Source organism: Arenibacter algicola (assembly GCF_000733925.1).
GTDB classification, from domain to species: Bacteria; Bacteroidota; Bacteroidia; order Flavobacteriales; family Flavobacteriaceae; genus Arenibacter; species Arenibacter algicola.
On sequence record NZ_JPOO01000003.1, the window covers coordinates 1 to 57,671 of the forward strand.

The 57,671-nt window shown below is 40.0% G+C and carries 58 protein-coding genes (1 of these 58 running past the window's edge); 15 read left to right on the forward strand and 43 right to left on the reverse strand.

The features are described 5' to 3' along the window. Positions 1-63: 63 nt before the first annotated feature. The 6 genes from U735_RS0110100 to U735_RS0110125 form a co-directional block, all read right to left on the reverse strand. On the reverse strand, positions 64-483 hold the full coding sequence (locus U735_RS0110100) for a DUF4174 domain-containing protein (RefSeq protein WP_031443708.1): 420 nt from the start codon (positions 481-483) through the stop codon (positions 64-66). Beyond that, the gene (locus U735_RS26070; RefSeq protein WP_198036639.1) at positions 474-704 is read right to left on the reverse strand and encodes a CorA family divalent cation transporter; all 231 of its coding nucleotides are present in this window, start codon (positions 702-704) and stop codon (positions 474-476) included. Before U735_RS26070 ends, U735_RS0110100 begins: the two co-directional genes overlap by 10 nt. After that, the gene (locus U735_RS24550) at positions 701-1,537 is read right to left on the reverse strand and encodes a CorA family divalent cation transporter (RefSeq protein WP_198036640.1); all 837 of its coding nucleotides are present in this window, start codon (positions 1,535-1,537) and stop codon (positions 701-703) included. The genes U735_RS26070 and U735_RS24550 overlap by 4 nt, the downstream gene beginning before the upstream one ends. 42 nt (positions 1,538-1,579) lie before the next feature. Next, complete coding sequence (locus U735_RS0110110) at positions 1,580-2,455, reverse strand: mechanosensitive ion channel family protein (RefSeq protein WP_034248148.1); 876 nt, start codon at positions 2,453-2,455, stop codon at positions 1,580-1,582. 254 nt (positions 2,456-2,709) lie between these two features. Next, positions 2,710-3,498, reverse strand: a complete 789-nt coding sequence (locus U735_RS0110120; protein WP_031443703.1) for a polysaccharide deacetylase family protein — start codon at positions 3,496-3,498, stop codon at positions 2,710-2,712. 54 nt (positions 3,499-3,552) lie between these two features. Then, positions 3,553-3,903, reverse strand: a complete 351-nt coding sequence (locus U735_RS0110125; protein WP_031443704.1) for a ribose-5-phosphate isomerase — start codon at positions 3,901-3,903, stop codon at positions 3,553-3,555. A 158-nt stretch (positions 3,904-4,061) separates the two neighbouring features. Here U735_RS0110125 and U735_RS0110130 point away from each other — a divergent pair, with 158 nt between their 5' ends. Further along, a complete protein-coding gene (locus U735_RS0110130) occupies positions 4,062-5,576 on the forward strand; it encodes a Gfo/Idh/MocA family protein (RefSeq protein WP_031443709.1) in 1,515 nt (504 codons plus the stop codon). Positions 5,577-5,716: 140 nt separating this feature from the next. Here U735_RS0110130 and U735_RS0110135 read toward each other — a convergent pair whose 3' ends face one another. After that, positions 5,717-6,109 (reverse strand): VOC family protein, encoded by a 393-nt coding sequence (locus U735_RS0110135; RefSeq protein WP_031443710.1) that lies wholly within the window; start codon positions 6,107-6,109, stop codon positions 5,717-5,719. A 586-nt stretch (positions 6,110-6,695) separates the two neighbouring features. On the opposite strand from U735_RS0110135, the gene U735_RS0110140 reads away from it, so the two are divergent. After that, the gene (locus tag U735_RS0110140; protein WP_031443711.1) at positions 6,696-7,508 is read left to right on the forward strand and encodes a nickel-binding protein; all 813 of its coding nucleotides are present in this window, start codon (positions 6,696-6,698) and stop codon (positions 7,506-7,508) included. Positions 7,509-7,912: 404 nt separating this feature from the next. Continuing rightward, positions 7,913-8,872 carry a lipid A deacylase LpxR family protein gene (locus tag U735_RS0110145; RefSeq protein ID WP_031443712.1) on the forward strand — a complete coding sequence of 320 codons (960 nt, stop codon included), beginning with the start codon at positions 7,913-7,915 and terminating at the stop codon, positions 8,870-8,872. 458 nt (positions 8,873-9,330) lie between these two features. Here the strand turns inward: U735_RS0110145 and U735_RS0110150 are convergent, their stop codons facing one another. From U735_RS0110150 to U735_RS0110175, 6 genes are all read right to left on the reverse strand, one after another. Beyond that, the gene (locus U735_RS0110150) at positions 9,331-10,935 is read right to left on the reverse strand and encodes a sulfatase family protein (protein WP_031443713.1); all 1,605 of its coding nucleotides are present in this window, start codon (positions 10,933-10,935) and stop codon (positions 9,331-9,333) included. After that, positions 10,932-11,261: a hypothetical protein gene (locus tag U735_RS0110155; protein WP_031443714.1), complete on the reverse strand. Its 330-nt coding sequence runs from the start codon at positions 11,259-11,261 to the stop codon at positions 10,932-10,934. The genes U735_RS0110150 and U735_RS0110155 overlap by 4 nt, the downstream gene beginning before the upstream one ends. Before the next feature lie 315 nt (positions 11,262-11,576). After that, the gene (locus U735_RS24995) at positions 11,577-12,041 is read right to left on the reverse strand and encodes a DUF4019 domain-containing protein (protein WP_103103995.1); all 465 of its coding nucleotides are present in this window, start codon (positions 12,039-12,041) and stop codon (positions 11,577-11,579) included. A 136-nt stretch (positions 12,042-12,177) separates the two neighbouring features. After that, positions 12,178-12,750 carry a hypothetical protein gene (locus tag U735_RS0110165; RefSeq protein ID WP_031443716.1) on the reverse strand — a complete coding sequence of 191 codons (573 nt, stop codon included), beginning with the start codon at positions 12,748-12,750 and terminating at the stop codon, positions 12,178-12,180. A 59-nt stretch (positions 12,751-12,809) separates the two neighbouring features. After that, the gene (locus U735_RS0110170) at positions 12,810-14,057 is read right to left on the reverse strand and encodes an FG-GAP repeat domain-containing protein (RefSeq protein WP_031443717.1); all 1,248 of its coding nucleotides are present in this window, start codon (positions 14,055-14,057) and stop codon (positions 12,810-12,812) included. 83 nt (positions 14,058-14,140) lie between these two features. After that, a complete protein-coding gene (locus U735_RS0110175; RefSeq protein WP_316933040.1) occupies positions 14,141-14,614 on the reverse strand; it encodes an SDR family NAD(P)-dependent oxidoreductase in 474 nt (157 codons plus the stop codon). A gap of 27 nt (positions 14,615-14,641) precedes the next feature. Here U735_RS0110175 and U735_RS25740 point away from each other — a divergent pair, with 27 nt between their 5' ends. Together U735_RS25740 and U735_RS25570 are read left to right on the forward strand one after the other, a co-directional pair. Next, positions 14,642-14,908 (forward strand): transposase, encoded by a 267-nt coding sequence (locus U735_RS25740; RefSeq protein WP_031443010.1) that lies wholly within the window; start codon positions 14,642-14,644, stop codon positions 14,906-14,908. 35 nt (positions 14,909-14,943) lie between these two features. Then, positions 14,944-15,786, forward strand: a complete 843-nt coding sequence (locus U735_RS25570) for an IS3 family transposase (protein WP_232233225.1) — start codon at positions 14,944-14,946, stop codon at positions 15,784-15,786. Positions 15,787-15,797: 11 nt separating this feature from the next. Here U735_RS25570 and U735_RS24555 read toward each other — a convergent pair whose 3' ends face one another. From U735_RS24555 to U735_RS0110235, 10 genes are all read right to left on the reverse strand, one after another. After that, entirely contained in the window at positions 15,798-16,313 is a 516-nt protein-coding gene (locus U735_RS24555; protein WP_051892046.1) for a TraB/GumN family protein, read from the reverse strand. Beyond that, positions 16,298-16,612, reverse strand: a complete 315-nt coding sequence (locus tag U735_RS25000; RefSeq protein ID WP_157365019.1) for a hypothetical protein — start codon at positions 16,610-16,612, stop codon at positions 16,298-16,300. Before U735_RS25000 ends, U735_RS24555 begins: the two co-directional genes overlap by 16 nt. After that, a complete protein-coding gene (locus U735_RS24560; RefSeq protein WP_146032811.1) occupies positions 16,570-17,199 on the reverse strand; it encodes a hypothetical protein in 630 nt (209 codons plus the stop codon). Before U735_RS24560 ends, U735_RS25000 begins: the two co-directional genes overlap by 43 nt. A gap of 484 nt (positions 17,200-17,683) precedes the next feature. Beyond that, positions 17,684-18,334 carry a DNA alkylation repair protein gene (locus tag U735_RS0110205; RefSeq protein WP_051892055.1) on the reverse strand — a complete coding sequence of 217 codons (651 nt, stop codon included), beginning with the start codon at positions 18,332-18,334 and terminating at the stop codon, positions 17,684-17,686. Positions 18,335-18,991: 657 nt separating this feature from the next. Beyond that, positions 18,992-21,256 carry a xanthine dehydrogenase family protein molybdopterin-binding subunit gene (locus U735_RS0110210; RefSeq protein WP_198036641.1) on the reverse strand — a complete coding sequence of 755 codons (2,265 nt, stop codon included), beginning with the start codon at positions 21,254-21,256 and terminating at the stop codon, positions 18,992-18,994. A 1-nt stretch (position 21,257) separates the two neighbouring features. Beyond that, complete coding sequence (locus U735_RS0110215) at positions 21,258-21,719, reverse strand: (2Fe-2S)-binding protein (protein WP_031443723.1); 462 nt, start codon at positions 21,717-21,719, stop codon at positions 21,258-21,260. Between the two features lie 2,311 nt (positions 21,720-24,030). Further along, a complete protein-coding gene (locus tag U735_RS0110220; RefSeq protein WP_034248415.1) occupies positions 24,031-25,134 on the reverse strand; it encodes a glycoside hydrolase family 10 protein in 1,104 nt (367 codons plus the stop codon). 121 nt (positions 25,135-25,255) lie between these two features. Beyond that, positions 25,256-25,963 (reverse strand): class I SAM-dependent methyltransferase, encoded by a 708-nt coding sequence (locus U735_RS0110225; protein ID WP_031443725.1) that lies wholly within the window; start codon positions 25,961-25,963, stop codon positions 25,256-25,258. A gap of 29 nt (positions 25,964-25,992) precedes the next feature. Continuing rightward, positions 25,993-27,012, reverse strand: a complete 1,020-nt coding sequence (gene yiaK / locus U735_RS0110230) for a 3-dehydro-L-gulonate 2-dehydrogenase (protein ID WP_198036642.1) — start codon at positions 27,010-27,012, stop codon at positions 25,993-25,995. Between the two features lie 75 nt (positions 27,013-27,087). Then, positions 27,088-28,521: an amidohydrolase family protein gene (locus U735_RS0110235; protein WP_031443727.1), complete on the reverse strand. Its 1,434-nt coding sequence runs from the start codon at positions 28,519-28,521 to the stop codon at positions 27,088-27,090. A gap of 325 nt (positions 28,522-28,846) precedes the next feature. Between U735_RS0110235 and parS the strand changes: the two genes are divergently transcribed. Both parS and U735_RS0110250 read left to right on the forward strand, forming a co-directional pair. Beyond that, positions 28,847-29,350 (forward strand): type II RES/Xre toxin-antitoxin system antitoxin, encoded by a 504-nt coding sequence (parS, locus tag U735_RS0110245; RefSeq protein WP_031443728.1) that lies wholly within the window; start codon positions 28,847-28,849, stop codon positions 29,348-29,350. Beyond that, on the forward strand, positions 29,350-29,817 hold the full coding sequence (locus U735_RS0110250; RefSeq protein ID WP_031443729.1) for an RES family NAD+ phosphorylase: 468 nt from the start codon (positions 29,350-29,352) through the stop codon (positions 29,815-29,817). The genes parS and U735_RS0110250 overlap by 1 nt, the downstream gene beginning before the upstream one ends. 229 nt (positions 29,818-30,046) lie before the next feature. Here U735_RS0110250 and U735_RS0110255 read toward each other — a convergent pair whose 3' ends face one another. The 4 genes from U735_RS0110255 to U735_RS0110270 form a co-directional block, all read right to left on the reverse strand. Next, positions 30,047-30,499 (reverse strand): heme-copper oxidase family protein, encoded by a 453-nt coding sequence (locus U735_RS0110255; RefSeq protein ID WP_031443730.1) that lies wholly within the window; start codon positions 30,497-30,499, stop codon positions 30,047-30,049. Positions 30,500-30,696: 197 nt separating this feature from the next. Continuing rightward, positions 30,697-31,668 carry an acyl-CoA thioester hydrolase/BAAT C-terminal domain-containing protein gene (locus U735_RS0110260; RefSeq protein WP_083260662.1) on the reverse strand — a complete coding sequence of 324 codons (972 nt, stop codon included), beginning with the start codon at positions 31,666-31,668 and terminating at the stop codon, positions 30,697-30,699. Positions 31,669-31,806: 138 nt separating this feature from the next. Beyond that, positions 31,807-33,858 carry an alginate lyase family protein gene (locus U735_RS0110265; RefSeq protein WP_031443732.1) on the reverse strand — a complete coding sequence of 684 codons (2,052 nt, stop codon included), beginning with the start codon at positions 33,856-33,858 and terminating at the stop codon, positions 31,807-31,809. Positions 33,859-33,862: 4 nt separating this feature from the next. Beyond that, the gene (locus tag U735_RS0110270; protein WP_157365020.1) at positions 33,863-34,753 is read right to left on the reverse strand and encodes a hypothetical protein; all 891 of its coding nucleotides are present in this window, start codon (positions 34,751-34,753) and stop codon (positions 33,863-33,865) included. A gap of 250 nt (positions 34,754-35,003) precedes the next feature. Here U735_RS0110270 and U735_RS0110275 point away from each other — a divergent pair, with 250 nt between their 5' ends. From U735_RS0110275 to U735_RS0110285, 3 genes are read left to right on the forward strand one after another with little or no spacing between them, the layout of a single operon-like run. After that, entirely contained in the window at positions 35,004-37,187 is a 2,184-nt protein-coding gene (locus U735_RS0110275; protein ID WP_051892057.1) for an alpha/beta hydrolase family protein, read from the forward strand. A gap of 30 nt (positions 37,188-37,217) precedes the next feature. After that, positions 37,218-38,828 (forward strand): hypothetical protein, encoded by a 1,611-nt coding sequence (locus U735_RS0110280; RefSeq protein WP_034248417.1) that lies wholly within the window; start codon positions 37,218-37,220, stop codon positions 38,826-38,828. Between the two features lie 40 nt (positions 38,829-38,868). Continuing rightward, positions 38,869-39,162, forward strand: a complete 294-nt coding sequence (locus U735_RS0110285) for a Dabb family protein (protein WP_031443736.1) — start codon at positions 38,869-38,871, stop codon at positions 39,160-39,162. Between the two features lie 80 nt (positions 39,163-39,242). Here the strand turns inward: U735_RS0110285 and U735_RS0110290 are convergent, their stop codons facing one another. Both U735_RS0110290 and U735_RS0110295 read right to left on the reverse strand, forming a co-directional pair. Beyond that, positions 39,243-40,247: a 2-hydroxyacid dehydrogenase gene (locus U735_RS0110290; RefSeq protein WP_031443737.1), complete on the reverse strand. Its 1,005-nt coding sequence runs from the start codon at positions 40,245-40,247 to the stop codon at positions 39,243-39,245. Between the two features lie 93 nt (positions 40,248-40,340). Then, positions 40,341-40,802, reverse strand: a complete 462-nt coding sequence (locus U735_RS0110295; protein WP_031443738.1) for an Lrp/AsnC family transcriptional regulator — start codon at positions 40,800-40,802, stop codon at positions 40,341-40,343. A gap of 181 nt (positions 40,803-40,983) precedes the next feature. On the opposite strand from U735_RS0110295, the gene U735_RS0110300 reads away from it, so the two are divergent. Then, positions 40,984-41,934 carry an NAD-dependent epimerase/dehydratase family protein gene (locus U735_RS0110300; protein ID WP_031443739.1) on the forward strand — a complete coding sequence of 317 codons (951 nt, stop codon included), beginning with the start codon at positions 40,984-40,986 and terminating at the stop codon, positions 41,932-41,934. A 70-nt stretch (positions 41,935-42,004) separates the two neighbouring features. After that, complete coding sequence (kbl, locus tag U735_RS0110305) at positions 42,005-43,192, forward strand: glycine C-acetyltransferase (RefSeq protein ID WP_031443740.1); 1,188 nt, start codon at positions 42,005-42,007, stop codon at positions 43,190-43,192. 55 nt (positions 43,193-43,247) lie between these two features. Here kbl and U735_RS0110310 read toward each other — a convergent pair whose 3' ends face one another. Next, positions 43,248-43,493: a YgjV family protein gene (locus tag U735_RS0110310; protein WP_031443741.1), complete on the reverse strand. Its 246-nt coding sequence runs from the start codon at positions 43,491-43,493 to the stop codon at positions 43,248-43,250. After that, entirely contained in the window at positions 43,474-43,968 is a 495-nt protein-coding gene (locus U735_RS24565; RefSeq protein WP_034248420.1) for a MarR family winged helix-turn-helix transcriptional regulator, read from the reverse strand. The genes U735_RS0110310 and U735_RS24565 overlap by 20 nt, the downstream gene beginning before the upstream one ends. A 314-nt stretch (positions 43,969-44,282) precedes the next feature. Here U735_RS24565 and U735_RS0110320 point away from each other — a divergent pair, with 314 nt between their 5' ends. Beyond that, complete coding sequence (locus U735_RS0110320) at positions 44,283-45,419, forward strand: NHL repeat-containing protein (protein WP_146032809.1); 1,137 nt, start codon at positions 44,283-44,285, stop codon at positions 45,417-45,419. 42 nt (positions 45,420-45,461) lie between these two features. On the opposite strand, the gene U735_RS0110325 is transcribed toward U735_RS0110320, so the two are convergent. The 7 genes from U735_RS0110325 to U735_RS0110355 all read right to left on the reverse strand — a co-directional run bounded on the left by U735_RS0110325 (position 45,462) and on the right by U735_RS0110355 (position 50,467). Beyond that, a complete protein-coding gene (locus U735_RS0110325) occupies positions 45,462-46,466 on the reverse strand; it encodes a 3-keto-disaccharide hydrolase (protein ID WP_034248423.1) in 1,005 nt (334 codons plus the stop codon). A gap of 317 nt (positions 46,467-46,783) precedes the next feature. Next, complete coding sequence (locus U735_RS0110330; RefSeq protein WP_031443745.1) at positions 46,784-47,128, reverse strand: 5-carboxymethyl-2-hydroxymuconate Delta-isomerase; 345 nt, start codon at positions 47,126-47,128, stop codon at positions 46,784-46,786. 188 nt (positions 47,129-47,316) lie between these two features. Beyond that, positions 47,317-47,850: an NADPH-dependent FMN reductase gene (locus U735_RS0110335; protein WP_031443746.1), complete on the reverse strand. Its 534-nt coding sequence runs from the start codon at positions 47,848-47,850 to the stop codon at positions 47,317-47,319. A gap of 2 nt (positions 47,851-47,852) precedes the next feature. Further along, on the reverse strand, positions 47,853-48,308 hold the full coding sequence (locus U735_RS0110340) for a DoxX family protein (protein ID WP_031443747.1): 456 nt from the start codon (positions 48,306-48,308) through the stop codon (positions 47,853-47,855). A 352-nt stretch (positions 48,309-48,660) separates the two neighbouring features. Continuing rightward, a complete protein-coding gene (locus U735_RS25965) occupies positions 48,661-48,975 on the reverse strand; it encodes a hypothetical protein (protein WP_232233240.1) in 315 nt (104 codons plus the stop codon). Positions 48,976-49,028: 53 nt separating this feature from the next. Beyond that, on the reverse strand, positions 49,029-49,622 hold the full coding sequence (locus U735_RS0110350) for a Crp/Fnr family transcriptional regulator (RefSeq protein WP_031443748.1): 594 nt from the start codon (positions 49,620-49,622) through the stop codon (positions 49,029-49,031). 125 nt (positions 49,623-49,747) lie between these two features. After that, the gene (locus U735_RS0110355) at positions 49,748-50,467 is read right to left on the reverse strand and encodes a class I SAM-dependent methyltransferase (RefSeq protein ID WP_031443749.1); all 720 of its coding nucleotides are present in this window, start codon (positions 50,465-50,467) and stop codon (positions 49,748-49,750) included. A 410-nt stretch (positions 50,468-50,877) separates the two neighbouring features. On the opposite strand from U735_RS0110355, the gene U735_RS0110365 reads away from it, so the two are divergent. Then, positions 50,878-52,050 carry a hypothetical protein gene (locus U735_RS0110365; RefSeq protein WP_031443750.1) on the forward strand — a complete coding sequence of 391 codons (1,173 nt, stop codon included), beginning with the start codon at positions 50,878-50,880 and terminating at the stop codon, positions 52,048-52,050. Positions 52,051-52,322: 272 nt separating this feature from the next. Beyond that, complete coding sequence (locus U735_RS0110370) at positions 52,323-52,907, forward strand: DUF4494 domain-containing protein (protein ID WP_031443751.1); 585 nt, start codon at positions 52,323-52,325, stop codon at positions 52,905-52,907. Between the two features lie 68 nt (positions 52,908-52,975). On the opposite strand, the gene U735_RS0110375 is transcribed toward U735_RS0110370, so the two are convergent. The 5 genes from U735_RS0110375 to U735_RS0110395 form a co-directional block, all read right to left on the reverse strand. Beyond that, on the reverse strand, positions 52,976-53,737 hold the full coding sequence (locus U735_RS0110375; RefSeq protein WP_031443752.1) for an SDR family oxidoreductase: 762 nt from the start codon (positions 53,735-53,737) through the stop codon (positions 52,976-52,978). 186 nt (positions 53,738-53,923) lie between these two features. Beyond that, positions 53,924-54,304: a hypothetical protein gene (locus U735_RS0110380; protein WP_031443753.1), complete on the reverse strand. Its 381-nt coding sequence runs from the start codon at positions 54,302-54,304 to the stop codon at positions 53,924-53,926. Positions 54,305-54,349: 45 nt separating this feature from the next. Beyond that, a complete protein-coding gene (locus U735_RS0110385) occupies positions 54,350-55,645 on the reverse strand; it encodes a Gfo/Idh/MocA family protein (protein WP_031443754.1) in 1,296 nt (431 codons plus the stop codon). Between the two features lie 64 nt (positions 55,646-55,709). Further along, positions 55,710-56,996 (reverse strand): acetylxylan esterase, encoded by a 1,287-nt coding sequence (locus U735_RS0110390; protein ID WP_034248734.1) that lies wholly within the window; start codon positions 56,994-56,996, stop codon positions 55,710-55,712. 198 nt (positions 56,997-57,194) lie between these two features. Then, a protein-coding gene (locus U735_RS0110395) for an MGH1-like glycoside hydrolase domain-containing protein (RefSeq protein ID WP_031443756.1) crosses the window boundary here: on the reverse strand, positions 57,195-57,671 show its end. 2,160 nt of this gene lie beyond the right edge of the window; 477 of the gene's 2,637 nt are visible here — the last part of the coding sequence; its start codon lies beyond the right edge, outside the window; its stop codon occupies positions 57,195-57,197.

Consider the following 57,671-nt stretch of genomic DNA (forward strand, 5'->3'; position numbering starts at 1 on the left):
CCAATTTTTAAGTCTATCTATTCCTTTTTTTGTTCAATTCCGCCCTTCTCATTGGCATGGAGTCTATGGTCCAAAAAGTTCTTCAGCGGAAAGCAATCCGTTTTTTTCAAGTTTATTGCCGCCATCCAGTCCAATCAATACTACTTTGAAATCCACATTTTTTCCAGCAAATTTATCGAATAGGGCAGAGGAGGAAACCCATTCATTTTGTTCGGGATCAACAGGATCCTTGATTAAGGTATAACGCTGAGGCAAAACATGATAGATCAGCATTTTTCTTTCCTTAAGTTCTCTTGGAAATTTATAAAATTCGGCAATTTGATCCTGATATTCCTTGGAATTCTCATTTTGGGACATGATTAGTAGGACCCTATTTTTCCATAGGTGTTTATTTAGATCTTGTCCATGGGCATAGTTTATCATCAGAATTCCTAAGAAAATAAAGCCGCTTCGTATTATATTATTTTGTGTTTCTACAACCATTTCTTCTTTCTAAAATAGATCAACATTCCAATGGCAATGACGATAATTACCCCCCACATAATAAAATAACTGTATTTATAATGAAGTTCCGGCACAACATCAAAGTTGGTCCCGTAAATACCGGCAATAAAGGTCAGCGGAATAAAAATCACGGAAAATACAGTCAGAAATTTCATGATGTCGTTCAGCTTGCTACTAATGGTGGTGTGATAGATGTTCAATGGTCGGACAGTATTTCCCTATAGCTATCCGAAGAGTCGCTGGCGTGATTTATGTTGTCCTGTAGCTCCTTAAAATGCATTTCCGTACTTTCCGTAATAAAATCCGATTCCATTTTTGCAAGGTTCAATATCACTTCCTTGGCTGGTTTGATATTCTTTCTCAGAAAATTCAATTCCCGTTTGTAGGAGTTGATTTCCCCAATAATCTCCTGCCTTGGTTCCAAGAGCAGACTTTCTTCCAGCATTTCAATTTTTTCCCCCAATACGCCAATAATGTAGATGTAGTTATCAATTACAATATCCAACAGGGCAAATAAGAGGTAATCCGTACCGCCGTTCCTAATTCTTCTTTTCTGTTTTCGGATCCGTTCCCTAACTGGTTCAAAGACGTCCCCTTTGGTTTCCTGAAAGGAAATCAAAATCGATTCGGTCAATATCAAACTCAGGTTTTCAACATTTATGGTATCGGAATTGGGGGCTTGTTGCAACATTTTTATGGAGATATAAATGCAGTTGTCGTATTCCTTAATCGTTGGTCTTGCCTGGGTGTTCATTACATCTGCCAAGACCATACGGTCAAAATTGAATTCATTAGCAATGCCCTCAATAATTTCGGTATTGTGGAGTCCGTCTATATTAAACCAGGTAACCGTGTCCTTTTCCTGATATTTTAATACCTCCTTTACCGTCTTTATGGTTTCTTCGGCCAGGCTATTGGCATCAAAATCTATTATTCTAAGCAGTACTTCATTAATTTTCTTATCTCCACGGAAGATAAGTTCATCAGGTGAAGTCCCTATTTCCTCCTTTGATTTTTTTAAGAATCTTGCCATTTTTATTTTTTTGTTGATCACATCGTTCTATGTTGATTGGGTTCATTTTTTAGAACCTGGCTGTTCATTTTTAGGGATTATTTCTGTATGGCCCGACTTAAAGTGAAGGTCCATTTGCGGAAAGGGTATTACAATCTTGTTTTCACTGAATTTCCGGTTGATGATCTTTCGGATATCACTTTTCACCTTCTCGATTCTAAATACGTTTTCGCTAAAAAACAGCACCTCAAAATCCAAGGAGGAATTGCCGAAATTTACAAAGCGTCCCTCTATCATTTTGCTATCATCAAAATCAGGATGTTCCAAAACACTTTCCTCCAGTATTCTGACAACAAGATCAACATCACTACCATAGGCCACTCCAACACCTATTTTGAAACGGGTTTTTTTCTTCTGGTGACTCCAATTGATGACCTTATTTGTAGTTATCAATGAATTTGGTATAATTATGGAAATATCGTTTCTGTTAAGTCCCCGCGAAGTTCTCAATCCAATTTCCTGTATTTCCACTATATCGCCATCTATTTCAAGGACGTCGTTGATTTTGATCGATTTCTCCGAAAGTAATATTATGCCAGAGATTACATCGTTGAAGGTTTGTTGCAGGCCCAATCCCACACCCACCAATAGTGCAGCGGAGCCGGCAATTAAAATGGTGACCTTGATGCCCACGGATTCCAATATAAAGCCAAAGGCAATTACCCATATAACATATTTAATGATTTGATATAGGGCATAAGTGTTTCCCTTATCCAGGTGCAACCCCTTATAGCGCCGAAATAGCGCCGATTTTATGAGCTTCAATATTACCCTTGTAATTAGAATTATTAATAGAATTATAACCAGGGTGTATACTTTTATTTTATAATCCCCAATACTGATCAGATTAAAGTCCAATAACTTACTTAGCGTATCCATTTCATTTTTTTAGGGCCACCGGATGCCTTGCCAAGAAGTTCAGCTTGTGCAGGGGGAGGGTAGGAGCGTTGGTTTTATTATACTGAAATATAGTGAAATCCCTTGAACTATCCTCAGGAAAATGAGCATTAGAGCGGAAAATGAACATCGCTTCCTTAGGTGGGTTCAGGACCAATTAAAAAGGGACAATGTTCTTATTATCCTTATTTTTTTTGGAAGGAATTAGGTTTTAGAAAAGTACTTATACCAATTCTTTAGTTCTTAAGTGGCATGGTCAAATTAGGGACAATGGTTTTCATGGCCTCCTCTGTGTCAATATAGGCCAGTAAATCCCTAAGGGAAACCACCTTAAAATCGTGATCTGATAAATACTGCAGATATTCTTTGAATAAGTTTGGCGGTGTATTTACCCATGGATGTTCCACATCCGGTACGCCGTGCAGGGTAAGCACTGTGATCTTGCCGTTTTTGGCTTCGCCCATAGCGGCTTTAATTTCACTTTTATTACCCGCATTGGTCGCCCAACTAGGGATTAAAAATGGATGGTCTGTTAAAGGGTCGTATGCCCTGCTGCCCCCGGCCCTGGCAAAACGGTAACTTTTTTCTTCCAAAAACTTAAGTACATCGGCATTTAGTCCGTAACCGGGATAGGCAAAGTTTTGTGGCGGGGTTATCCCCAGGGAATCACATTTATTTTCTATATATTCCAACTCTGCATTAAATTGTGATTGGGAGAGCTTGCTAACATTGGCATGGGTATGGGTATGATTGGCCACTTCAAAGCCCATTTTGTCCAATGCTTTTATCTGTCGCCAATTCATATACAGGGTGCTGTCCTTATAATTTGGAGGAAACTCGCATACAAAAAATGTAGCTCCAAAACCGTATTCCTTCAAAAGAGGGGCCACCACCGCATACTGACTCGCCGGGGCATCATCAAAAGTGAGCACCAGCAATTTATCGGGTATTTCCTTTTTCAATATTTGTGCATGGCCAAATAAAAAAAGATTAAGGGCAAATAGGACAAGGATGTTTTTTATCATGAAAAATTAGGTCTTGGTTAAATTTAGGAAATTTTGTTCAGTATCTATACCTACTCAATTATACCAGACAGCATATCGCTCCCTCCTTAATTCCAAGGCCAAGCCTTCCTCTATTTCCAAAGCTTCCGCTCTGGTCAGAACAGGATCTATATGATTGTATAGGCTAGGCCTTAGATAAAGCCCGTATTTCTCCACAATGTTGGACGATAATTTATGCCCCTTCTTGTTTCTATATCCGGTCTTGTGCTGTTCAAATCGCTCCTTGGGGGTTTTGGAGGTCATACCCACATAAAGGCATTCCAATACTCCGTTAAATTGGGGATTGGCAGCCCTAAACTTCGCATTCTCTGTAAATACACGTTTGGATAATTCCACAACATAGACTCGGTAAAGGGTTTTGGACATGGTAGAATATTGATATTTGGACGTAAACTAAGTAAAATTCAAATTAATTTAAAGGCAAATTTTCCATATTGCCCTCTAATTACCAATTTTTTTACGAATTTTAAGGAGTATAAAGTGCAAATCAAATCTATTGCAAATCCAAAAAATCAATCTTAATAATGAAAAAAGAATCAAACAAACCCTTACCAATCACACGAAGATCTTTTATTAGTAAAACAGGCGTTGCCGCTGCCGGAATTACCATTCTCCCGAGTAATGTTATTTCGGGATTAGGGCATAAAGCGCCCAGTGATAAACTGAATATAGTTGGGGTAGGAGTAGGAAGCATGGGGTTTGGCAACCTTAGAAATTTACAGGGCGAAAATATTGTTGGATTGTGTGATGTGGATTGGAAATATGCAAAGAATTGTTTTGATCACTTTCCTAAAGCGAAGAAATACAAGGATTTTAGAGTGATGTATGATGAGATGGGCAACGACTTTGATGCTGTTCTGGTAGCTACGGCCGATCATACCCATGCTATTGTGGCTGCCGATGCCATGGTCCGTGGAAAACACGTTTATGTGCAAAAACCGCTTACCCATTCCGTTTATGAATCCAGATTACTGACCAAATTGGCCAAGCAGCATAATGTGGCCACCCAGATGGGGAACCAAGGGGCATCTGGAGAGGGAGTGGCCAAAACCTGCGAATTAATTTGGAGTGGTGCCATAGGGGATATCACCAAGGTGGAATCCTTTACGGATAGGCCCATTTGGCCACAGGGAGTGAATCCCCCTGTCCAAGGACAATGGGTCCCCGATACTTTGGATTGGGACCTGTTTACAGGCCCTGCTGAGTTGATACCCTACAATCAAGTGTACCACCCATGGAACTGGCGAGGATGGTGGAATTACGGTACGGGGGCATTGGGGGATATGGCCTGCCATATTCTACATCCCGTATTTGAGGCCCTAAAATTGGGCTATCCAACCAAAGTTCAGGGAAGTTCCTCCCTACTCTTGAAGGACAGTGCCCCAACGGCTCAGTCCGTGCAAATGACCTTCCCCGAACGTGGAAGAAAAGGCAAGATAAAATTGCCGGAAGTAGAGGTGAACTGGTATGACGGGGGTATTAAACCAGATCTACCTGCCAATTGGCCTAGTGGCAAAAATCCTAATAAGTCTGGAGGTGGTACATTCTTTTATGGTACCAAAGGTATTATACATGCTGGATGTTATGGGCTGGATCCGGAAATATTGGGTAGGGACATGCCCAAAGTTGCTGAGACCGAGCGCCGTGTAGAAAAGGAGATGGGACTCGACTGGGGCAAAGGGGCACATGAAATGGATTGGGTAAGGGCCTGTAAGGAAAATCCGGATAATCGCAAACCCTGTACCTCCGATTTTTCAGAAGCCGGTCCCTTTAACGAAATGGTCGTTATGGGAGTACTAGCGGTAAGGTTGCAATCCTTGAATAAAATTTTGAACTGGGATGGGGAGAATATGAGATTTACCAATATAGGGCAGGATGAGACTATAAAGACTGTAATCCGTGACAATTTTGTAATGAAGGACGGACGTCCAAAATTTGAAAAGGAATGGACAGAACCATATTCTGCAAGCGAGTTTGCTGCCGAATTGATAAAACATACCTATAGGGACGGTTGGAAGTTACCGGATATGCCAGCATAAAAAATAAATTTTATCATATACAAAAGGGGAGAGGCAGAGGCTTCTTCCCTTTTCTACGTATTGGTATTATCCGGATTGCAGTTGGTCAAGGTAGCAGTGTACTTCTGGAAAGCATTGCACTTACCACTTTGCCGAAAGTCCTACTTCATGGAGTGTATGCCGATCATATTACCTTCGGTATCGCAAGCCAGAACCATAGCCCCATAATCGCCCAGGGAAACTTTGGACTTAACTACTTTTCCACCTGCAGCTTTAACCCTCGATTCTTCCATACTACAATCCTCGCTCATGAAATATACAATTGTACTGTTGTTGCCGGCTTTAAATCCATCCATTTTGACCAAGGCTCCGGAGGCACTGTTCTTGGATTCCATATTGGCCGGAAAAAATAGCATTTTCATACTGTCTTCGGCAGAAGCTGGCATGGGCATTTCATTAAGTTCAAGTTGAAATACGGTTTCGTAAAATTTTTTGGCCCGATCTAAGTCATCGACATAAATTTCGAACCAAACCACTGGGTTTACATTTTTCATAGTTTTATAATTTATTGTTTGATAAGACTTCCGGGCTTAATAAGGGCGTTCAAAATGAATGGGTCAAGGTTCATAGAACTTGGTTTAACTAATATATCAAAAAATCCCCAAACTTTGGATATAGAGCTATTAGCACTGCAAAAAGTTGGTTTGGGTTTGAAGTCTTATAGTTAGTAAGTAGTATACAGTAAACAGTAAACAGTGTTCAGTGTTCAGTGTTCAGTGTTCAAGCTAAGAGTTAGTAGTCAGTAAGCAGTTTTAAGTAGTCAGATGACAGTAATCAGTGTTCAGAGCTATGAGCCTAGACAAAAAAGAGTCCAGTTTCTAGGCTCTATTAGCAAGGGTTCTATCTCCAATACATTTATATTGCACTATCCCCTTGCTCTTAAATCTTTACAAGGATGGCCTCAACCGACATTTTGTAAGGCCATTGTGGATGATTTGCTCCTTTTTCAAATTTTATAACCAATAATTTGGTATCTTTAGGAGGCTGGTTGTCATATAAATATGACCTATGATGAGTCACTGTACGTGTACTTTTGCCCAGCGTTGACCAATTTCCCCCCCGACCTAAAACTGAGAAATTATGCCACTATTCATGGATCGACATTATATTGAAGGAGCCACTCCTGAAGAGGTGGCCAAAGCTCATCATGAAGACATGAAAATTCAATCAAGGCACCATTGCAAGGCACTGACCTATTGGCATGATGAGGAAAAGGGCGTGGCTTTTTGTCTTATTGAAGCCCCATCGGCTGCTGCCGTTCGAGGGATGCATAAAGAAGCTCACGGTCTTATACCCAACCAAATTATTGAAGTGGACAGTTCGGCCGTAGCCCAATTTCTTGGCCGGGTTATCGATCCCGAAAAAGAGGACGGTAAACCCATGACCGAGAGTCCATTTAGGGCAATTATGTTTATTGATATGGTGAGTTCCACAGATATTACCAAAGCTTTGGGCGATGCCAAGGCCCTGGACTTGGTACATAGATATCGGGATGTAGTCCGCAAGGCACTTGTAGATCACGGAGGACGCGAAGTGGATAGGGCGGGAGATGGATTTCTGACAAGTTTTAGATCGGCCTATACTGCTTCAGTCTGTGCGGTGGAAATCCAGCGACAATTATCCAAATACAATGAATCCCGAGAGGATGGGATTTTGCTCCAGGCAAGGATCGGTATTGGAGCTGGTGAACCTGTACAGGATGGTGATGCGCTTTTTGGCTCAACGGTGAATCTAGTAGCCCGTATCTGCAGTTATGGCGATTCGGGTCAAATTATAACAGCCAAGGTGGTCAAGGATCTTTGCATTGGTAAGGGTGTCTCCTTTACCTCCCTAGGTCCTAAGCTGCTGAAGGGCTTTGATGAACCTATAGATTTGGAACTTATAGAATGGTGAGATGTTTTTGAACAGTGTTTAGTATTCAGTAGGCAGGAGCCAAGAGTCTAGAAGATAGAGCCTAGACAAAAAAAGTCTAGTTTCTAGATACCAAAAGCGCAGCGGTCCAGTCTCTGATCCGTTTATCTCTCTTGGAGTCAGCTAACAATTTAGTGTTCAGTTAGTGGACAGGAGCCAATGGGCAAGAACCAAGAGCCAAGAGTCTAGAAGCTAGAGCCTAGACAAAAAAAATGTCCAATATCTTGGTTCCAATAGCGTAGCGGTCCAGTTTCTGTTCATTAAAACTGTACTATGGATGTTGCCAAAAGAAGTTACATACCCTCCACTGGTCTCGGTATTTATTTGTACTTTTTCCCTGCTAAAACAACACCCTTAAGTTGAACCTAGTTTTTAAACCACATATAATGTGGCCTAATTATTCCAAAGGCTTATCTAACTACCTCTCATTGTTGATATGTTTTGTTGGTGGGACTTTTATTTCCATGGCACAGCAAGAGATGAATATTGCTGATAGGAGTACTCTTCGCAACCAGATTGGATTACGGCACGACAATGATTTTATATTGCTGACTGATCGGTATTATACGGCTGGGCTATTTTTAACGTACAGACACCGACTTGAAATGGGCATTTTTAATTCCCAGAACGAACAGCTTAGCTTTTCCATAGGTCAGGAAATTATAACGCCCTCATATCTTATGACAGATGACGTTCAACTACTGGACCGTGCCTATGTTGGATTTTCGGCGCTTAGGTCTGGATGGTCCTATGTGGGGCGCAACCATATGATAGAGGCAAAATTACTTCTTGGAATAGCAGGCAAGGCCTCTGGAGCAGGTAGAGTACAAAGGTGGTACCACCATTATGTCATAAAAACCGAAACTCCGACCTGGGTAGGAGAAATGGAGAATAGTGTTCATTACAACCTGTACACCAAATATCTGTATGAATGGCAGTTGGCGCCAAACCCGTTTAGTATTCATATTGCGGCACAGTCCCAATTTGCATTTGGCACCAGGGATATCTACGTTCACCCGGAGTTTGTGGCTTATTTTGGAAAGAGAAACCCTTTATCCTCCAGTATAGCCCACAATCAAATTGGATCTACGGATAGTGAAGTTTTTTTTGCCCTTCGAGCTGGATATAGGGTGGTGGGACACAATGGCTTATTGGAAGGCAATGCCCTGGGCGATGATTCCGTTTTGTTGATCGACTCCAAGAATACCGTAGTATACGCTGGTTTCGATTTTCAATTCCGTTACGGGCGAAACGAATATTGGGTAGGGGTGCGCCATAATTCCCCAGAATTCGAGCACGCCAGACCCCATCAGTATGTTATACTTTCCTATACAAGGGGGTTCTAGGGCCTAGGGGCAGTTTTCAGTAATCAGTGGCTAAATCTTTAAAGTTCAAAGTTTAATGTACTAGGTATTTACGGAGATTGAGCGGAGTCCAAATCGAAGTATTGGGTTGTTAGTTATCAGTATTCAGTGGTCAGCGGCCGAAACAATGTACAGTGAACAATTTACAATTCGCAATGAACAATGCTTCAATATCTAAAAGTTGAAAGTCGTCACTTTGAGTCTAGCTGTCGTTAGACAGGCCTGCCTACCGGCAGGTAGGTAATTTTGCATAACGAACTGGAGCAAAATTGTATCGACAAGGGTTTTCAGTGAACAATTTTCAGTGAACAGTAAACAGTTTTTAGTAAGCAGTGGTCAGGAGCCATGTGTTAGGAGCAAATATACATTGGTCCAGTTTCTAGGTTCCAGAAGTGCAGCGTTCTAGATTCCTATTTCCTAATTGTTCTTGGAATTCGCTGTCAATTTAAATTATCTGGTTTTGGGAACTTTCTTATTGGGGAATATCGCTTGTAACTATCAAATACTTCGGGATCGGGACCTACAATACGTGGGTCATTGGATTTTTTGAGTTCCCCCAATAGTTCGGTTTTCAGGGCCTCTTCAATCTTTTTGAATGAGGGTGTTCCCGATAAGTTTTTTAAACAAGAAGGATCTTGCTGTACATTGTAAAGTTCATACTCTGGACGTTTATCTACGGCTAAATCGAAATAGGGCAAAATGGATTCATCCCCGTAATTTTCTATTAGATAGGCTTTTGTAGGACAATCATCTATATCGGTATAGGCACTGCCATTAATGTAGGTGTTGTTTTTATCCAGTCCGTGCATGGGAAGCAATTGTGTGGTGTCATTTTCTGTAAATTTTTGTGGAGCACCTGCTGGCCACCTGTCGGGTTTCATGTTCCAAATAAAAAGAAAATCTCCTTTTCGAATAGACCTTTGAGGGTAGCCCCAATTCAAATATCTCGACGAGGAGTGGCGTTCCCTCCCAGAATATGCCGTTCTTTCCGTTTTGGACAATACACCTCTTTCCTTTGATAGCAACAGTTCCAGTATACTTTTTCCGGTAATTGGGAGCATTCCTTTAGGGGAGGTATTGGTAACCTCAAGAATTGTCGGCGCCAAATCAATAAAACCAATGGGATCTTCCACAACCCTATTTCCTGGAAATTCCTTGGGGTACCTAACGGCAAAAGGAACATGAACACCGTACTCATAGCTATTTGCCTTGGCACGGGGAAAGGGCATGCCATTATCGGCCGTTACAATAACAATAGTATTTTCCAATTCTCCAATGTTATCCAAATATTCCAGTATTCTTTGAAGATGAAGATCAAACCATTCAATTTCAACCGCATAATCCAATAAATCTCCCCTTATCTCGTCATTATCGGGAAGAAATTCCGGGACCTCCACATCCTCCAATTTTTTGGACATGTTTTTCCAGGACCCTTTTTCATAGCTTCTATGTGGTTCATAACCGCCATACCAGAAAAAAAATGGTTTTTCCTTTTTAATATTTTCTACAAAATATCGGAAATTTCCAAAGTAATCGGTAGTGTTGATGCCTTTTGCAAATCGCTCGTCGTTTTGCTCTTCATATCTAATTTCACTATGCGAAATTCCAGCGGCATCATTTTTTCGCCAAAGCGAATCTGCTTCCGTACGGGCATATTGGAAAGGGCCAACTCCTTTTCCCGTTCTGCCTGTGGCATATCCATTTTGTTCAAGCAGATCAACAAAGGGTACATATTTATTTAACCAAGCAGAGGCATGTTGTCCGGACTGTTCATTTTGCCAATGGTGTCTGCCAGTAATAAGAGCACTTCTGGAAGGTGCACATCCAGGGGAACCGGCATAAGCGTTGGAAAAATAGACCCCCTCACGGGCTATCCTGTCAAAGGCTGGGGTTTTAACAAATTTTGATCCTTCATAACTGGTATGGAAAAATGACTGGTCATCACTTATTGCAAAAAGGATATTGGGACGCTCTTGTGCTTTGGCGTTAAAGCCCAATCCTATAATTGACGATACTGCGAAACAAAATACTATTCTTGAAATCATACTTTTCTATCGTTCAAGGCTTGCTTTATACTAGCGGCTTTGTTCATATCCGATCCCGCTAACCATATTTTTAGGGTCTTCCCCGCCAGTTTAATATTTAAATGCGTTCTGTTTCTAAATCCTGGTTCAAAGGGGACTGTCCAGAAAAACGGAATGTAACTTAGGAGAGATAGCAACCAGCCTTTGTTTAATTGGACCGACTTTAAACTGCCATAGTCATAGCTGCCATTGTTCTTTGGAGTTAGCTGGTCAACTATTTCGAACATATCTTTTTGAAGGCTAATATCCAGTTTTGGGCTATTCCTTAAAGTAATTGTTTCGTTCATGTTCTTACTGGAATTTAATTTATTTACGTGTCTTTTGCTAATAAGCTTAATAATGTGGATGTCCCAATTTTACAGGCTGCAATGGGATCCTACAGTTCCTTTTTTAATGTGAAACAATTTAAAATTAAATACAAATAATTATAGATCAATTAATTAAAGCTACAGTTTCTATCCCATCAAGCCTGCCTGGTCGGACAGACAGGCGCAGTCGAGAGGTTTTCGGCAGTTTAGTTTTAATTGAGGTCTCGACAGCGCTCGACCGGACAATCTTAACCTAAACAACTCATGAACAATTAAAAATCAATCAAACTCACCTTACTTAATAAAATACCCGGAAACCTTCCATTGGTTATCATCTATCATCTGGGTAACCGTTTCCACACTTTCATTTTTATTCTCAAACGATGTTTTAAATTGGATAACTATATACTCCCCATCAGGTGCACCAGGAAGTTCCGTATGGTATTCCGCCGAAATTACCTCCCTACTGATTACTTTACCTAAAGGCGGCACAATACCACTCAGTTGTTGCGTCCATTGTTCTTTTGTAACCGCTTTTTGAAATAGGGAAGCGGCATTATCCCAACATTGGGAGTAATTATTATCATAAATCAATCCCAGCCATTCTTTGGCATCATTAACTACTTCAGCTTTTGTTTCATTGGAAACAGTTGGCACTGATTGGGCACTTTCAATTTTTTCATTTTTCTGGTTGGATTTACAGGATAATAGCCCGGTAAAAACTAAAAGAACTAGGTATTTGTACATTGTTTTTTTCATGAATATATTATTTTTTAATGGGATACAATTCAACAGCTCAAGATTTAAATTATGGATAGATAAAAAATTTACTTTAATGTCGTAATAATTATTTGGATGCATAAGTGTTTTTCCCTGGATATGGTTTTGCAGCAAGTCATTGGTTGTTTTTATATAGTTCAATTGCCTTTAAATATTTCAACCCCCCTGTCTTTGTTTGGTCGTATAGAAACCCATTCAATTCAGGATGATTTTCTTCAATCCAGTTGACTAGTCTATCTCTGTTTTTAACAAATATAGAATCATTGAAGATAACGTATACTGTTGTTTCAAGACCGATAATTTTATCATTATCAAATCGGATAATTTGATTAGTGACAATCGGTTCTTGGTGAAGAAATGAAATTCTTTTATCGATTTTCGAAATTTTTGCTTTGACAATTTCATCTTCTTGCTCTATCTGAAGGATTTTGTATGTTGTGTCAAATATTGAATCCCATTTCAACCATTGAACGTATTCGTTAAGAGTAAATGTCTTTTCATAGTTATATTCGGTTTCTTTGGTCACTAGGCTATCAGCCAACAAAAGAGCCATTTCTGAATGATTGGAACTATCCAAAGCCTTATAATATTTTCTAGCAATTCCAAGTTTGTCAATTTCCTTTCCAGAATTTTTACAGGATAAAAATCCGACTATTAACAGTAATGAAAGTATAACGCTTTTGTTCATTCGTATTGTTTATGGGTAATGTGCTGTGACGGTCTTGATAAAATTCGCTTTAATGTATATTATCTATAGTTAGTTGCTTTAATAAATGGGTTTTCGTACCAAATTACACCTAAACCTTCACTATTCGTCCCATAGTTTTCCTCACAAGTGAGAACATCCAGGTCGCCATCTCCATCTAAATCCAGTAGCTCTATCCTATCAAACTTAATACCTTTTGGCCCACTGAGTTCATGCCAATCCCATATGGGATCATTTGGATTATCTCTGTACGATAACCAATATATTCCTGATTTATTTGGATCGTTCAATGTATTTGTGGAGTGTACAATATCAGGATTTCCATCCCCATCAATATCACCAACTTTGACGGCCTTTGCTCTTCCAGTGATATTTGGAATATCAATATTATAACTATTCCATTCCAAACCATTTTTGTTTAACCGCTTCATGTAAACAATTTTTTGGTGGGTATATTCAGTAACAATGGCATCTTCAAGTCCATCACCATCCATATCGGCCATGTCCATGAACATAACCTCTAAACCCTGACAACCAATAAAATGATTATCCCACTCTTTTTTTTGATTTTCAATTTTACCAGGATTCTCCAACCATCGAACCCCTTTGGTTGCACCTGGTTTGCGATCGGAGGTAACTATATCCAAGTCCCCATCATTATCCATATCCCTGATAATGATGGACATAATCCATGTTGCTGAACCAATGGGATACCATTTCCAGTCAGAAAGATTTCTAGAATTTCTTGGTGCTTGAAACCAACCGATTTTCGCATCTTTGTTTTTTGAACCGACCACTAAATCAATTCCATTTTTCCCATCTATTTGGGCAGGGAAGGCAAACATCCATTGCATAAGACCATCAGATGCTGGGAGGGTCTGGGTATTCCATTTTGAGGAATCCAGATAGTTAAGGGGATCGGTGGGAGCCCAGTTGAAATAGATTTTTCTATTTTTCCCTTCTGTACTACTTACCACATCCATCCTTCCATCATCATCAATGTCAACAAAAACGGCATCTTCAACATCAGGAGTCTTGCCCACTATGACCGCTGGCCATTTTTGCTTTGCTAAATTGTAGCCTGGATGAACATAAACCTTAGTATATCCACCTTCTTCCCAGCCAGTAGTAATATCCATCAGGTTGTCATTATTTACGTCGGCTAATCTTACTCCGTCAGCCCCACTTAATGTAGAATCGATCACATGCCTATTCCAAATGTTGTCTTGAGCCTGTAGGGACAAAGTCATAATGGTTACTAAAAACAAGAAAAGTAAAAATCTGTCCATATTTTCAAATTAGGTTAGTAGTGGCAACCCGCCAGACCAGCTTGTCGGGCTGGTTACTTATAGCTATTATTGTGTTGCGTATTTTACCATTCTCTTATTTTTCCTTGATGCCAAAAGTTTCCACTTTTAGGCATTTTATCCAATAAATTTTTAATGTCATGAGCAACTTCAGAGGGTTTTCTTGAAGCTTCCCTTCCACCCATATCGGTTTTAGTCCATCCAGGATCAATAGACGAAACAATTATATTATGTTTTTCAAGTCTTTTTGCCAGTAGTTTTGTATACATATTCAAGGCAGATTTTGACATTTTATAATGTGGTTGAAATTCATCAAAATTCTTTTCGCTGAACGAACCCCAATCTGAAGTAACATTAATTATGTGTCCGCTTTTGTTAATATTAGAAATCAGTTTTTCAGTTAATTCAATTGTTCCGAATAGATTTACATTAAATGTCTGTTTTAATTGTTCGAAGTTGATTGCTGATTCATCCCATTTTTCTGTAGCCTTCCCCTTTTTGTAGGCTTCCCTAAAAATAGGACAGTATAAAATTCGAATTTATTAATTTTAAATTTTAACTGTCACATGAAAAGAACAAAATTTACGGAAAGCCAGATTGTCAAGGCACTAAGGGAAAACGAACAGGGAAGATCCGTTGGCGATATTTCCAGGGAACTGGGTATCGACAAAAGTACATTTTACTACTGGCGCAAGAAATACGGAGGTATGGAGCAGCAGCAACTGAAACGTCTAAAGGAGCTCGAAGAAGAGAACAATAGGCTAAAACAAATGTATGCGGATGTTAGTCTGGACAATAAAATGTTAAAGGACGTTTTGTCAAAAAAGTTCTAAGGCCTTCCGACAAGAGAGTTCGAGCAAAATATCTCATCAAACAATATACGGTTCCCATATTACGTGCGTGTAAACTTGTTGATTTAAGCAGATCAATGTGGTATTACCAAAGTAGACGGGATGACAGCGAAGTCATCGACAAGCTAACCGAGTTGGCCGAATCATATCCGACCCGGGGTTTTGATGAGTATTATCATAAGATCCGTCGTGAGGGCCTAAAATGGAATCGAAAGCGTGTGTTGCGTGTGTACCGCAATATGAAGCTGGGCCTTAGGCGCAAGCACAAGAAACGTTTGGTAAAACGTGTAAAGCAACCCTTGGAAGCACCTTCACAGCTCAATGAATGCTGGAGCATGGACTTTATGAGCGATGCGCTTAGCGATGGCAGAAAAGTACGCGTATTCAACGTTATTGACGACTGTAACCGTGAAGCTATCGCCATTGATGCCGGACTATCCTATCCGGCACGGGCGGTCATTGAAACATTGGAAAACCTGAAAGAAGATATAGGGACTCCCAAATATATAAGATGTGATAACGGACCGGAATTTATCTCAAAGACATTTATGAACTGGTGTAAAAAGAACTTTATAGAAATCAAATACACCCAACCTGGAAAACCGATGCAGAACGGATACATAGAACGGTTCAACCGCTTTTTTAGAGAAGACATATTGGACGCTTATTATTTTAATGACGTATATCAGCTCCAAAAGATAAGCGATAACTGGCGGGAGGACTATAATTTTAACCACCCACATAAATCTCTGGGCAATAAATCGCCCAAAGAATATATGCCCAGATTTGATGAAGAATTTAAATTCTTCATCAAATCTGACCTAAACAACAATTATTTATCGAATTTAGAGGTGTCCTAAAAAGGGGAAGGCTACACCTTGTAAGCAATATAATCATCCAAAGTAAGAGCGTTATCATTAGCGTTTTCGTTTAAGCATATTTGCTGTTTGAAATGTCTGGTAAGAAAAACATACATCTCGGTGGGTGTCATTTTGTTAAAATCAGTAGGGCTAGTAGCAAATAGGTTTTTGATGTAAGTCAAGTCTGCCTTGCTTAAATACTTCTTCCATTGTGTAATTTGGGTTCTACGGTTGATAATATCTTCTGCCATTTCTCCGGGAATATTTAGGTTTTCCTTTATCAGTAATTCACTAGCTGATAGGGCTTGTTTTGCTTTTGTTAATGAGTCAAAAAACACTTTTCCAAAAGCGTGGTGGGTTCCAAATAGATATGAAACGTGATTGTGATTGGAAGAGGTTACCTCAAATAATACCGTATTGATTGTGTCAGAATCTGTTTTGCTCTTTACTTGAGCTACCCCAAATTGAAACGTTAGCACCAAAACAAAAGCCACAGAATAAATGCGTCTTTTTATTGTGTGTTCCATATTACTCTATGATTGTTTTGTTCGTTCAGCAGGGTTAAGTGAGGTTTAGGGGTGCTTCCGTCAAAAATCAATTGCGATGAAAACAATAATTTTACTTTGTTCCATAATGCTACCCAATGAGGGGTATATGGTTCGCTTTGTTGTAGAATGATTTTGCGTTTTCCACTGGCATTAATTATATCAAAAGACCTTCTGCCCCAATATGAAAGCAGCAACTCTTCATTAGAATAGTCTGCGTCAAATACTTGATTTCTGTTCATTGGTGCATTTTCCACAGCAGGGTCAATGAGGTCACCCATTGTTTAATGATGTTTCCATTTTGTTGTACTAAATAGCAAGAGTTTTCACCCAATAAAAGGATTTTGTTATGCTCAACTGCTCGAATTTTCTTTATGGGATTGTCAAATTCGAAATACTCGGTAGGTTGTTCTCCTTTTTCCAAGCTATATATTTCAGGGTATTTTCCGAAAACCATTTGATTGTCAGAAAGCATAAAAAATCCACCCTCTCCAATCTTGTAATCGTCTTTGAACCAATCCCAAATAATCTTTGGTTGCGAACCATTTGCAGATTTTAAAACCCTTATATGAAATTCATCGGATGCTTTCAAAAACCGCCTTTCTATAATATAGATTTCATTTTGCTTAGTATAGAGCATATAGTCACTTGCAGCGTACTCGGATTGAATATATGCTTTTGGTTCATACCCTTTCGTCCAAATCATAACACAGGCAAAATGGTTTGGGTCGTTTATTGGGATTATATACGACCATAGAACATTCTCTCCAATAGTAACCATATTTCCTGTTGGGTGTGCAAATGCAAACGATGTGAGGAAAAATAGCACAGAGCCTAATATTGTTGTATTAATATTTCGTGTTTTCATTTTTTCAAATTTATGCCCACCCATGGAGATGTGGAGTTATGGGTTCTATAGCGCATAAAAGCAAACTATAATCCTATTACTAGTAAAAAATTTTTGTTGATGTAAAGCGGGGGGAATACTTCAGCCAAGCTTATGCTTACAGCATTCTAATATAGCCATAATAAGCATTTGGTTTTGCTTAATCGATGAAATACGATTTTATACGATGAATGGTGTTTCAGGTTCAAGGTTTATAATTAGTTGGCAGTAGCAGTTTGCTAAGGGCGGAATGAGTTCAAGGTTCAATGTTCAAAGTTTCCCATGTTCAAAGTCTTGACCGGAGATTGAGCCTGCCTATCGGCAGACGGGCGGAGTCGAAATCGGAGTTAGTTGAGAGTTCAAGGTTCAAATTTTTTATTGAGTTGGCAGTTGCAGTAGGCAGACTAGCTAACAAATGGGTAGGGCATGGTGGTCTAGGAAGTTTAGGGGTTTTGCATCTACCGTACTAACCATTTTTCAATAATAAATAATAATCTCTTATTTTCTTATCAAATTTTTCAATGGCGTATCTCAAGGTTACCCGTGGCATTATAGCTGCGTATTTGTCTAGAAATGCTTTTAGTCTAGCCTCATCCCTTTTTCCGGCTTCCCTAACCCAACTTCCCACTGCTTTTTGTACATACTCGTTTGTATCGGTAACAAGAATTTCTGCTATGCCAAAGGTGTCTTCTATATCATTTTTACGAATAAAATAGTATGTGCTGACAATTGCCGTTCTTCTTTGCATGGCATCTTTGGATTTGGCCATATCATACAATGGATTTCTGTCTTTATCGTACAAATAGCCTCCAACTACGTATGGGGCAGCTCTGTCTACCAATCCCCAATCGTTAATCCATTTGTGATTATTTATATATGCATTGTATATTTTTTTCTTCTCTACTAAAGTGGTCTTCTTATTTCGGGCTTTCCAATCTAAAATAGATATGGCACCAAGTCGGTGATCGTAATTATCAACTTTAAGTAATTTGACGACCTCGATCACTGGCATGGATTGAAATTCCTTTGCCAGAGAAAATATTTCCCGTTTAGGAATATTACCCGAATATTCCTGGCCAATAGTAATCAAAATGCCAATAAATTCCTTAGCGGTCATTTAATATGGTTTTGAGGATTACCCATACACTGGTTTTTAACATTATATATTGGAATCTTTAGGACTACCTAAATATAGATAAAACTTAAACATGAAACATTTCATTACAAAAGGTATAGAACATTTTAATCGTACCGTCTTTTTATGGAACAGTGGGGTTCAAGCTTCAAATTTAGTTGGCAGTTGCAGTTTGCTGTGGGCGAAATGGGTTCAAGTTTCAATGTTCAAAGTTTCCCATGTTCAAAGTCTTGACCGGAGATTGAGCCTGCCTATCGGCTGACAGGCCTGCCCGGCGGCAGACGGGCGGAGTCGAAATCGGAGTTAGTTGTGAGTTCAAGGTTCAAATTTTTTATTGAGTTGGCAGTAGCAGTTTGCAGTGGGCGGAATGAGTTCAATGTTCAAAGTTGCACATGTTCAAAGTCTTGACCGGAGATTGAGCGGAGTCGAAATCGGAGTAGGGGAGGACAGAAAGTCGGGCGCCATTTTGAGCTTATCTATCTTTAGTTCGAGTGAAATGGCCTTAGCCATTTTGTATCGAGAACGTGGCTAGAGTTAAAAACCAATAGCCAAAAGATAGTAGCCGCCCAAACAAGACTAGTTTCTTGACTCTTGTGGTCAAACGTTCTTGATTCCAGTCATTAATGACAACATATAAACCTATAGCTTTATCGGCAATCTCGTAATCCTTTTGCCGGTCGCCATAAAAATAGCATTGCAAAGTGCTGGTATAAACGGGGGAACAGGGGGTTCCCCAACTCCTGTGGGTTTTTCCTCATTTTCTACAAAATGTACCGCCGTGTTGATGGGTGCATCTGTAATACGGGCCACAAGATAGTTGTTAAAATTGTCCTCCATAACGGCCCCATTTTTCACATTTATCTCACTTTTCAAGGCCAAACTGGCACCAAAGGCAGCACCTCCCTCAAATTGGGCCCTTATCCTATCCGGATTCACCGGTACTCCACAATCGATAGCAAAATGTACCATAGGTATTTTGATATTGTTGTTGTCATCTACCTCTACTTCCACTACGCAGGCTACATAGGTCAGAAAGCTCCTATGTGCAGCAAACCCCATTCCTTGACCTTTTGGTAAACTTTTGCCCCATCCCGATTTTTCCTTTGCCAATTGTACTACCTGTTTAAAACGTTGGGTATCACAAGGGTATTCTGCCAAGGGTACGTTATAGTTGTTGAACCCTTCCACTAGTGCGGTAAAATCTATTTTGCGATCGCTCCCCAATAGGTCCAGCATATTGTCTATGGGATCCATCTGTCTGGCCTGGGCCACTTGGTCAACTATGGAACCAATGGCAAAAGCATGGTTGATATTGTGGACAGATCGTAGCCACCCAATCCTGATCTGCGCTTTTGCATCCAAGGATTCACAGGATATATTATCAATTTCGAAGGGCATGTCCAGAACTCCCATGCATAATTCGTCCGATGAAGGTCCTGTGGCTTCGGCGCTGGCCGTACCTGAAATGGATGGAAAAGCCGTGCGGTGCACCCAGGAAGTGACCTTATTGTTTTTGTCGATACCGACTTTTATATGTTGTGCACAATTGGAATGGTAAAAATCGTGCTGAATGTCGTCTTCCCTGGTCCAAAGCAATTTTATGGGCGTATTCATTTCTTTTGAGATCAAGGCTGCTTCCACTACAAAATCTGGTTTGGATTTACGGCCAAAGGCACTTCCCAATAGGGTAACGTTAATGGTAACTTCGGATTCCTCAATGCCCAAGGCTTCGGCAACGGCCTGCCGTACCCATTGTGGAGACTGAACCGGGGCCCATATTTCGCAAGTACCATCAGCATTGTACCGGGCCACCGCGCATGGGGTCTCCATTGGGGAATGCGCCAAATGCGGGACCAAAAAATCGGACTCTATCACCTTTGCAGCCTCTCTTAAAGCTTTGGATGTAGAACCTAGTTGTCTCTTTACTTGGCCTTCTTTCTGAACGGAGCGTTGCATCTGTTCCATAAAGACGTTGGAGTCATAGCCGGCATTAATGCCCTTTTCCCAAACCACTTCCACGGCATCCCTTGCCTTTAATGCTGTCCATGTATTGTTGGCGACCACTACAATTCCGCCCAAGGGTGCATTAAAACCCATAGGAAAGGCGGTAGCCTCCATTTTGTATATTTTATCTACACCTTCAATTTTAGTGGCCTTGTCACTGTTGAACGATTGCAATCCCGCCCCGGCCTCCGGATTCCTTTTTATGACCGCTACCTTTAGATCCGGGATTTGCTTATCCAGTCCATAGACTGCCTTCCCCGTTACGATATCCTCTAGGTCATAGATGACCGTTTCCTTGGAAATAAATTTAAAATCTTTCGAGTCCTTTAAAGTAACTTCACTTTCCTCAGGAATGTGCAGGGCTGCTGCTTTTTCGGCCAGATAGCCATATCCAAAACTCTTGCCAGAGCTGTGGACAATTTCATGATTTACGGCCTTGCATTCAGAAATATCTACTTGCCATTCCTGGGCCGCTGCCTGCATCAACATTAATTTCACTGTAGCACCAGCTACTCTTAAAGGTTGATAGAACATTCTTACACTATAGGAACCGTCCGTATTTTGATCGCCATATTTTATATCCCCAACCGCCTGAATTATTTTTACTTTGGTCCAATCTGCTTCCATTTCATCGGCCATGACCAAGGGTAGGCTTGTTCTAATACCAGTACCCATTTCCGAGCGGTGGGCAATGAGTTGCACCTCCCCGGTTCCCAAAATCGTGATATATACGTTAGGAGCAAAAAGAGCGTCTTCCCGCCCGGTTAAAAAGGCATTTTTATCTTGCTTGCACCCCAAAGGAACGCCAAGGATCAAACCAGTGCTTCCCAAGGCCCCAATTTTCACGAAATCTCTTCTACTAACTTTAAACAGTTTATTATTGGAAGGGTTTGGTTTCATATTACACATTGTTTTTAGCAGCGTTCTTAATGGCACTTCTAATTCGGATATAAGTTCCACAGCGACAAATATTACCGGACATTGCCTGTTCTATGTCTGCGTCTGAAGGATTTCCGTTTTGTTCCAATAATGCTATGGCCGACATGATTTGTCCACTTTGGCAAAATCCACATTGGGGAACGTTCTCAGCAATCCATGCTTTTTGTACAGGATGAAGTCCATCTTTTCCCACTCCTTCAATGGTGGTAATAGCTTTATCGTTGATTGCGGAAATTGGTAGGCTGCAAGACCTTATTGCTGTACCGTCTAAATGGACCGTACAAGATCCACATACGGCTATTCCACAACCGTATTTGGTTCCGGTCAGCCCCAATTGATCACGAAGCGCCCATAATAATGGGGTGTCGGGAGCACATTCAATTGATACCTTTTGATTATTGATGTTTAAGGTGAATTTTTCCATGGGCAATATCATTATTGATTTAATAACCATATGGCGACATGCAATAGAATAGGCTTATAAAGCCTTTTGTGTAGTTCTAAAAGGTTGATTTAGAATAGATTTGCCCCATATTAAGCATCAAGATAATAAATAAATCAATTGCTCAGGCTGCAATGCATAATTTATTCGTTACACAGTCATCTTGCTCTCGCTGGCCTATTATGGTACTATGCAGAAATAGGTTCAAGGTTCCATGTTCAAAGTCATAGCCGGAGATTGAGCCTAACAATTGGCAGACGGGCGTAGTCGAAATCGGACTTAGTTATGAGCTCAAAGTTCAAGGTTTTTATTGAGTTCGCAGTCTCAGTGGGCGGAATGGGTTCAAGGTTCAATGTTCAAAGTTTCCCATGTTCAAAGTCTTGACCGGAGATTGAGCGGAGTCGAAATCGGAGTAAGTTGTGAGTTCAAAGTTCAAGATTATTATTTAGTTGGCAGTTGCAGTTTGCAGTGGGCGGATTGGGTTCAAGGTTCAAAGTTCAAAGTCTTGACTGGAGATTGAGCCTACCTATCGGCAGACGGGCGTAGTCAAAATCGGATATAATCATATGTTCAAACTCAAAGTCTCATCGAAGATTAAATGGTGTAGAAATCGAAGTAGGGGAGAGCTGAACCCAGGGATACTTCGCGCAGCGGTGCTGCGCCCTTAATGATACAAAAAAAGCTACTTTCCTTGGACTTGAGTTGGACGGACCTCCCCCCGGCTCCCTCCCAAGGAGGGGGAGTTATCGGAAATCGACGTTCCTCACATTATATAATAATTATTACTTTTTTTAAAGGCCTCCTACTTAATTTTCGCCTAGATGTGCTAACATAAGTATTAATATTGATGAGAATAAAGTCCCCCCTCCTTGGGAGGGGGTTAGGGGGAGGACTATATGGCAGGATGTTCATATCCACATCGTTGACCAGAGTCTAGCTACCGGCAGTCAGGCCTGCCCGGCGGCAGACGGGCGTAGTCGAAATCGGACTTAGTTATGAGCTCAAAGCTCAATGTTCAAGGTTTTTATTGAGTTGGCAGTGGCAGTTTGCAGTGGGCGCAATGGGTTCAAGGTTCAATGATCAAAGTTTACCATGTTCAAAGTCTTGACCGGAGATTCAGCGTAGTCGAAATCGGAGTAAGTTGTGAGTTCAAAGTTCAAGATTATTATTTAGTTGGCAGTTGCAGTTTGCAGTGGGCGGATTGGGTTCAAGGTTTCCAATGTTCAAAGTCATAGCCGGAGATTGAGCCTAACAATCGGTAGACGCGCGTAGTCAAAATCGGATATAATCATATGTTCAAACTCAAAGTCTCATCGAAGATTATATGGTGTAGAAATCGAAGTAGGGGAGAGCTGAACCCAGGGATACTTCGCGCAGCGGTGCTGTGCCCTTAATGATACAAAAAAAGCTACTTCCCTTGGACTTGAGTTGGACGGACCTCCCCCCGGCCCCCTCCCACGGAGGGGGAGTTGTCGGAAATTGACGCTTCTCATATTATATAAATGTTATTACTTTTTTTAAAGGCCTCCTACCTAATTTTCGCCTAGATGGCCTAACATAAGTATTAATATTGATGAGAATAAAGTCCCCCTCCTTGGGAGGGGGTTAGGGGGAGGACTATATGGCAGGATGTTCATATCCACATCGTTGACCAGAGCCTAACAATCGGTAGACGGGCGTAGTCAAAATCGGATATAATCATATGTTCAAACTCAAAGTCTCATCGAAGATTATATGGTGTAGAAATCGAAGTAGGGGAGAGCTGAACCCAGGGATACTTCGCGCAGCGGTGCTGCGCCCTTAATGATACAAAAAAAGCTACTTTCCTTGGACTTGAGTTGGACGGACCTCCCCCCGGCTCCCTCCCAAGGAGGGGGAGTTATCGGAAATCGACGTTCCTCACATTATATAATAATTATTACTTTTTTTAAAGGCCTCCTACTTAATTTTCGCCTAGATGTGCTAACATAAGTATTAATATTGATGAGAATAAAGTCCCCCTCCTTGGGAGGGGGTTAGGGGGAGGACTATATGGCAGGATGTTCATATCCACAAAGTTGACCCGAGTCTAGCTACCGGCAGTCAGGCCTGCCTGGCGGCAGACGGGCGGAGTCGAAATCGGAGTAAGTTGTGAGTTCATAGTTCAAGATTATTATTTAGTTGGCAGTTTGCAGTGGGCGGATTGGGTTCAAGGTTCAAAGTTCAAAGTCCTGACCGGAGATTGAGCCTAATAATCGGCAGACGGGCATCATACTCGTGCCAGTAAAGGGGCATTGTTTGCCCGATGCATTTTTTATTCAGAAGTTTTTCCCTTATCCTCAGAATACACTTTCTTCATCACCTCGATTTTACCTTCATCCTCTGCTATGGCATGGGTGGTAAACATCATTACTCCGGTCGATTTCCCTGCTAAACCGCCACGCAATACCGTTTCAAAGGCTTCTTTGGTAACAATGCCAGGTTCATTGTAGGCCTGGACAATGGGCCATATTTTGGGGTAGGTACCATCTTCATCATCTATCTTTTTGCTAAACCATTCTATGTTCTCCTGCACCCAACTGGGGGCTCTTCCCATTCTTTGGTGGTAGACCATTGGAGAAAAAACATCTACGGTTTTCTTTAAAAGATCATAATCCAAACCCAGAATACGTTCCCTGGCGCCATTAAATTCTTCGTCGTCCCAAGGACAATGATAAAGGCCAAGTAGGGCATTGGGTTTAATTTCGGTCATAATACTCTTCATATTGGCAGTCCAATCATAAATAACTTCGCAACGCCATTTTCGCCATACAGTATTGTGGTTTTTAAGGATATATTCTGCCTTTTCAGGAGTGGTGGCATCTGGCAAACGGATATTGTTATCCTTTGAAAAGCTATTTAGACAATGCCTACAAAAGCAAGTTTCTGGCAAAATGGGTTCCGGGTCCTCAAATTGGGCGTGCCAGTGCACATAATCCATCCAGACCCCATCCAGATCATATTCCAGAAGTAAGTCGCGCAGCTGGTCGAAACGATATTTTCTAAAACCGGGTTCGGTAGGGCAGGCCCCCATAAACCAGGTGGCGGCTTCAACTCTTTCTCCTTTCTCATTTACGGCCCAAGCCTCTGGATGGGTATCCACATAACCTTTTCCGTTCAAAGTGGCAAATTCGGCATAAACCCGTGCTCCTTCAGCCCTTGCGCGGATAATCATATCCTCATTAAGGGATCCACTGTGAACAAATATGGCATTTACCCCAAGGTCGTTGAGCTTATACCCTTTGTCCCATAGAGGTTTGGGATTCCCATAGACACCCTTTATCTCTATGTTTTTAGTGGAGGATGACCCACAGGAGACAAGTCCGATCACGGAGAAAAGCAATAGGTATATACATCGGAATTTTAAGTTGGAGGTCATACCGTTTAATTTTGGACAATCAATTTACAACTTCCCGCAAAATATTGTTGCATAAATTGACGCGATAAAAATGCGATTCAACCTAAAATAGATGTATTTCGTCGGCAAAGGAGCAGAAAACCTATTTTATGCCCCCAAAAGCCCCAAAACACATATTCTTATGCAATATCTCCACCTTGCTGAAGCCTAGCTTTTTCATAAGGTCTAGCTGATAGTTCATGGATCTTGGGGAATCCTCTTTGTCCACATAATCCAGCACTTTTTTTCTGTAGTCCTCTCCGCCCAATTCCTCTAAATAGTCCCCATATCTTTCCCAGGTATAGTCATTGAGTATTTCGGTGTCCTGGGTAATCAGGTCAGAAATCATAAAGCAGCCTCCTGGCTTTAGCAGGCCATATATCTTTTTAAAGGTTGTCTCCCAATCTTGATCGTCCCTTAAATGATGCAGTACGGCCCCTGCCAAAATAATATCGAAATGGTTTTGTTTTAGAGGTACCTCCCTAATATCTCCCTTTACCACATGTACATTTTTATTGGTCTGTTCAGATACCCTTTCGTAGGCCTTGTCCAACATAGGATCACTTAGGTCTACCAAGGTACATTCCAAGTTGGGGAGCTTGGAGAGCATTTTTAGGGAATAGTTTCCCGCGCCACATCCAATGTCCAATAATTGCTCCGCATTGGGAACTATTCTTCTGGCCGCTTCGGTAATCAACTCCAAGGAAATTTTGGCGTCGATAGTAGTAAGTTGCCCAGTATCCACATTGGAGAAGCGCTCCACATCCTTGTCGAACCGTTCCCTGATTTCCGCTACGCTGGATTTTTTCATTCTTGTAAAGTATATTTTTCCCTAATTTGTTATGATTCGGACAGGGTCATTATCTTCTCCCAAACACTTTCGCTAACGGGCATCCCGTTCTTTAAATTTTCTTCCCTGGTAAGGGCACTCCTTTCCCCGGGAAAATATATCTTATCTCCGGCCTGCATGGGTTCCACGTCATGGGTATAGTCGATAATTTCGTTTAACAGTTTTTCCTGCAGTGCCTTGTCGTGAAATACTTCTTGGTAAATGCAGAGGTATACCTGGGAAATCCCGGTTTCAAAATCTTTTTGCCCAACCTTATAGGTAGAATTTCCGGCGGACAAAAGGGTGGCCAACATATCCAAAATTATGGACAGGGCGGAACCTTTCCAATAGCCTATAGGGAGACCACGTTCCTTTACCGTAATTTTCTCCGGATCGTTGGACAGTTCGTCATTGGCATCCCAGCCTCCTGGAAAGGGAAGTTTTTTGCCCCTAAGTTTATAGTCGTTGATCTTCCCAAAAGCGAACTGGGAAATGGCCATATCCAATACTACATTTCCTCCTTTCCTTGGTATGGATACAATGAACGGGTTGTTGCCAATTCGACTGTCCTTACCGCCCCAAGGTGGCATATTGGGTTGAGTGTTGGTAAATAGAATGGAAATGCAACCGGCATCCGCAGCCAGTTGTCCGTAGGTGCCGCCGCGCATCCAGTGATTGGTGTTGCGCAATGCAACTAGGCCCATTCCGTGTGTTTTGGCCAGTTCTACGGCGCGCTTGGCGCACTTGGTAGCATTGATGATGCCCGGACCATAATTCCCGTCCCAACGTTCTATACTGCCAAAGGATTCGACTTTTTCTGCTTCTGCATTAATTTTAACGCTACCGTTTTTCACATATTCCAAAAATAGGGGCACACGGTTTATGCCATGGGAATTTACCCCGGCCAAGGTACTCTCGGTATAGGTTTGGGCCAATAATTGGGCCTTTTCCTGGGTGAACTTATATTTTAAGAACAGTTTGTAGAGTACATCCTGCATGTGTTGGGAGGTAATTTGCATGGTATTTTTCATTTGTTTTAAGGTTGATTAAAGTAGGGATAACATCCCGCTTGCTACTGTTATTTCATGTGTATTATTAGCTTTGGCCTATTTTTCAATGAGTAAGTATTCCAAGTATCTAAGCCCTGAGGCCATTAAGTTCTTCCTTTTCCTAGCCATTTCTTTATACTTTTGGAGGGTATTTCTATTTATTTTCCTTCCCTTTACAAAAACAGATGAAGGATTTTCCAGCGTTGATAGTTCCAATAAAGGGTTACTATCCAGGAGCAACAAGTTGGCAACCTTCCCCGTTTCAATGCTTCCCAGTTGGTTCATAATAGAATGTGTTTGGGCAGCATTTACCGTAGCTGTTTTCAAAACCTCGTAATTGGAAAGTCCAGCCTCCTTATAAAATGCCAGTTCCTTATGAATTGAAAAGCCAGGTATGGTAACTCCTATTCCGGCATCTGTTCCACAGATAATTGGCACTCCATTCTTGTGGAGTTCAGTAATGATCCGTAAATGAAAATCATGTTGATTTTTTATTCTGTCCACTACGCCAGAATCTTCCTGCTTGGCATTGTGCCAGCGGTCAAATTGATTTTTGCTGTCTACTTTTTTGATAAGCGGATTCATATAGGACAAGGATTCAGAATCCAAAATAGAATCGTTCAACATCATCTGATAGATATTATTAAATACGGTGATGGTGGGGCAAAAACTGCTGTGCTTGGCATTCGAAATTGAATCGATTATAGGTCGTAGTTGAACGGTGTCCAAATTGAATTGTAAAGGTTGTTGCACAATTTCTTCAGCATGCTCAATAGATTTTATCTGTGGATTTAAGTGATATGAAAAGGGTACTTTTTGTGAAGGATGGGCAACGATATCGATTTTGGAAATTGCCGCCTGCTCAATAACGGCATCAAATAATTCCTTGTCCAAACCGTAATAGGTTTTAATAAAATCATACCCTCTTTGCTGATATGAAACCACCTTTTCTGCAGCTTCCTTGGGGTGTGTTAGATTTAAATTATCGTCACCTAAAAACTCTGGGCCTGTGAGTTTTGGCCCTGTCGTAAAAAAATGGGGCGAAATAATTTTATCACTATTTACCTCTGACTTGATTCTTAAATGCATTGGCGTGCCCCACACGTTTCTAACTGCAGTAACGCCATTGGAAAGGTACAGTCCAAGCTCGTATCTGTCCCATACATGTACATGCATATCAATAAGTCCGGGCAGTAGATATTTACCTTTTGCATCAACAACCTCTATATCTTCGATATCGAGGTTTTCGGAGATTTTTTTAATTATACCATCCTGGATATATACCATTTTATTGACAAGGACAGTATCTCGATGCATAGGGATAATATTTGCATTGGTGATAAGGTATGTGGAATTATTGGAAACCGCCCTATTCCCGACTTTCAAATAATTGGTGCCCAATGTATCCATTACCAATACGATGATGACCGCGATAGCCACCGTTGCAACAATTCCTAGGACAATTTTAAAAAAGCGTTTTAATAGTTTCATTTATCCAATGGTCGCAAATGTGATGGAATTAGATTAGTTTCGATGTTTAGGTAACTAATTTAGCAAATACAGGCTAAAACTTACTACCGGAACGCAGAAAATCCGGCTTGCCACTTTTTTGGGCATCGTGGGATTTTACCACATCGATATCTGCCATATTAAAAGTAATGAATTTTATCCTTTAAAAAGGGCAGGATTTAGTTATTGTCAATGTGAGTCCGTAGTTTTATTATTTGGTTTGTCTTGTTTAAAATATAGGTAAAAAATGATAGATTAATCAAATGTTATTGTATATTTACAATAGGACATACGTAAAAATACAATTATGGCTGTAAGAACAAAAGCAGTAAATCCGGCAAAAAAAGAAACCAATGTGAAGGTTGGAGTGGCTAAAAAGGGAAAAACACCGGTTAGACATACTAAGTTTTCTCCATCATGGGTAGTTGTACATTCTAAAGATACTCCAGGGTTTAAACTTGAACTAATTGACCGAATCAGAGAAGGTGTAAAAAAGTCTGATTGGAAACAATTGATTCAATATACTGATTCCACCGAAAAAGAATTTGAACATATTCTTCCGGCTTCCATAAGTAGTATGCAAAAGAAAACAGTTTATGGCAAAGAGACTTCCGAACGCATTTACGAGTTAGCCAAACTCTTTGGATTAGGTTATGAAGTTTTTGATACCAAGGATGATTTTAAAAGATGGTTAAGAACACCATCTAAAGCTCTTGGAAATAAAATGCCGTTTGAGTTATTGGATAGTAGCTTTGGATTTGAATTAGTGGAAAATGAGATTATTAGAATTCAGTACAATGTATATACTTAATGGTTGTCTACAGAGTTGCGAATGCTAAATATAAAGATTCTACCTTATCAGGTATTGGCGCTGAAAAGGTTGGTGGTAGATGGAATTCTGTAGGGACAAGAGCTGTTTACTGTTCAGAGAATATTTCATTGGCATTGTTAGAATATTATGTTCATTCTGATGATATTTCTACTCTACCGAAAAAAATACTAATAGCAAAAATTCAATTTCCTGATGATTTAATTATTGAAGAACTAGAGGAAATAACGGACACTTGGAAAGACTATCCATACACTTCGGAAACTGCACAGGTTTTTACTGAATTCGTTAAAGATAGAAATAAGTTTGCACTTAAGGTTCCTTCAACCATTGTAGGACTTGAATCCAATATTATTCTAAATCCTCTATATAAGGAATTTGGTAAAGTAGAAGTAGTTGAATTTTTGGAACTTCCAGTAGATCAAAGACTCAAAAAGGGGATTCGGTAATTATTCTAAATATTACTTTTTGATATTCTGACCAACGGTTATATTTAGTATAATTTTCCTACACAAAATTTGACTCGGTAGCTTACGAAATTAATAGAGTTTCTTTATGTAGGCAATTATTCCCACCGTTAAGGCTTTGATTTCGGTCTGGGAAAGCCCGTGGGATTTTTCAGTTCAAAATCCGGCCTGATTAAAAGTAATGAATTTTCTATTTTGAAAAAGGCAGGATTTAGTTATTGTCAATGCTGTTTAGTGGTTTTTTTTTATTTAGTATACCGTAGATAATATTGATCGGGAAAATTATCTGACCTAAAATGGTAATCAGGATTACTAATGAAATGATCAAAGAAAGACCATTATTGAATTCAAATTCCATTATATTTTCCCTGTAAAATTGGGATAAAATAAGCGCAATTATAGTTCCACCAAAAGTTAATCCTATATGAAACCAATTAAGCCTTACTGATAAGGTTCCATTAACTCTTTTTATAATCCAATAACCCAGGCCCATTATTGTAAAAAGCATAGCAAGAAATATAGATATATCATTGCTTGCAATTACGTAATAGGTGTCCGCAATATTAAAATCCAATATTGAATCCCCGCTCAAAAATCCAATAAGCAAGATGATTGGAATGGCAGGTAAAAAAATCAAATGAGGTTTATCAATTATGGAGTTCATTTTATTCTAGGTTAGCGATTTCTTTAAGAATATTGTGGGATTAGGTGCCAGGGTTTTTATAAGACAACACGAAGTAGTAAACTTGCAATTATACTTGGTTATGGAATAAATTTGTCGTTAGAAGCAAATATCAAGGAAGCTTCCGGAAGGCCATTATCCAGTATGTTGAAGTTATTTTGCTCGTATTTACGCCTTATTTATATTTTTTCTAAAAATTCCATCAATTTCAATTTGGCGTCTCGTTTAGCTTTAAAGTCCCCCTCATCATTTCCCCCATATTCATATTCATAATCTTTTCCACTAATATTAATTGTTCCAGTCCTGTAACTCGTAATATCATCGGGGTTGCTAGAAATTAAGTGTCCAGCGTTTTCATATTTTATATTTTGAAAAGAGTGTTCAAACGTATTGGTTTCCAGTCTTTTCTCTATCATATCGGCCATTATTGATGATGGCCAAACCTGATCATCTTTTCCGGAAAAAAGTAGAATAGGTCCATTGATCTTTTCTACTTTGATAGCCGCTTGCCCTATGAAATCTGCTTTTTGCAAACCCTTATTCCAATATTCCAGCATGTTAATGCTATTCAATTGGTTTCCTGAGATTTTGTCCATGGGCACGTATGGAATATCAAGCCCTTTGTATTTCCAGCTCGATTTCAATTCGTTGGAATTGTATGGTAAAACTGTATTGGACCAAGAGACAGCGCTGGGTGCGTAGGCAACAACTCCGCTAATAGATCTGGGGAATACGGCAGCAAGTAATAATGCTAATTCCGCATTTCTTGATGCTCCCATCACAATTATTTTATTTGGATCAACTTCTGGCTGTTTTTTTAACCATGCCAAAGCTTTTTCAAAGTATTCTAAGTTAATTTCCTCAGGTAATTTGGGTAACCCTTCCCTTTGGGTATACGGTAATGATAAACCACTATATCCTCTGTTGGTAAACTGTTGCCCCCAGTAATCCCCCCATTGCCCTCCACCTATCAAAACTATTGATGTGCTTCTCTTGGTATTGGTTATTACAAAATAATTTGCCTGAATACCATTTTCATTTATAGTTCTCGCCTTTACACCACTGAATAGTATACTGTCCGCTATAAAATATCCGATGACTAAGAGTATCGTAATTACGATCCCAATAATATATTTTCTGCTTATGCCCATTTTTCGGGTATGTTCTTAACAACAATATTGGATTGTATATCTCTTTTAACGGCAATATAACAAATCTTTAAAATCCTTCTGAGCTTAGCCTCTTATGAAAATTGATGTGCCTTGGGCCCGGATTTTTACCAAACCACACTACTGCGATTTCTCAATTGCTGCGTCGGCACTACCGTAAAAAGGAATGTTTAGCAGCCATTTCTTCTCTTTAACCGATACACCGAGCGTAATTCCATCTTTATTTTCTGATATTATCTTTGCTTTTATATTAGGGCTTTCCTTGTCCGAAGTCATTAGCAACCATACCAAAGTGGAATTCCCTTTTATTTCACAGCTATAGGAGCTGGTGGTATTGGGTTCGTACAAATTGTACTCTGGACTATACCAAGCTTGTATTTCTGGGGTTTCCTGCCCTTTGATAAGTTGGATATCGAAGTTTTGACGGCTAACCGGAACAAGCGTCAAATTCCCCCTTTCATTAAGGGTTTTCACCGTATATCTGTCCTTTACCACTGTGTTTTCCGGGTGCCAATGCCAAAGGGCATCAATTCTCCGTGGCCTGTCCGTTTCTATGTTGTCCACAACCACCCAAAATTGTCCGCGTACATAGAAAACTACCCGGGTGTGTTTCACAGATCCTTCCAAATCCATAAACTGATCAAAGGAACTGGAGGCATAATCAAAATCTGTGGCTATTTTAAAATGGTCTTCGCCCAATGGTTTGTCTGCCAGTCTTGGTCCATTTTGCTGCCCCTTTCCGTCGATCAGTAAAAGGTTATGTCCCGCACTGCTTTTGGCATAGGGACGGAATTTTTCCGCTACCTCCCCGGTATAGGCAAATCTTCCCGAGTCTACCAGGAAATCCTTGCCATAAGCTGAAACGGAAAGGTGTAGCTTATCATTATGTTGGTGGCCACTTCCCCAGGGTCCCATATCAAAAAAAGACCAATGGGCATCCCTATCGAAGTCGCTTCGGGAAACAAAATGCCCTGCCCAAGGATAAAAATAGGAGGGACCGTCTTCGGGCCGTCTACCTGTTTGTCCGTTGGTGACAATGTATTCCCAATCCTCATGACCAAATTTTTTGGCTCCCTTCAATATAAGGTTTTGGTCACTTCCCCTGTCCCCGTCATTGTTCATCACCCTAAAACCACTAGGTCTCACCATATGGGCAATGTAGCCGTACATTGCCTCAATAGTTCGGATGTAAAAATCGGGCAACTTCTTGTTGGCCCTATCACAGATTTCCTGGAAAAGTTCAAAATTGTGTAAGGAGACGTTATGGTAATGAGAACTTAGCTCGGTTTGTGCTCCATCTGCATACACCTGATCCTTCATGCTTTGGGTCATTGTTTCTATGGCATAGTCCAACCATTCTTCAGAATTTTTGTATTCAGGGAAATAGGCGGCCACGGTGGCCAAAGCTGAAATTTCCATAGTGAGCCAATTATTGCTGCTGTGAAAATTTCTGTTGTAATGGGCATGGTCGGGCAGGCTACTAAGCAACAACAGCTGGGTGGCGGGTGAAATATAATCGCTCCCCAATAAGCCATAAAATATTTTTGGCCATACCTTGGCCCTGAAGGAAACTTCCAAGCCCCGCCATACGGAAGTGCTACTTTTTACTGCAGGATAGGGCATACCCAGAATTATAAAATCTTTTAAAAAGAGGTCTATGTATTGGGCATATTTTGGGTTGCCGGTTTCCAAATAGGTATTGAACACGTTATTTAATTGACTATGCCTATTGGATAGCCAAGCCCACTCCTTGTCATTATTGGGACCTTTATAATACCAGTCACGATGGCCATTGGTAAGGTAGGGGACTTTTCCCCTAACATTCTGCACTACAAAAACATTGTTTAAAATGGTATCTGTCTCTGATTTGGTTTGGTCCGTTTTTTTTGGTAGCGTTTTACGTAAGTCCGATGCTGTATTGCCGTTTTTGTAATAATTCAAAAGTTCATTACAAGCATTTACCACATTACCGTTTTCAAATTCCCATTTAACTTTCTCCAATCCAGGATAGTCTAAATTAAATTGATCCAGCATGTTTTCAATGGTCTCGGGGTAATTGGTGCATACCTTTTCAACGGTATTTATATCCTTCCAATCCTGCTGCGCAGTTGCATTTTTATGGATGCATAATACAAAGCCAAATAGCAAAAGGGTATTGATGATTTTAAACATGGGCTTATGGCTGACTAAATTTGTTTATGGCAATTACTTTGGCGGGATCGGCTTGGGTTCCCCAAATGTGAAGCTTTCCTTTTTGGTCTACTTGCAGGCCCACGGCCGAATTAAAATCGACCCCATTCTTGCAATTAAAGGTTTTGGAACTGATTTTTTCCATAATAGGATCAAAAGATCCTAGCTTGCTAACAAGTATCAGATCGGCAGTCCCAACCATATCTTTTTTATAAAATCCAAGGGCATAAATGGCGGATGAATCCTTGATAAGATTGATGGATTGATAACTGCCCCAATCTTGGGGAGCCTCAAAACTATAAAGTAATTCCTGTTTCCCATTTTCCGGTTCTACATGGTAGAAGTCCCAATTGCGGGAGTCCCAATTGGCCACTATCGCCAAATACCCTTCTTCCATGGCCAGTAAGCCCGTTGCTCCGGCAGTGTGCCGCTTAACCTCACCTTCCCGATTTATGGTGATGCCAGGTTGGGCCTTGGCCAACGAATTGTTTTGATAATTGTATAGGCCTACTTTAGAAGTAGTTTTTATAATGTTATCTTCTATACCAACAATCAAATATGGTTTGCTAACCTGAATTCCTCCGGCATGGCGGTACGGATCTTTCATTAAGGTTATTAGGGTTTCTGAATTGAGGGTTGTCAGGTCTATCTGTAAAACGTAGGCCTTGGATCTGGAACTCCCGGAAACAAGAAGTTTTTCGGTCCCGTTTTTATTGATGAGTTGCACGCCCTGAAAATGCCCATTGCGGTGTGGGACTTTAATTTTATTGTTAATTAAAAGCACTTCGGGCTCTGAACCTAGGGCGTCAAACGCTTGGGGTACATTTTCAACTTGCTGACCCAAGCTAAGCACAGGATGCATCAACAGCTGAGCCATTAAAAAAATCCTTAAAAATACATGCGGTGTTCCCAAGGCAAAATCAATTTAATTATTATCAACTTCTTGGCTAGTAGAGTTTACAATCACCATACGCAAAACTAAAACCAAGATATGCATATTTTTTTTCAACAGAAGTGGCTATTACCCTTCTGCTTTGAATTGTAAATATGGGCATTTTTTATAGTTTAAACGATTAAATATCTATCTTGGAGCTGATTTTTTTAATTTTTTATTCAAAAAGCCAATTATGTTCAAAAGATTTAGACATCAAGTCCTTAACCTTGGAATAATTCTAATGTTTTTATTATCTCCCTGCCTTAGTTGGTCCCAAACCAATTATTCCGTCTTGGATTTTTGGAAGTATTATTCCGATGCCGAAAATTTACTTTACAAACAGCAAGCTGAACTTTCTTTTGCAAGTATCGAAAAAAGAAAGGAATCCATATCAATGCTGCATACCCAGGAAGATTGGACCGAACGGCAGAAATTGGTAAAGGACAAACTACTGGAGTCCATAGGGCCTTTTCCTCCAAAGACCAATTTAAATCCGGTTGTCACCAAACGAATTAAAAAGGAAGGTTATAGTGTTGAAAAGCTTTATTTTGAATCCATGCCCGGTCTAAAGGTTACGGCCGCGTTTTTTATTCCACAAGGAAAAAAAAGGGACCTGCCCACTATTATTTATTGCAGTGGCCACAGCGATTTGGGATTTAGAAGTGATGTCTATCAACATGTGATTTTGAACCTGGTAAAAAAAGGCTTTGCCGTTTTTGCATTTGACCCCTATGGGCAAGGGGAAAGATTGCAATATTTTGATGAAAAGGAAGGGAAATCGCGTTTTAGTCCTACACGCGAACATTCCTATCCGGGGGCACAGCTTTTTATAAATGGAGCCTCCACTGCCAAATATATGATATGGGACGGCATAAGGGCTGTGGATTATTTGCTTACACGTAAGGAAGTGGATCCAGAGCGTATTGGGATTACGGGCAGATCTGGTGGGGGGACCCAATCTTCCCACATCGCCGCCTTTGATGATAGAATCAAAGCTGCTGCCCCGGAATGCTATATTACCACCCTGGAATATCAATTAAAATCAGGAGGGCCTCAGGATGCGGAGCAGAACTTTCCAAAAGGTATTCAATTGGGTTTGGATCATGCCGATCTTTTGGAAGTGAGGGCACCCAAACCAACTTTGATGATCACTACAACACGCGATATTTTTAGTATTCAAGGGGCGAGGGACACCTATGAGGAAGCTAAATTGGCCTACAAGGCCTTCGATAAGTCGGAAAACCTTTTGATGGTAGAGGACAATGCCGGACATCAGTCCACCATAAAGAATAGGGAAGCCATGTATGCTTTTTTTCAAAAGCACTTGGATAATCCGGGAAATTCCAAGGATGGGGAAGTAACTATTTTTCCGGTGGAAGAATTATATGTTACGGAAACGGGTCAGCTTGCAACATCGGTCGGTAGCAAATTTTTGTTCGATGCAAACAAAGCTTTGACGGATAGGAATATGGAGGAACTGAACAGGGAAAGAACAAAGTTGGACCACCATTTAGTGGACCTAAAACAGAAAGTACAGCAAATATCGGGTTATACCCAAGGTGCCAAGAAAGGTAAATTGATTTTTTCCGGACAGACGGAATTTGAAGCCTATTACCTTAATAAGTATGTGATAGAACAGCCTAGGGATAACATTATTCCGTTTGTGACCTTTGTACCCAAACAAACCACCAAAATGTCTGCTCTTTATTTGGATAATTTAGCGGACAAGAAATCGGATGAGGCCTATACCGTTCCAATCCACCTCGTTAAAAAAGGGGTAACCGTAATTGTACCGGATTTGCCGGGCTTCGGGGAATTGGGCCCAGGCTATTTAAAAGGGGACGCCTATTTTGAAAATACCTCTTACAATCAATGGTTTGCAGGTATTTTGAACGGAAAAAGTACCGTATCCCTACATGTGGAGGCTATAGAAACTCTCCTTCTATTTTGCAAGGAAGAAATGGAATTGAATAACAATGAAATTATTGGCATATCCAAAGGGGGCTTTAATTCCAGTTTGTTGCACGCTTCGGCCTTAGGGGTAGACTTTAAAGGTATGCTGTTTTTGGATCCTTTGCCATCATTTGAATCCATCGTTTTCAAGAAGGACTATGACCCTGTCTTTATACCTTTTACCGTGGTCGGTGCCTTGCCACATTACGATCTTCCCGACCTGTCGGCGGCCTTTGCCCCTAGAAAATTAATGTTGGTACAACAGGCGGAGAAAGAAGCTATGGATTCTGGGTATTTGCAGTCATATGAATTTGTGAAGGAACATTATAGATCCATGGATAAGGCCAACAACTTTTCTATAGAAAAAAATGATTCCGGGGCGGAAGCAATGGATTCCTTGAATAAATTCATATCCAACCTCTAGCGGTATACCCATAATTTAATCAATAATATCATGAGAATCTATTTATTTCTTATAACCGGAATTTTAAGTATAATAGGCTGTAAACATGCACATCCGGCCAAAATGATGTCTGCAGCGGATAGCCTTCTATTGGCCAAAGCACATGAAAATGCCATTTTAGCCAATGAGGGATTTATTAGGAGTGAGAAATTTGTTCATGGCTGGTTGGAGATGGCTGATCCCGAATCTGGCTTAATTCCTAGAAATCTTGAAGCTGACACGGACATATGGAACGCAAAAGATGCCGCTGCAGATAATTATCCTTTTATGGTACTCACTTCTTTTTTCACAGATCAGGATTTATTTGATGGGGCAATGTTGGATATGTTAAATACTGAAAAAAAACTCACTTCTAGAGTTAACACCCTTCCCGATACCTATTCCTTTTCTAAAAAGGATTTTCAAAATGAAAAATTGAATATGGCTGAAATTATTTTTGGGACTTCGGAATATATCAAGGACGGCTTGCTGCCCCTTACAGAATGGTTGGGGCAAAGTTCATGGTCGGATAGAATGTTGGAGATGCTTTACGATTTACAGAAGGAGGTAAATGTTGCCGATGGGATATCTAAGGATGGTTCCAATGCTACGAGGGAAGAAGTGAATGGTGAATTGTTACAGATCCTTTCCCGAATTTACTGGATGACCGGTGATGAAAAGTTCTTGGACTGGGCTATAACGATTGGGGATTACTATTTATTGGGAGATCACCATCCAACAAAGAATTTGGAATACCTTAGGTTGCGGGATCATGGTTGTGAGTTAATATCGGGCTTATGTGAATTGTATGTTTCCACAAACTTTGGCAGGCCACTTAAAAGGAAAGCCTACAAAAAGCCAATACATGAGATGATGGATAGGATTTTGGAAGTTGGCAGAAATGGGGACGGATTATTCTATGACGCCATAAATCCTCAAACAGGAGAAATTGTACAGGAACGCCCTGCCGATAATTGGGGCTATACCCTCAACGGATTTTACGCTGTTTATATGTTGGATAAGGATCCCGAATACAAGGAAGCCATATTGAAGATATATTCCAATTTAAACAAATACACCAATTTTGATTGGGAAAAGGGGAGTGCCGATGGGTACGCGGATGCCATTGAAGGCGCCCTTAATATGTACAATCGGATTCCGGATCCCACCGTTGCCAAGTGGATGGACAGTGAAATAAATGTGATGTGGGCAATGCAACAGGAAAGTGGCATAGTAGAGGGCTGGCATGGCGATGGCAACTTTGCCCGGACCACCATTATGTATAATTTATGGAAAAGTAAGGGTTTGTATGTAAAGCCTTGGAGAGATGACCTATTACTTGGAGCGGAGCAAAAAGGGGATTCTTTATTGATCTCCATAAAATCAGAAAAGCCCTGGAAAGGAAAACTTTATTTTGATAAGCATAGACATAAGACGAATATGAAATTGCCTATGGATTGGGCCAGGATCAGCCAATTTCCTGAGTGGTTTACGGCAGATAAGGATAGGGAATATACATTGCAGGATTATGACCAAAACGAACTTACTAAATATCCAGGCAACCAGCTGATAGATGGCATTGATATTGAAATAGAGGACAATAAAAGGATGGTAGTATATTAGTTGCTTATATTGAGCAATATATAAATCTAAATACCAGTTTATGATCCAACACACAGTGGTACTCAAGTTAAAATACCCCAAAGGCTCGCCTGAAGAAAAAGAGTTTCTTTCCGCAGCGTCTAAATTGAAATCTATACCTGGAGTCCACAATTTTCAATCCTTGAGACAAATAGGGAAGAAGAACGATTTTGATTATGGTTTGTCAATGGAATTTCTCAACATGGCGGCTTATGACGTCTATAATGCACATCCTGACTACACCAGGTTCGTGAAAACCTATTGGGCAAAGTGCGTTGAAAAATTTCTGGAAATAGACTATGAACCAATTGTCTGATGTTACCATTTATTGAAAACTACAGCACAATTGTATGGAATATGCCAGTATCCAAAATGGTTCCACACTGGCATATTAATTTATAGCTTTACCTGGGGCTGATTTTGAAGTCGTGGGTCCTTGGATTTAATAGTGACCGGCCTATTTTCCATTACCTCTGTAATTCTCTCCATGGTCTCCAGTTCAAGCCTATGCATGGCTTCATGGGTATAAAAAGTTAAGTGGGGTAGCAGAATTACATTGTCCATTTCATAAAGCTTTTTTAACGGATGGTCCATATTGTTTAATGGCTCTTGGCTGTATACGTCAAGTCCAGCGCCGGCAATTAGCTTTTTCTCCAAGGCATCCACAAGCGCCATTTCATCTATTAAGGCACCTCTGGCAGAATTAATAATTATTGCGTTCTCTTTCATCACCGCAAATTCCTTGGCGCCTATAAGGTGTTTGGTTTCTTTGTTCAAAACGGCATGTACGGAAATAAAATCGCACTCCTTGAGCATTTCTGTAAGGTCATCATATTTCTGAATTCCCCTTTTTGCCAAGTCCTCTTTGGTCTTGCTGGGGTCGTAACCAATAACTTTTGCCCTAAACCCAAGTCCCGCCATCCTAGCCATGCTACTTCCTATTTTCCCGCAACCGATAATTCCCAGAGTTTTTTCGGCAATATCCAGTCCCAGCCACTCCCTACTTGGCCATACCCAAGCTATGCTGTTCATTTGCTTTTGCAGCACTGGCAGCTTTTTGGTCAGTGCAATAAGCATGGCAAATGCACCTTCCGCGACGGTTTCTTCGGCGTATTCAGGAATGTTCACCACTACTATGCCCTGTGCGTTGGCGGCCGGAATATCAATAGCATCTATGCCAACCCCATATTTTACTATTGCTTTGAGTCTTTTTGCTGAATCTATGATTTTTTTGGTAATAGGGGTGTAGCACATTAATAGTATTTCGCAATCCTCCATTTCTTTCATTAGGATTTTTTCTGATACCCCGTCAGGGAGTAATACTAGATCATGTCCTTTTTCTCGAAGTGTTTGGTCTACAAATGGAGTTTCGAGCTCCATATCCGTTCTTACTATCTTCATAATTTTCAATTAGCTTTAATGGTCGGTTGCTGTAAAATGGCGGTTTAAATATTGAAATTGGCCCTTAAAACAAATGTAAAAAAGCGGTGGGAATTATATGTAGTATTCCGAGGAATGTTTTATTTCCTTCAAGACAAAGGTACTGTTGAGAACACCGATGTTTTCGATCTTGGAGAGCTTGGTCTTTACAAAGTCATGATATTCCTCTAGACTTTTGGTATGTATTTTTAATATAAAATCTACCTGTCCGGCTAAATGATAACATTCCTGCACCTCGTCCAGACTCTGTACCTGTGCTTCAAACTTTTCTATAAAGGCTTCATTGTGATACCGCATGGATACTTGACATATAACGGTTATTGAGCGGTCTATTTGCTTTTTGTCCAGAATGGCCACGTACTTTTTTATAACCCCTTGTTTTTCCAGTCTACGGACTCTTTCGTAAACAGGGGAGGGGGTAAGATTGAGGATTGCTGCGATTTCCTTTGCTGTTTTTTTGGAATCCTTTTGCAAAATCCTTAGAATGGTTATATCGGTTTGGTCTAATTGCTCCATAGTGGTCAAAAAAATTACTTTAAAATTTAAATTTTTATGTTTATAAAAGTAAATAAAACTTTTAAATTAGTATAATTAAGGGATAATTACTTAATTATTTCAGTTATTTAACTTTAGTGATTGTATTTTGTAATTTCGACAGTAATTAACACTTTGGTTAATTGGTTTAAAACGGTACATTATGAAAGCAAAAGTTCTAGTAATCGGCGCCAATGGGCAATTGGGATCTGTACTTGTAAAAGAGTTACAGCAGCATCATGGTTTGGACAATGTGGTGGCATCGGATTTAAAGAAAGCCAAAAATTTTGTAGGTACATTCAAAGTCTTGGATGCCACTAACAGAATACATTTGAGCGATGTGGTTTCCAAATATGGGATTACCCAAATTTATCATTTGGCAGCAATTTTGTCGGCCAAGGGAGAAGCAAATCCGTTGGAGACATGGGATCTGAATATGAGGATGCTGTTCAATGTATTGGAGGTAGCTAGAATCCATGAGCTGCATAAGGTATTCTTTCCAAGTTCCATAGCCGTTTTTGGAGAAGATGCCCCTTGGGTAAACACACCCAACAACGCCTTTCTCAACCCTGCAACAGTCTATGGCATGAGTAAGGCGGCAGGAGAACAATGGGCACAGTATTACTTTCTAAGATATGGTTTGGATGTTAGGTCTCTTCGTTATCCCGGCGTTATAGGTTATCAATCTTTACCTGGTGGTGGTACAACAGATTACGCGGTAGAAATTTTTCACAAGGCCGTCCTGGAAGAGGAATTTGTCTGTTTTCTAAATGAAGATACTACCCTGCCGATGATCTTTATGGATGACGCTATCAGGGCTACTTTGAAATTAATGGAGGCACCTAAAAAGAACATTAAAATAAGAACGGCTTATAATCTTGCAGGAAGTAGCTTTTCTCCAGAGGATATTGTGGCTGAAATCCGTAAATACTATCCAGAGTTTAAGGTAAAATATGAACCGGATTTTAGACAGGACATTGCTTCCCGATGGCCAAAATCTATAAATGATGTAGAGGCAACTTTGGATTGGGGATGGAAACCGAAATACGATCTGGAAATGATTGCCAGTACCATGATCGAGAAACTAAAAGAACAGTATATAACGCATGAATAGATCCGTTGAGGCTATTTGAACAAAACTCAAGGCCTATACCTAATATAGGCCTTAAAAAGAAATAATAATCATGTATACAACAGTAAAAAAAGAATTGCAGCAAGAGCTGGACGCTATTAAGGCCGAAGGACTTTATAAGGAGGAAAGAATAATTACGACTCCCCAGGGAGCTGAGATCCAAACTACGAATACCAAGGAGGTCCTGAATTTTTGTGCCAACAATTACTTGGGGCTCTCTGCCCACCCAGAGGTAATAAAGGCAGGGAAGGAGGCTATTGATACCCATGGTTATGGCTTGTCGTCGGTTCGTTTTATTTGTGGTACACAGGATATCCATAAAGAATTGGAACGCAAGACCGCTGAGTTTTTGGGAATGGAGGACTGTATCCTTTATGCCGCCGCATTTGATGCCAATGGTGGATTATTTGAGCCTATTCTTGGTCCTGAAGACGCCATTATTTCTGATGCATTGAACCATGCTTCCATCATAGATGGGATAAGGCTGTGCAAGGCGAAACGTTTTAGATATGAGCATAATTCCATGACGGACTTGGAGGAGCAATTGAAAGCGGCCAAGGGCTCCAGAAGAATATTGATCGTGACAGACGGTTCCTTTTCAATGGACGGAACCATTGCACAGTTAGATAAAATCTGTGATTTGGCGGATAAATATGAGGCCATGGTTATGATAGACGAATGTCACTCCACTGGTTTTTTAGGAGCTACAGGTCGTGGTTCACATGAATATAGAAATGTAATGGGTAGAATTGATATCATTACAGGTACCTATGGCAAGGCCCTTGGGGGAGCCTCGGGCGGATTTACGGCAGCAAGAAAGGAAATTGTGGATATGCTAAGACAACGTTCCAGGCCGTATTTGTTTTCCAACACTTTGGCACCATCAATAGTTGGGGCATCCATAAAAGTATTGGACCTGCTTTCTTCCTCAACAGCGCTTAGGGATAAACTGGAGGCTAATACCAAATATTTCCGGTCTGCCATGACCGCCGCCGGTTTCGATATTGTACCGGGAGATCACCCTATAGTTCCGGTAATGCTCTATGAAGCTCCCTTGGCCCAAGAGTTTGCCGCCAAATTGTTGGAGGAGGGCATTTATGTAATCGGTTTTTTCTATCCAGTTGTTCCAAAAGGGAAAGCCAGAATTAGGGTACAGTTGTCCGCAGCACATGAACAACATCATTTGGAAAAGGCAGTGGAGGCCTTTACCAAAGTAGGGAAGGCGCTAAAAGTAATTTAAGTATGTCTTAGGAAATGGCATTGGAACCCTATGGAAATTCTGTATCCCAATGCCATTAGGTCTTAAGTTTTGGCCCCTTGTTGGAATCGTACATTTTAAGTAAATGATAAACATGTATAACACAGAAAACAATTCCGGCAATGACAAGGGGTACGGAATTTAACATAGTGCCATAAATGATGTAGAAGAAACTGGAAATTAAATGCCAAAGACGGAATTTGCCCATGTCCTTTTTGGTGATGGCAAAGAAACCGGTAAGGATGGCGATATAGCCAATGCTCTCAATTGCTAAGTTTGTCATTTTTTAAATTTTTTAAGGTTCTTTCCTTGTAATTGCTTTGGTTTACTTTTTCTTCAATTTTTAAGAATTCCTCCAAAAAGTTTGGACTGTCCTTCAGAAGGTCCATTACGGTCTGTCTTCCTGCGGTCCAATATTTTTCGAAAAGGGGTAATTGCCTATGGGCCTTTTCTGTTAAGGTTAAAATCTGTCTTCTCTTGTCCTGGTCATCGGTCTTGGTCTCCACATGCCCATTTTTTTTCATCTTGTTTATGATTTTTACTACGGCAGGATGTGAGAATTGTAATTTTTCCGATATTTCGGTAATAGTCATAGCCTCATTTTCCTGTAAGAGAATAAAGATCAAGTTCCAATTTGGTTCAATATCCAGTCCTTCCGATTTATACAACTCTTTAGTACTATAGAGTAGGGCATCACTTAGTCTCTTAAGCCTACTGGTAAGTCCAACAAATTCTATTTCGGTTAAAAAGTCGTTCATAATTTTCTAGTTAAGTAACTGGTTACACAAATATATTTAAATTTTGGTAACTAGTTACGTAATTTTTGATTTTTTAATTGTTACTGGTTCTGCATTGTATCCGTCTTATGAAATATATGAAATGACCAGTGTTGAATTTACTGTGCCCATATCATGAAAGTGTTCTATTGAAGTAGAAATCTATCTAACTCCTGAGATCCAAAAAGTATTTGATTAAAATAGAGATTAATTGATTAACTAAATAGAGGATCTTTTATCAGTTGAATATTAAAAGAAGAATGTTTAACTTTCAAAAAAAATATAAAGGACCAACCATGCACAAAAGAACTGCACTAACAGTATTTTCAATTGTATCCTATTTAGGATTTTCCTGCACCTTAATGGGGCAAAATACCCACCATGATCATACGCACCATGCGCATGACAATAATGACATGGCGCATCATCACCCGCATAGCCCTATGGCTTCAGATGAAATTCCCATGCAGGCAAAACTGCTTACGGGACAAGGGGAGTTTGTTTTTTCTTGGGACCAGGAATTAACGGCGGCCTTTCCAAAAGAGGCCCATGAATTTGAACCAGGAATGCACGGAGGATTTAATGAGGATCCTGAAACCGGCATCGTTTATACGGGAATACCTGGATACGGACTATGTTCCATTAGCCCCGATCTAACAAAATGGTCTACCATAGGTAGTGATCAACGTTTAAAGGATAATATCCATGGTATTGTTTTCTTTGTTCACAAGGGTGAAAAATACCTAGCGGTGGCACAAGAGGGAAAAAGAGTTCTGGTTCTTACCTTGGACGGAAGAATCGTGAGTGAAATTCTGAAACCTACAGGCACTGAATTCAAGTTTGCCGAAGCCAATGAGTTCTTCGTTTCGAAGGATAGTAATTTTGGGGTTACGGATGTAACCTACCTTAATGGAACGCTATATGTGGCCCATGGTTATTCCGCAGGAGATTTTGTGATGACCATAAAGGAAAAGAATGGCGTTTGGAGCTGGGGAAAACTAGCCTGGGGAGGAAAAGGAGATATGCCAGGTCAGTTCCAGACCGCACATGGTATCTATGCCCACGAGAATCATATTCTTGTGGCCAATAGGGCAGCAGGACAAGTGGTAAAATTTACCAAGAAGGGCAAGTTTGTGGAAACTTTTAATGATATTCCGGAAAGTAGTCTGGTATGTAATGTCTCCTATAAAGCTGAGCATTACTTCCTAAATGCCTTGCAGGCCATTGGCGAACAAAAATCGGCACCGATCTATGTGCATACCGGAGAAAAGTTGCTATCGACCGTTATTCCCGGGGATTTGGATATTCCTGTCCTAACAAACATTCATCAGGTTTGGCCGCATATTGTTACAGAAAACGGCACCAAACAATTGTACCTTCTGGTTCATGGATGGAACAAAGGCAAATTTGCCGTCCTGAAAATGGAAAAATAATAAAAAGGCCTCCTCAAAAACGGGAGGCCTTTTTTTATGGATTTATTTTATCGGAGTCAAAACAATATTGCGATAGGCCACATTGCCGTGATCTCCCTGCAGGTAAATTGGCCCTGGACTCAATACATCTGACGACATTGCTCCACCGGTAGGTCCCCAGACGGGTTGATTGTCTATTATTTTTTTACCGTTAAAGATTACCGTCACATGTCGGTCTACCAATGTAATATCAAACGACTGCCATTCTCCCGCAGGTTTTTCGGCAGCCTCACTTGGTGTAATACGGCTATAAAGGGCACCCATATTATGGCTGTCCAACTCCTTGCCATAGGAATCCACTACCTGGATTTCATAGAGTCCGCGTAGGTAAACGCCACTATTGTTGCCTTCTGGAACCATAACTTCCAACTTTAGGTTGAAATCATTAAAATCCTGTAAGGTTCTTATGTTTCCATAAGAGATATGTTCGCCATCTTCTGGTTGAACGGGATCGTTCATCAGCGTACCGTCCACCACCTTAAAACCGTTGGCCTTTTTCGGATCGATCAATTTCCAACCACTCAAATCCTTCCCGTTGAACAATTTGATCGGCTTTTCAAATTTCAACTTGGATAGATCAGGTGTGTCCGGCATTGGCGGCATACGTTTTCCCGTAAAATTTTTGATGGACACCCCGCTTCCGTCCCTATTGGGACTACTCATGGTACCCAACAAGGCATCACCCACTTTTTTGACCTCCAGGGTATAAGTTATGGTATGGCTGCGCTCGGCACTTCTTTTTACTTGATTGGTACGGGTAACAACCAAGGTATTTTCGTCCATTAGATAAACGTTGGCCACGGGAACTACACTACCACCTATCCATAATAGTTCGGCATCCAAAAAACCCTGTTCTTCATGTACTTTGAGCCAGCCTGCACCCCCGCCTTCAATTTCAAGGCCCCACATGCCCATAAAAGGGTTGGCCACAATCGGTTGTGCCTTACTATTAGCAAAGCTGTTAAAGGCTAGAAATATCAATATCATGGAAGTAATTGTCCGTTTCATATTACTGTTTTTTATTATAGATTAGTTTATATGCAACATAAATTGTTCTTAATACGCTTGTATATGAGTAATACTGAATTTATATGCCATACATTTCGCTAAGTAAATTACGAAATAAAAAAGAATAGCATCCATGAAAAAGCAATAAGTCGAGCATCTTTAAATTATAGCTAAAATCCTAAATACATGAACACTCAAATTTCTGCCAAACCTAAGTTATTCATTGGAATCGATATTCTAAAATAAGGGTTCTTACAATGCTTCTCAGGCCTGCCTTTGTCGGCAGGCTTGGCCCGAGATAGTTTACTTAATTAGTATTAAACCATTTCCTTGTTACAATACGTAGTTTTTTCAAAATCCCGAATATTTATTGCAATAATCGGTACTTCTGGAAACATTGCTTTTAGTACTGATATAATTTGTTTTGACAGATTAGCTTTTTGTTCTGTATTTCGTCCTTCCATTATAATTGCGAAAACATGGATGAAGTTATTGTGTGTGTTTCCTGTATTGTAATATTGAAAAGGATTAATTCTTACTTTTATTTCTTCAGGTAGAAATAATCTGGTTAAATCTGCAGCATCATAAACTTTTCGCATGATATCTTCTGGTGACTTCAGTTCTATAATTTGTTTGGAACAGTCTATTATAAAATGTGGCATAATTGTATTTATTAGTGAAACTCAATTTTGAGAAGTCAGTAAGACGCACTGAAAATTGCAAGTTGAACTAATCCCGCCTTTTTCGTCGGGATCTAGGTTCAATACCACGCCCTTTGGGTCGATTCCTATTATTGGGTTCAGGGCCTGCCTTTGTCGGTAGACAGGCTTGCCCTGAGGTTTAATACCTTTTATTTAATTATTGTTTGAAATTTATTAACCTTGGAATGAATGTCCACTTTCAAACTTTCATCATTAATTTCTCCATCATTGAAATTATCATAGAATGAAGGCAATGAAAACGTATCTGTGATACTAGCTCCCATAAACGGGAAGTAAGCATTTGCTGATTGTAATACACTTGCCCCACCTCTTCCTCCTGGCGAAGTTGCCATTAACAGCATAGGCTTTTCTCTCCATACTTTCATATTTACACGAGATAACCAGTCTATAATATTTTTAAATACCGCTGCATAAGACCCATTATGTTCTGCGAGAGATACTATAAATCCATCGGCAGTATCAAATAACTCGTTTAGTCTTTTTATTGCAGTCGGTATGCCATTTTCAGCTTCAAAATCAGGACCATAAATTGGCAGTACATAATCATTTAAGTCAACTGAAATAACATTTACTTTTTCTAATAAGTTTGCTGTATAGCCAATCAAACTTTTGTTTATAGATTTTTGACTATTGCTTCCTGCTATTGTGATTATTTTCTTCATGATTATTGTTTTTTTGAGATTAATTTATCTATTGACCATTTTCCACTACCATTAATTACTATACTTAATGCAAGACCGATAATTAGAAGCGAATATTCGAAGCCTTCACCGGCCTGATTACCAAACCAATTCATAAAAAAGCCATGTTCTAACTGCGTTGTATAAATAATACCCAAGAACATTCCTGCTAGTGATAGTGCCCAAAACCTGCTGATAAATCCTAGAATTAATGAAATTGAGCCAAAAAACTCGATCATTATTATTGAAAATGCAATAATACCGGGTAAGCCCATTTGAGTGGTGAAGAAATCTATTGTTGCGGAATAACCATAACCACCAAACAGTCCCAGTAATTTTTGTGCACCATGCGGAAATATTACCAAACCAAGTGTTAATCTTGCAATGCTAAATCCAATCTTTGGATTTGTCGTTAAAAGTGTTTTTGCTAAATGTTTCATAATGTTTAAGATTTAAAATTGTTTATAAAGTTTTTCGGTAATACAAACCGAAAGATGATTTTTCTATAGGATTGGATCCATACTGGTCAAAGTCAAGACCAATACCCAATTGGTGCCCTTTATAAGACACACCCGCACGTAATTGCTGAAAACTTCTGGAATGAGTTTTAAACTCGTCCCAGACAGTTAAAAACTGTCCATTTAACCAAAGAGATAGATTGTGATTTATAGGTGTGTTAAATTGAAACTGCGCAAACGCTTCAGCATAGCTGCCATTGGTTTGCTCAGAATGGGCTATGGTAGGAATAATTACAAATACTACTCGTGAATGTTTTAGTGCAAACTTTGCTGACTAACGTTCTGAATACCCAGCAATACTGTTGTAATATAAAGATGGACCAATTGAAACATTCTCATTAATATTCCAGAATAGCGTAGGCTGTACTCCGATCTCATCAAAGCCTTGATTTTCTTCATCTTTAAATTTTTGAAAGAAGGCCAGTGTATTAATGCTAAGAGTTTTGCTCTTATTAATGGTATAACTGGAGTATAATGTAAAATCTGTTTTATCAAGACCAGAAAACAGTTCTACTTGAGTAAATTGTGCTTGTAAGTGGTTTGCTAACCCAATTGTAAAAAACGATGTAATGATGATTATTCTTTTCATGCTTCAAAATTCCGACAGGAACACATGAAAAAAAATGAACTAGTTTAAGACTTTTACATTCTGTTGACTTTCGATATTATTTTACTCATAAATTCTGGAGTAATACCGATATAGCCTGCAAGGTCTTTTTGGGTAATTCTATTTACAATTTGAGGATATTTGCTTTTGAACTCTATATATCTTTCCTCAGCGGTTAAGGAAATGCCATGGTTGGAACGTTGTATATAACTTATAAGTGACTTTTGGTATAGAATGCGATAAAACTTTTCGAATTTTGGTATTTCTTGAAATAGTAGATCATAATTAGCCCTGGATATACCCAATAATTCTGAGTGCTCTGTAGCCTTAATAAAATAAGGTGTTGGTTTTTTCATCATAAAACTTGCAATGTCTCCGGTCCAATAGTCCTCTACTGCAAACATGGATATGTGAGGAGCACCTTCTTCATCCATCGTGTAAACCTTTAGACATCCTTTAGTAATAAAGTACTCGTATTTGGTAACATCACCTGCCTGCATTAAAAATGCCTTCTTCTTAGCTTTAATCTCCGTAAGTAATGAAAGGTATTTTTGCTTTTCCAACTCGGTTAAATCAATAAACCTAGCTATATTGTTAAGTATTAGAGTATGTGATTCTTTATAGTACAATTTACGCTTAGTTTGAGTTGGTAGGCATTTTTTTTAGCCATTTTCTATAATTATTGCCAACTCTTACAGATAATCAATTATTTAAAATGGATATTTCTTTCAAGCTGGGAAATTCAGTTAAATACTCAATTCTTAATAAAAACCATGCAGTGCTGCCAAGGAAGGTTGTCAATGTTTCGGTGAAGCTTCAGCCCGGCCGCTTCCATTTCCTTAATGGCCTGGGCTTCCGTCATTTTATGTAATTCTTTTATGGGCACAGACTCATCTTCACCCCTATATTCAATTAAAAACAGTTTGCCATCGGCCTTCAGGGCTTTTTTGATGGAGACCAACATTTCTGCCGGATAATTAAATTCATGATAAACATCGACCATCAGTACCTTGTCCAGCGAATTTTCTGCTATGTTTATATTTTTTTCACCACCTTTTATCACCCTTACATTTTTAATTTGGTCCAGCTCTTTGCGATTACTTATCTCTTCCAACATTTCATCTTGAATATCAACAGCATAGATTAGGCCACTCTCGGCCAACTTTGCCATCTTAAAAACATGGTAACCGGATCCCGCACCAATATCCGCTATAATATCTTCCGGGTCAATAGCCATATTTAGCAGTAGGGTAGAGGTGTTTTCCTCTATTTCACGCTCGGGACGGTCCAACCATTGCATTCCCTGATACCCCATTACATAGGCAATTTCCCTGCCCATATACCATTTTCCAATACCGTTTGGATCTCCTTTCTTATAGGTATAGTTGGCGTTAGGGGTTTTATCTTGTGCAATTCCCTGATGCCACTGTAATAATATCATGATAATGAATAAGGTCTGCGCAACTTTTTTCATAGGGTTTTAATTTTCTAGTTCCTCTGTAATCGTTAATTGTGGACAGGAATGATTACCCTATTAAAAGTAATGAAATTAATGCTTTCCCAAATTTCAATTTTACCAAGAGATTTTCCCAAGACTTGAATTGCCATTGAAACTCCCTTTAAATGTATGCCCCTCGTAAAATTTTGTTAGGCCCACAATAACAGCAAAACCAATATAACATGGATTCACTAGCCATAAATTTCAACAATCATTGATGTTTTTCATGTTTATCAAGAGGTGAGCCAACTTAAATCACTAGCGGTATATTAGAACCATATTTTTTTGCGTAATGAATGGTTACAAATTATTTATATTTAGATAACCTTTCTTTTATCCAACCAATAAGTTTATAAGATTAACTTGGCAACCTAGTTGGCAACAGTATGAAACTAAAAAGCATTTTACCCACCATTTTTTTATTGATCTGTGGATTTGAGATGTTTTCCCAAGAAATCAATACACCGGAACTTTATTTAGAACCTATCTTCCATGTAAATTACGGGGATGCTACCGCGGATAAACCCCAGTCAAAATCATGGACAAACCAATATGGGCAATGGTTGATAGTTGGGGATGCGGATGGTCCCAAATTATTAAAAAAAGAAACTGCTGCCTGGGCGAGTCAATTTGAAGTAAATAAGGCATGGCTTAATTTACCCGTTAAGGCAGATGTGTATAACAAGGATGATAAGGCGCATATAGTCTTGGTCGGCGAATGTGCTTTGGATGTCGTCCAAATAAGGTATTCCCTCCAAAGCAAAAAATACGAACATCAATGGAAGGAATCCCTGCCTATTCCTCAAGACTGTCAATCCATTGAGACGGCTACCATCACCCGAGATTCAAAAAATCAATATTGGGTCTGTTCAGATGTGGACCAAAGAATTATGGTTTGGCACTCTGTAAATGGCAGGGATTGGTCTTATCCCATTACGCTGGCAGATAATATTAATGCAGACGATATTTCTTTAATAGTCGGACTAAAAAATCAGGTATCCGTCATCTGGTCCAACCAAAATACCCAATCCATTATGGAGCGAATCCACATTGATGGGGAGGAGGCCAATAATTGGTCGGAGCCCATAATTGTTCAACAAGGAGATAACAATGCAGACGATCACTTGAATGCTACCGTATTTAAAAATGGGGAAATGGCCTTGGCTACCAAAAACAGTGTAGACCAAATAAATCAACCTCAGTTTGTTTTGAGAATAAGGGATAAGGAGGGCAGATGGACCAACATTCCATATGAGAACCTTACTGCACAAAGAAGTCCTTCCCGTCCTATTGTTAACCATGTTGAATCGGGGAAAATATTTGAAGCACATGCCGTAAAAAATAGGGAGAACAATCGATATTTTATTTCGGTCAATGAAATAGTAAAAAAGAAAAATGGCTGGGAGTTTAAGGAACTCATCCAATTAAAAACCAAAATAAATGGGAAAAACGGTGATGTAACCTCCAGTAAGGCCAGTTTTCTACCCAATGAGGCCAAATTCATATTTTTTTCTGATGATTTGGGCAATGTTTATTCCTTTGACCTTGATAAGCTCTAGCAGGAATATATTAGGTGCATCAGTGTGAATTGAAGAAAAACAACTTAATGTCCCCATCGTTGGTATAGCCCTACATTTTAAAGTTGTTCATTGTAAATTATTGGACTACGGACAATTATGTTCTAATAGTTCCTTTCCTTTCAAAAAATACCTAGCTACGATTACTGTTTCATAATAGTCCAAGTACAGAAATTGTGAATATCTATTTGTTGATTAGGGGGGCAAATTTTCCTTTAAGGACTACTTTTGGCATCCTTTAAAAAAACATAGATATGAGTCAGACTTGGTACGAGTGCAAAGTAAAATACAGAAAAACACATGAAACGGGAGAGCAAAAAGTAACTACGGAAACCTATTTATTGGATGCCATATCCTATACCGAAGCGGAAAGTAGGATAAATGAAGAGATGGCCGCCTATACTAGTGAAGAATTCCTGATTACAAATATAAAGGTTGCGAATTTTTCAGAGGTGCACCCATTTGAAAATTCAGATCGCTGGTTTAAGTCGAAAGTAGCTCTAATTGCCTTTGATGAAAACAGTGGTAAGGAAAGAAAAACCAATATCTATTTGTTGGTTCAGGCCAATGATGTAAAGGAAGCTTATGACAATACCATACAAGCCATGAAAGGCACGATGGGCGACTATAGTATTCCTGTTATTTCAGAATCTCCGATCATGGACGTATTTCCTTATTTTTCAGGAGATGAAGGGGATTTGGAACAATTGGAAAAGTTCAATGCCTTAAAGGCTTCAGGTTCGGAGCCCAATTCGCTTAATGAAGATTTGGAAGCATTGGATACTTTTGAAAATGAGGAAGCCCTGGCAGTTGGAGCCTTGGAAGGGGAAGAGGAGTAGACCAAATTTCTTGGGGTTGAGTATATATAGAGGGCCAATAGGCCCTCTTTTTAGTAATCCTAACAGTTTTATAGCATTATCCCTCCCGAAGCTTCAATGCGCTGACCATTGATCCAGCGTGCGTCCTCGGTACACAAAAATGCCACCACACCACCAATATCCTCGGGTTCTCCCACTCTTCCCAAAGCAGTGGCAGCAGTGACCGCCTTTCTTTTTTGCTCGTTGGTCTTGTTTTCCCCACCACCAAAATCAGTTCCTACGGCACCTGGAGCCACAACATTCGCAGTAATTTTTCTATGTGCCAATTCTTTGGCCAAGTACCTGGTAAACACTTCTACAGCAGCTTTTGCCGGAGCATAGGCGGATGATTTTGGAAAAGTAAACCTGGTTAGTCCGGAGGAAATATTTATAATTCTGCTGCCATCTTTTAAATAGGGCAAGGCTTTCTGTGTTAGGAAATAGACCCCCTTGAAATGAACGTTTACCATTTCATCAAACTGTTCTTCCGTGGTTTCAATAAAAGGTTGGTAAATTCCGGTACCTGCATTGTTTATTAAAAAATCGAATTTCTCCTGCGCTGTCTCGGTTTTCAGATAAGCGGAAAGCTCAATAAAGAATTCATCAAAGGAATTTATCCTAGCGGTATCCAATTGTAGCGCATAAGCCATCCGCCCCATATTCCTTATCTCGGCAACAACCTTATCTGCCGCCGATTTGTTGGAGTGGTAGGTGATAATAACATCTATTCCTTTTTTTGCAATATTAATGGCCATATCCTTACCTAGACCTCGACTGCCTCCTGTTACTAGTGCAATTTTGTTTTCGGGCATTATAATGTATTTTTGTTTTAGTAAAATTCGGGAATAATAAAGAAAAGGACCAAGTACAATCCAATTTTGTTGAAGTCAATATTATTTTCCGTTATTGTTGTGAGCAATATAAAAGCTTATTGTTCTGTACATACTTATATAGTACTTGGGAGCATTTACTACTAACTATCCAATTGTTTTTCTTTCCTACTTTTTAACGATTATAAAACAAAGAATAGAGCAGGCCAGGGTCAAAAAACTCCCCAAAATTAATTCTATCAAGCTTTTGGCGAATAAATTGCCGAGGGTATTCAGGGCAAAAAAGACCACAAATACCCAAATAAGGATATCAATAGCCTTGTTTGATTTTCCGCTCTTTAATAGTTTGTATTTAATTAACAGAACCAAGACCATAAAGATATTGATCAGAATGGAAAAGGTTTCAAAGGATTTCATTTCCTCAACAGAATTCAATCTGCCAGCCCAGACTTTATCATAAGGTATTTGTTCGGTGAAAATTAGGAGATGAAATATCAAAATGGTTCCGAGTAGAAAAAACATGATTTTGATAGCTACTTTCTTGTTCATTATAGTCTTTTGCATTATTAATATTAGGCAACCCTTCAATTATGATTATGGTTTGGTAACCAACCGCCAGGCCTTCCTTGCTTTTCTTGATAATAACGCATTGGCCTCCGCATCCCCAACAAACTTTTCCTTTTCCGAATCCCAGTTAAGTTTTCTCCCCAATCTATAGGAAATCAACCCCAAATGCATGGGCAGTGTCATATTGCGGGCATAGGCCAGGTTTGATTCGGGTTGGGTTCTCGATTTAACCGCATCCACAAAGTTTTGTTGATGTCCAGGCGAACGGATTATACTTTGTGGTATTTCAGGGATATCGGTCATGGTTTCTCCATTAATGGTGATTTCCCGGGAATTGTAATCACAGATTAGACTGCCCTTGTCCCCTTCAAAATAGGCTCCGATCCCACGATCGGCAGCACCGGGAACATTGGGAGGTTCAGTGGTCCAATAGATTTTTAAATCATCGTAATCGTAATCGACTTCCAACCATTTAGGGGTGTCTGCAATACCTTCGGCCTTTTCCCCACGGGCAACAATACTTTTCAAACCTTTAGGATCCAAGGCCCAGAAAGCCACATCGGCAATATGGCACCAAAAATCGGCAAAATAACCTCCGGAATAATCCAGAAAATATCTATAGGTAAAGTGGCATTTTTCAGGAATGTAATCTACATAGGGGGCTGGCCCCAACCACATATCCCAATTTAGGCCTTTGGGTACGGCAATGCTTTTTGGATTGCCCAGATTGGGTGGTGCCCCCGTTTTCCATAAACGAACCGTGTGCACCTTGCCAATTGCGCCCGACTTAACAATTTCAACAACTCGGTGATAGTTGTCGGTAGCATGTATCTGGTTGCCCATTTGGAAAATACGGTTGTGCTTTTCCAAATTTTTGAGCATCATCTGCCCTTCCTTAACATCATAGGAAAGTGGTTTTTCACCATATACATCCTTTCCTGCCTGGAAAGCCAAAGTTGCAATCTGGGCATGCCAATGGTCCGGGGTTGCACAGGTAATGGCATCTATATCATTACGATCCAAGATATGCCTAAAATCCCCATATCCTTTTACTTTTTTACCAGGTTGCAGGGTTTCCATAGTTTTAAGGCTATTGGCCAAGTGCATTTCGTCTACATCGCAAAGTGCTACTACATCAACTTCAGGCAATGCGCTGAACCATTTCATATGGCTGTTACCCATGCCTCCAACGCCAATGTGGGCCACCCGTAGGCGATCGCTAGGAGCAAAGTGGCCATAGGCCGAAGGCAAAAGTGTTAGGCCCAGTAGTCCTAAACCACTTTGTTTTATAAATTCTCTACGTTGTTGGTCTTTAACTTTCATGAACGTTTAGTTTAATTAATAGTAGTAGTACAACCATAACCAAAAAATTAGAGTTGGACCTATCTTATTTCTTGAGCTTCGAGAATAACCATTCTCTTCTTAAATCCTGTTGTTCAGGGTAGGTCCAATGTTGCGTTTTTTGGAAAAGATGCAATTCCTTCGGAGCTGTAAGTACGTTATAGGCGGAATAGGTAGAGGCTGGCGGACACACATTGTCATTATAGCCCCAACTATACCAGCCTGGTGCTTTTACAAAACGTGCAAAATTTACGACATCGTAATACTTTGAAACTTCTATTTTCTCTGGTTTATTGGTGAATTCGTCCACGAAAATCTGTGGCCAACCGCCGGCACGTCCATGTAGAAATCCGGTCATATCAGACAGGGCAGGGTAAAAGGCCGCCAAATAATCAATTCTATCATCCAATCCGGCAGTTACAATGGAAAGCGCACCTCCCTGGCTACCACCGGTAACGGCAATATCCTCGCCGTTAAATCCCTCCACACTTTCTATAAAATCTACTGCTCTAACACAACCGAGATATACCCGGCGGTAATAGGCATTATCCCTATCATCCAGATTAAAGGTCTGGTAACCGTTCAAGGCCCCTTTGCCAAGATCATCATAAACACTTTGGTCCAGGTTTACAGGAATACCGTGAATACCAATGGTAAAGGAGATGAATCCTTCTGCCGCCTCGTCAATTTCCCCATAATAGGGCCGTATGCCCGCGCCCGGTACATGTAGAATGGCAGGATATTTTCCTGGCTCCTTGGGCTTGGTAAGAATGCCATAGATTTTCCCTTTAATGTTGTCCAACCTCACATGGTAAACATCTACCTTATCGGTACAACGTTCGGGCATCAAGGTCAATACCGCGTTCATGGGAACTTGATTCAATTCTTCCCGATTTTTTTTCCAAAACGCCTCAAAATCTTTAGGTAAGGTGGTAGTGGGTTGTATTTTGTTTGGCGCAAAGCCCACTGTAGTGTAGGAGGAATATTCCTTTCCATCTACCTTAACTTTTACCGTACAACGCAGGAATCCAGGTTCGGTAAATTTTTTGGCCTTTATTTTGGTGGAATTGTTTTTGAGGATGCGGGTGCCTTCATCCCAAATTTTTAAGGTTCTATATCCTGGATCAGGTTGAATGGTATATTTAATTTCGATGCCGTCCAGGGGGACATTGTTTTTATAAACAGAAATTGAAAATTCGGCCTGATCGCCAAGAGAGTAAGTCCAGTCGGCATGGTTTGGACTCACCATGACCTCTACCAGTTCCTGGCGGGGTTGTGCACTTAAATAAAAGCTAAAAAGGAGAAAACACGCAAGGGCAGTAAAAATTTTCATTTTCATTTTTTTTGGTTGGTTTGTATTCAACATTCAGCTACACCGGGGGAGTATGCATAATATGGCATGATAGAAATTGGTAATGATTCCTTGCCACTTTTGAAAGATAATAAATATGGTTGAAATTTTGGTCTATAAATGAACAAGACCCCACAATGTGAGGTCTAGATTTTTATAAATGTTTGGATAATCTAAGACTTAGGACTCTGATTCGTCCATTTCCATAATCAAATTTGCAATAAGCGCCGTCCATCCCGTTTGATGAGATGCCCCAAGACCCTTGCCATTGTCACCATCAAAAAATTCGTAAAAGAGATGTTGGTTTTTGAAATGTTCATCTTTGGAGAAAAGTTTATTCCGGTCATCCGCATGGTATTGGAATTTACCTTCGGAATTGGGCTCGAACAACCTTACCAACCTTTTGGTAAGCTCATTGGCTATTTCATTTAGATTGAGTTTCTTTCCGGATCCAGTAGGGAATTCATATTGATAGGTAGGTCCATAGAAGGTATAATATTTTCGCAAGGACTGAATGATCATATAATTCAACGGCATCCAAATGGGACCCCGCCAATTGGAGTTGCCCCCAAACATATTGGACCTACTTTCACCAGGTTCGTAGTGAATGGTATAATGACCGTTGTGCTGAAATACAAAAGGATGATCCTTGTGATA

Coding starts and splice junctions, on each gene's coding strand:
- U735_RS0110220 (WP_034248415.1), bottom strand. CDS start 25,134: ATGACCTCCAACTTAAAATTCCGATGTATATACCTATTGCTTTTCTCC.
- U735_RS0110150 (WP_031443713.1), bottom strand. CDS start 10,935: ATGATTTCAAGAATAGTATTTTGTTTCGCAGTATCGTCAATTATAGGA.
- U735_RS25740 (WP_031443010.1), top strand. CDS start 14,642: ATGAAAAGAACAAAATTTACGGAAAGCCAGATTGTCAAGGCACTAAGG.
- U735_RS0110320 (WP_146032809.1), top strand. CDS start 44,283: ATGCACAAAAGAACTGCACTAACAGTATTTTCAATTGTATCCTATTTA.
- U735_RS0110365 (WP_031443750.1), top strand. CDS start 50,878: ATGAAACTAAAAAGCATTTTACCCACCATTTTTTTATTGATCTGTGGA.
- U735_RS0110120 (WP_031443703.1), bottom strand. CDS start 3,498: ATGATAAAAAACATCCTTGTCCTATTTGCCCTTAATCTTTTTTTATTT.
- U735_RS0110285 (WP_031443736.1), top strand. CDS start 38,869: ATGATCCAACACACAGTGGTACTCAAGTTAAAATACCCCAAAGGCTCG.
- U735_RS0110380 (WP_031443753.1), bottom strand. CDS start 54,304: ATGAACAAGAAAGTAGCTATCAAAATCATGTTTTTTCTACTCGGAACC.
- U735_RS0110270 (WP_157365020.1), bottom strand. CDS start 34,753: ATGGCTCAGCTGTTGATGCATCCTGTGCTTAGCTTGGGTCAGCAAGTT.
- U735_RS0110210 (WP_198036641.1), bottom strand. CDS start 21,256: ATGAAACCAAACCCTTCCAATAATAAACTGTTTAAAGTTAGTAGAAGA.
- U735_RS0110205 (WP_051892055.1), bottom strand. CDS start 18,334: ATGACCGCTAAGGAATTTATTGGCATTTTGATTACTATTGGCCAGGAA.
- U735_RS0110255 (WP_031443730.1), bottom strand. CDS start 30,499: ATGAACTCCATAATTGATAAACCTCATTTGATTTTTTTACCTGCCATT.
- U735_RS0110290 (WP_031443737.1), bottom strand. CDS start 40,247: ATGAAGATAGTAAGAACGGATATGGAGCTCGAAACTCCATTTGTAGAC.
- U735_RS0110265 (WP_031443732.1), bottom strand. CDS start 33,858: ATGTTTAAAATCATCAATACCCTTTTGCTATTTGGCTTTGTATTATGC.
- U735_RS0110335 (WP_031443746.1), bottom strand. CDS start 47,850: ATGAAGAAAATAATCACAATAGCAGGAAGCAATAGTCAAAAATCTATA.
- parS (WP_031443728.1), top strand. CDS start 28,847: ATGGCTGTAAGAACAAAAGCAGTAAATCCGGCAAAAAAAGAAACCAAT.
- U735_RS0110140 (WP_031443711.1), top strand. CDS start 6,696: ATGCCACTATTCATGGATCGACATTATATTGAAGGAGCCACTCCTGAA.
- U735_RS0110330 (WP_031443745.1), bottom strand. CDS start 47,128: ATGCCACATTTTATAATAGACTGTTCCAAACAAATTATAGAACTGAAG.
- U735_RS0110310 (WP_031443741.1), bottom strand. CDS start 43,493: ATGACAAACTTAGCAATTGAGAGCATTGGCTATATCGCCATCCTTACC.
- U735_RS25965 (WP_232233240.1), bottom strand. CDS start 48,975: ATGAAAAGAATAATCATCATTACATCGTTTTTTACAATTGGGTTAGCA.
- U735_RS0110385 (WP_031443754.1), bottom strand. CDS start 55,645: ATGAAAGTTAAAGACCAACAACGTAGAGAATTTATAAAACAAAGTGGT.
- U735_RS24560 (WP_146032811.1), bottom strand. CDS start 17,199: ATGAAAACACGAAATATTAATACAACAATATTAGGCTCTGTGCTATTT.
- U735_RS0110355 (WP_031443749.1), bottom strand. CDS start 50,467: ATGAAAAAAGTTGCGCAGACCTTATTCATTATCATGATATTATTACAG.
- U735_RS24565 (WP_034248420.1), bottom strand. CDS start 43,968: ATGAACGACTTTTTAACCGAAATAGAATTTGTTGGACTTACCAGTAGG.
- U735_RS0110325 (WP_034248423.1), bottom strand. CDS start 46,466: ATGAAACGGACAATTACTTCCATGATATTGATATTTCTAGCCTTTAAC.
- U735_RS0110295 (WP_031443738.1), bottom strand. CDS start 40,802: ATGGAGCAATTAGACCAAACCGATATAACCATTCTAAGGATTTTGCAA.
- U735_RS0110340 (WP_031443747.1), bottom strand. CDS start 48,308: ATGAAACATTTAGCAAAAACACTTTTAACGACAAATCCAAAGATTGGA.
- U735_RS24995 (WP_103103995.1), bottom strand. CDS start 12,041: ATGAAAAAAACAATGTACAAATACCTAGTTCTTTTAGTTTTTACCGGG.
- U735_RS0110235 (WP_031443727.1), bottom strand. CDS start 28,521: ATGAAACTATTAAAACGCTTTTTTAAAATTGTCCTAGGAATTGTTGCA.
- U735_RS0110125 (WP_031443704.1), bottom strand. CDS start 3,903: ATGTCCAAAACCCTTTACCGAGTCTATGTTGTGGAATTATCCAAACGT.
- U735_RS0110170 (WP_031443717.1), bottom strand. CDS start 14,057: ATGGACAGATTTTTACTTTTCTTGTTTTTAGTAACCATTATGACTTTG.
- U735_RS0110250 (WP_031443729.1), top strand. CDS start 29,350: ATGGTTGTCTACAGAGTTGCGAATGCTAAATATAAAGATTCTACCTTA.
- U735_RS0110375 (WP_031443752.1), bottom strand. CDS start 53,737: ATGCCCGAAAACAAAATTGCACTAGTAACAGGAGGCAGTCGAGGTCTA.
- U735_RS24555 (WP_051892046.1), bottom strand. CDS start 16,313: ATGGAACACACAATAAAAAGACGCATTTATTCTGTGGCTTTTGTTTTG.
- U735_RS0110300 (WP_031443739.1), top strand. CDS start 40,984: ATGAAAGCAAAAGTTCTAGTAATCGGCGCCAATGGGCAATTGGGATCT.
- U735_RS0110280 (WP_034248417.1), top strand. CDS start 37,218: ATGAGAATCTATTTATTTCTTATAACCGGAATTTTAAGTATAATAGGC.
- U735_RS0110275 (WP_051892057.1), top strand. CDS start 35,004: ATGTTCAAAAGATTTAGACATCAAGTCCTTAACCTTGGAATAATTCTA.
- U735_RS0110135 (WP_031443710.1), bottom strand. CDS start 6,109: ATGAAAAATGTAAACCCAGTGGTTTGGTTCGAAATTTATGTCGATGAC.
- yiaK (WP_198036642.1), bottom strand. CDS start 27,012: ATGAAAAATACCATGCAAATTACCTCCCAACACATGCAGGATGTACTC.
- U735_RS0110100 (WP_031443708.1), bottom strand. CDS start 483: ATGGTTGTAGAAACACAAAATAATATAATACGAAGCGGCTTTATTTTC.
- U735_RS0110260 (WP_083260662.1), bottom strand. CDS start 31,668: ATGGGCATAAGCAGAAAATATATTATTGGGATCGTAATTACGATACTC.
- U735_RS25000 (WP_157365019.1), bottom strand. CDS start 16,612: ATGGGTGACCTCATTGACCCTGCTGTGGAAAATGCACCAATGAACAGA.
- U735_RS0110110 (WP_034248148.1), bottom strand. CDS start 2,455: ATGGATACGCTAAGTAAGTTATTGGACTTTAATCTGATCAGTATTGGG.
- U735_RS0110165 (WP_031443716.1), bottom strand. CDS start 12,750: ATGAACAAAAGCGTTATACTTTCATTACTGTTAATAGTCGGATTTTTA.
- U735_RS0110390 (WP_034248734.1), bottom strand. CDS start 56,996: ATGAAAATTTTTACTGCCCTTGCGTGTTTTCTCCTTTTTAGCTTTTAT.
- U735_RS0110370 (WP_031443751.1), top strand. CDS start 52,323: ATGAGTCAGACTTGGTACGAGTGCAAAGTAAAATACAGAAAAACACAT.
- U735_RS24550 (WP_198036640.1), bottom strand. CDS start 1,537: ATGGCAAGATTCTTAAAAAAATCAAAGGAGGAAATAGGGACTTCACCT.
- U735_RS0110215 (WP_031443723.1), bottom strand. CDS start 21,719: ATGGAAAAATTCACCTTAAACATCAATAATCAAAAGGTATCAATTGAA.
- U735_RS0110155 (WP_031443714.1), bottom strand. CDS start 11,261: ATGAACGAAACAATTACTTTAAGGAATAGCCCAAAACTGGATATTAGC.
- U735_RS0110225 (WP_031443725.1), bottom strand. CDS start 25,963: ATGAAAAAATCCAGCGTAGCGGAAATCAGGGAACGGTTCGACAAGGAT.
- U735_RS0110130 (WP_031443709.1), top strand. CDS start 4,062: ATGAAAAAAGAATCAAACAAACCCTTACCAATCACACGAAGATCTTTT.
- U735_RS0110145 (WP_031443712.1), top strand. CDS start 7,913: ATGTGGCCTAATTATTCCAAAGGCTTATCTAACTACCTCTCATTGTTG.
- kbl (WP_031443740.1), top strand. CDS start 42,005: ATGTATACAACAGTAAAAAAAGAATTGCAGCAAGAGCTGGACGCTATT.